The 57,671-nt window shown below is 51.7% G+C and carries 48 protein-coding genes, 2 tRNA genes, 1 rRNA gene and 4 pseudogenes (1 of these 55 running past the window's edge); 42 read left to right on the forward strand and 13 right to left on the reverse strand.

Annotation, left to right across the window (positions count from 1 at the left end):
* Positions 1–205 precede the first annotated feature (205 nt).
* Positions 206–321, forward strand: a 5S ribosomal RNA gene (gene rrf, locus F4V61_RS20675).
* 54 nt (positions 322–375) lie between these two features.
* Positions 376–452 (forward strand) — tRNA-Asp (locus F4V61_RS20680).
* An 85-nt stretch (positions 453–537) separates the two neighbouring features.
* Here F4V61_RS20680 and yafC read toward each other — a convergent pair.
* Positions 538–1,452: a DNA-binding transcriptional regulator YafC gene (gene yafC / locus F4V61_RS20685; protein ID WP_079781219.1), complete on the reverse strand. Its 915-nt coding sequence runs from the start codon at positions 1,450–1,452 to the stop codon at positions 538–540.
* Positions 1,453–1,692: 240 nt separating this feature from the next.
* Here yafC and F4V61_RS20690 point away from each other — a divergent pair, with 240 nt between their 5' ends.
* Together F4V61_RS20690 and F4V61_RS20695 are read left to right on the forward strand one after the other, a co-directional pair.
* Positions 1,693–2,493 (forward strand): endonuclease/exonuclease/phosphatase family protein, encoded by an 801-nt coding sequence (locus F4V61_RS20690; protein ID WP_001230967.1) that lies wholly within the window; start codon positions 1,693–1,695, stop codon positions 2,491–2,493.
* A gap of 77 nt (positions 2,494–2,570) precedes the next feature.
* A pseudogene (locus F4V61_RS20695) lies at positions 2,571–3,154 on the forward strand (class I SAM-dependent methyltransferase).
* A gap of 118 nt (positions 3,155–3,272) precedes the next feature.
* Here the strand turns inward: F4V61_RS20695 and mltD are convergent.
* Positions 3,273–4,640, reverse strand: coding sequence for a murein transglycosylase D (gene mltD / locus F4V61_RS20700; protein WP_012210504.1), 1,368 nt, complete (start codon positions 4,638–4,640; stop codon positions 3,273–3,275).
* A gap of 71 nt (positions 4,641–4,711) precedes the next feature.
* Positions 4,712–5,467 (reverse strand): hydroxyacylglutathione hydrolase, encoded by a 756-nt coding sequence (gene gloB / locus F4V61_RS20705; RefSeq protein WP_079781218.1) that lies wholly within the window; start codon positions 5,465–5,467, stop codon positions 4,712–4,714.
* A 34-nt stretch (positions 5,468–5,501) separates the two neighbouring features.
* On the opposite strand from gloB, the gene F4V61_RS20710 reads away from it, so the two are divergent.
* Complete coding sequence (locus tag F4V61_RS20710) at positions 5,502–6,224, forward strand: class I SAM-dependent methyltransferase (RefSeq protein ID WP_000801246.1); 723 nt, start codon at positions 5,502–5,504, stop codon at positions 6,222–6,224.
* On the opposite strand, the gene rnhA is transcribed toward F4V61_RS20710, so the two are convergent.
* Complete coding sequence (gene rnhA, locus F4V61_RS20715; RefSeq protein ID WP_000917872.1) at positions 6,221–6,688, reverse strand: ribonuclease HI; 468 nt, start codon at positions 6,686–6,688, stop codon at positions 6,221–6,223. The two genes, F4V61_RS20710 and rnhA, sit on opposite strands and share 4 nt — an antisense overlap.
* A gap of 63 nt (positions 6,689–6,751) precedes the next feature.
* Between rnhA and dnaQ the strand changes: the two genes are divergently transcribed.
* Positions 6,752–7,483 carry a DNA polymerase III subunit epsilon gene (gene dnaQ, locus F4V61_RS20720; protein WP_077905537.1) on the forward strand — a complete coding sequence of 244 codons (732 nt, stop codon included), beginning with the start codon at positions 6,752–6,754 and terminating at the stop codon, positions 7,481–7,483.
* A gap of 135 nt (positions 7,484–7,618) precedes the next feature.
* A tRNA-Asp gene (locus F4V61_RS20725) sits at positions 7,619–7,695 on the forward strand.
* A gap of 139 nt (positions 7,696–7,834) precedes the next feature.
* On the opposite strand, the gene F4V61_RS20730 is transcribed toward F4V61_RS20725, so the two are convergent.
* Entirely contained in the window at positions 7,835–8,686 is an 852-nt protein-coding gene (locus F4V61_RS20730) for a DUF4942 domain-containing protein (RefSeq protein ID WP_001293124.1), read from the reverse strand.
* Between the two features lie 75 nt (positions 8,687–8,761).
* Between F4V61_RS20730 and F4V61_RS20735 the strand changes: the two genes are divergently transcribed.
* From F4V61_RS20735 to F4V61_RS20870, 28 genes and pseudogenes are all read left to right on the forward strand, one after another.
* Complete coding sequence (locus F4V61_RS20735; protein WP_000584998.1) at positions 8,762–9,124, forward strand: DUF2913 family protein; 363 nt, start codon at positions 8,762–8,764, stop codon at positions 9,122–9,124.
* Between the two features lie 637 nt (positions 9,125–9,761).
* A complete protein-coding gene (gene tssB, locus F4V61_RS20740) occupies positions 9,762–10,259 on the forward strand; it encodes a type VI secretion system contractile sheath small subunit (RefSeq protein WP_024131997.1) in 498 nt (165 codons plus the stop codon).
* A gap of 34 nt (positions 10,260–10,293) precedes the next feature.
* Positions 10,294–11,841, forward strand: a complete 1,548-nt coding sequence (gene tssC, locus F4V61_RS20745; RefSeq protein ID WP_012210503.1) for a type VI secretion system contractile sheath large subunit — start codon at positions 10,294–10,296, stop codon at positions 11,839–11,841.
* 18 nt (positions 11,842–11,859) lie between these two features.
* On the forward strand, positions 11,860–13,197 hold the full coding sequence (tssK, locus tag F4V61_RS20750; protein WP_079828727.1) for a type VI secretion system baseplate subunit TssK: 1,338 nt from the start codon (positions 11,860–11,862) through the stop codon (positions 13,195–13,197).
* On the forward strand, positions 13,194–13,844 hold the full coding sequence (gene tssL / locus F4V61_RS20755) for a type VI secretion system protein TssL, short form (RefSeq protein ID WP_001097692.1): 651 nt from the start codon (positions 13,194–13,196) through the stop codon (positions 13,842–13,844). Before tssK ends, tssL begins: the two co-directional genes overlap by 4 nt.
* 3 nt (positions 13,845–13,847) lie before the next feature.
* The gene (locus tag F4V61_RS20760; RefSeq protein WP_179128245.1) at positions 13,848–15,572 is read left to right on the forward strand and encodes an OmpA family protein; all 1,725 of its coding nucleotides are present in this window, start codon (positions 13,848–13,850) and stop codon (positions 15,570–15,572) included.
* A 4-nt stretch (positions 15,573–15,576) separates the two neighbouring features.
* The gene (hcp, locus tag F4V61_RS20765; RefSeq protein WP_038396876.1) at positions 15,577–16,068 is read left to right on the forward strand and encodes a type VI secretion system effector Hcp; all 492 of its coding nucleotides are present in this window, start codon (positions 15,577–15,579) and stop codon (positions 16,066–16,068) included.
* A gap of 162 nt (positions 16,069–16,230) precedes the next feature.
* Positions 16,231–18,879, forward strand: a pseudogene (gene tssH / locus F4V61_RS20770) (type VI secretion system ATPase TssH).
* A 14-nt stretch (positions 18,880–18,893) separates the two neighbouring features.
* The gene (locus tag F4V61_RS20775; RefSeq protein ID WP_000152197.1) at positions 18,894–19,463 is read left to right on the forward strand and encodes a hypothetical protein; all 570 of its coding nucleotides are present in this window, start codon (positions 18,894–18,896) and stop codon (positions 19,461–19,463) included.
* Positions 19,457–19,921, forward strand: a complete 465-nt coding sequence (locus tag F4V61_RS20780; protein WP_000234933.1) for a putative T6SS immunity periplasmic lipoprotein — start codon at positions 19,457–19,459, stop codon at positions 19,919–19,921. Before F4V61_RS20775 ends, F4V61_RS20780 begins: the two co-directional genes overlap by 7 nt.
* A gap of 17 nt (positions 19,922–19,938) precedes the next feature.
* The gene (locus F4V61_RS20785; protein ID WP_000688531.1) at positions 19,939–20,148 is read left to right on the forward strand and encodes a hypothetical protein; all 210 of its coding nucleotides are present in this window, start codon (positions 19,939–19,941) and stop codon (positions 20,146–20,148) included.
* A gap of 77 nt (positions 20,149–20,225) precedes the next feature.
* A complete protein-coding gene (locus tag F4V61_RS20790; RefSeq protein ID WP_038396875.1) occupies positions 20,226–22,739 on the forward strand; it encodes a DUF2345 domain-containing protein in 2,514 nt (837 codons plus the stop codon).
* A gap of 44 nt (positions 22,740–22,783) precedes the next feature.
* Entirely contained in the window at positions 22,784–25,009 is a 2,226-nt protein-coding gene (locus F4V61_RS20795; protein ID WP_000528468.1) for a hypothetical protein, read from the forward strand.
* Between the two features lie 5 nt (positions 25,010–25,014).
* Entirely contained in the window at positions 25,015–25,869 is an 855-nt protein-coding gene (locus F4V61_RS20800; RefSeq protein ID WP_001046388.1) for a formylglycine-generating enzyme family protein, read from the forward strand.
* A gap of 29 nt (positions 25,870–25,898) precedes the next feature.
* Positions 25,899–26,165, forward strand: coding sequence for a PAAR domain-containing protein (locus F4V61_RS20805; protein ID WP_000033409.1), 267 nt, complete (start codon positions 25,899–25,901; stop codon positions 26,163–26,165).
* 3 nt (positions 26,166–26,168) lie between these two features.
* Positions 26,169–27,326: a hypothetical protein gene (locus F4V61_RS20810; protein WP_000118268.1), complete on the forward strand. Its 1,158-nt coding sequence runs from the start codon at positions 26,169–26,171 to the stop codon at positions 27,324–27,326.
* Complete coding sequence (locus F4V61_RS20815) at positions 27,313–30,720, forward strand: ImcF-related family protein (protein ID WP_080161292.1); 3,408 nt, start codon at positions 27,313–27,315, stop codon at positions 30,718–30,720. Before F4V61_RS20810 ends, F4V61_RS20815 begins: the two co-directional genes overlap by 14 nt.
* Entirely contained in the window at positions 30,720–32,315 is a 1,596-nt protein-coding gene (tssA, locus tag F4V61_RS20820) for a type VI secretion system protein TssA (protein ID WP_080161293.1), read from the forward strand. Before F4V61_RS20815 ends, tssA begins: the two co-directional genes overlap by 1 nt.
* Positions 32,316–32,345: 30 nt before the next feature.
* Complete coding sequence (locus F4V61_RS20825) at positions 32,346–33,077, forward strand: hypothetical protein (RefSeq protein ID WP_038396869.1); 732 nt, start codon at positions 32,346–32,348, stop codon at positions 33,075–33,077.
* Complete coding sequence (locus tag F4V61_RS20830; RefSeq protein WP_058345734.1) at positions 33,070–33,669, forward strand: DUF805 domain-containing protein; 600 nt, start codon at positions 33,070–33,072, stop codon at positions 33,667–33,669. Before F4V61_RS20825 ends, F4V61_RS20830 begins: the two co-directional genes overlap by 8 nt.
* Before the next feature lie 21 nt (positions 33,670–33,690).
* Positions 33,691–35,454, forward strand: coding sequence for a type VI secretion system baseplate subunit TssF (gene tssF, locus F4V61_RS20835; protein ID WP_080161294.1), 1,764 nt, complete (start codon positions 33,691–33,693; stop codon positions 35,452–35,454).
* Positions 35,409–36,512, forward strand: coding sequence for a type VI secretion system baseplate subunit TssG (gene tssG, locus F4V61_RS20840; RefSeq protein ID WP_000553779.1), 1,104 nt, complete (start codon positions 35,409–35,411; stop codon positions 36,510–36,512). Before tssF ends, tssG begins: the two co-directional genes overlap by 46 nt.
* Positions 36,493–37,029 (forward strand): type VI secretion system lipoprotein TssJ, encoded by a 537-nt coding sequence (tssJ, locus tag F4V61_RS20845; protein WP_024131995.1) that lies wholly within the window; start codon positions 36,493–36,495, stop codon positions 37,027–37,029. The genes tssG and tssJ overlap by 20 nt, the downstream gene beginning before the upstream one ends.
* Entirely contained in the window at positions 37,022–37,474 is a 453-nt protein-coding gene (gene tssE / locus F4V61_RS20850; RefSeq protein WP_000004546.1) for a type VI secretion system baseplate subunit TssE, read from the forward strand. Before tssJ ends, tssE begins: the two co-directional genes overlap by 8 nt.
* Before the next feature lie 14 nt (positions 37,475–37,488).
* Positions 37,489–37,958, forward strand: a pseudogene (locus F4V61_RS20855) (hypothetical protein).
* Positions 37,959–38,080: 122 nt separating this feature from the next.
* Positions 38,081–38,479: a hypothetical protein gene (locus F4V61_RS20860; RefSeq protein ID WP_080161295.1), complete on the forward strand. Its 399-nt coding sequence runs from the start codon at positions 38,081–38,083 to the stop codon at positions 38,477–38,479.
* 78 nt (positions 38,480–38,557) lie between these two features.
* Positions 38,558–39,802 (forward strand): GIY-YIG nuclease family protein, encoded by a 1,245-nt coding sequence (locus F4V61_RS20865; RefSeq protein ID WP_038396866.1) that lies wholly within the window; start codon positions 38,558–38,560, stop codon positions 39,800–39,802.
* A gap of 46 nt (positions 39,803–39,848) precedes the next feature.
* Entirely contained in the window at positions 39,849–41,231 is a 1,383-nt protein-coding gene (locus F4V61_RS20870; protein WP_038396865.1) for a VasL domain-containing protein, read from the forward strand.
* Between the two features lie 315 nt (positions 41,232–41,546).
* Here the strand turns inward: F4V61_RS20870 and F4V61_RS22560 are convergent.
* The 5 genes and pseudogenes from F4V61_RS22560 to fadE all read right to left on the reverse strand — a co-directional run.
* Positions 41,547–41,618 (reverse strand): annotated as a pseudogene (locus tag F4V61_RS22560) (SymE family type I addiction module toxin); the annotation flags it as partial.
* Between the two features lie 440 nt (positions 41,619–42,058).
* Complete coding sequence (gene pagN / locus F4V61_RS20880; protein ID WP_000787598.1) at positions 42,059–42,781, reverse strand: adhesin/invasin protein PagN; 723 nt, start codon at positions 42,779–42,781, stop codon at positions 42,059–42,061.
* Positions 42,782–43,796: 1,015 nt separating this feature from the next.
* Positions 43,797–44,204, reverse strand: coding sequence for a Spy/CpxP family protein refolding chaperone (locus tag F4V61_RS20890; protein WP_000788196.1), 408 nt, complete (start codon positions 44,202–44,204; stop codon positions 43,797–43,799).
* A gap of 161 nt (positions 44,205–44,365) precedes the next feature.
* Positions 44,366–45,133 (reverse strand): amidohydrolase, encoded by a 768-nt coding sequence (locus tag F4V61_RS20895; RefSeq protein ID WP_058819976.1) that lies wholly within the window; start codon positions 45,131–45,133, stop codon positions 44,366–44,368.
* A 109-nt stretch (positions 45,134–45,242) separates the two neighbouring features.
* Positions 45,243–47,687, reverse strand: coding sequence for an acyl-CoA dehydrogenase FadE (gene fadE, locus F4V61_RS20900; RefSeq protein WP_058819975.1), 2,445 nt, complete (start codon positions 47,685–47,687; stop codon positions 45,243–45,245).
* Between the two features lie 239 nt (positions 47,688–47,926).
* On the opposite strand from fadE, the gene lpcA reads away from it, so the two are divergent.
* Together lpcA and F4V61_RS20910 are read left to right on the forward strand one after the other, a co-directional pair.
* A complete protein-coding gene (lpcA, locus tag F4V61_RS20905) occupies positions 47,927–48,505 on the forward strand; it encodes a D-sedoheptulose 7-phosphate isomerase (RefSeq protein WP_000284051.1) in 579 nt (192 codons plus the stop codon).
* A gap of 75 nt (positions 48,506–48,580) precedes the next feature.
* A complete protein-coding gene (locus tag F4V61_RS20910; RefSeq protein WP_038396859.1) occupies positions 48,581–49,348 on the forward strand; it encodes a class II glutamine amidotransferase in 768 nt (255 codons plus the stop codon).
* Here F4V61_RS20910 and dpaA read toward each other — a convergent pair.
* Positions 49,319–50,059, reverse strand: a complete 741-nt coding sequence (gene dpaA / locus F4V61_RS20915; RefSeq protein WP_001225661.1) for a peptidoglycan meso-diaminopimelic acid protein amidase — start codon at positions 50,057–50,059, stop codon at positions 49,319–49,321. The genes F4V61_RS20910 and dpaA overlap by 30 nt on opposite strands.
* A gap of 251 nt (positions 50,060–50,310) precedes the next feature.
* Between dpaA and dinB the strand changes: the two genes are divergently transcribed.
* Positions 50,311–51,366 carry a DNA polymerase IV gene (dinB, locus tag F4V61_RS20920; RefSeq protein WP_080161296.1) on the forward strand — a complete coding sequence of 352 codons (1,056 nt, stop codon included), beginning with the start codon at positions 50,311–50,313 and terminating at the stop codon, positions 51,364–51,366.
* 259 nt (positions 51,367–51,625) lie between these two features.
* Here the strand turns inward: dinB and pepD are convergent, their stop codons facing one another.
* Positions 51,626–53,083 carry a cytosol nonspecific dipeptidase gene (gene pepD, locus F4V61_RS20925; protein ID WP_001292968.1) on the reverse strand — a complete coding sequence of 486 codons (1,458 nt, stop codon included), beginning with the start codon at positions 53,081–53,083 and terminating at the stop codon, positions 51,626–51,628.
* 245 nt (positions 53,084–53,328) lie between these two features.
* Here pepD and gpt point away from each other — a divergent pair, with 245 nt between their 5' ends.
* From gpt to crl, 3 genes are all read left to right on the forward strand, one after another.
* Positions 53,329–53,787 carry a xanthine phosphoribosyltransferase gene (gene gpt / locus F4V61_RS20930; RefSeq protein WP_001292018.1) on the forward strand — a complete coding sequence of 153 codons (459 nt, stop codon included), beginning with the start codon at positions 53,329–53,331 and terminating at the stop codon, positions 53,785–53,787.
* 88 nt (positions 53,788–53,875) lie between these two features.
* Complete coding sequence (gene frsA, locus F4V61_RS20935; protein WP_058819973.1) at positions 53,876–55,120, forward strand: esterase FrsA; 1,245 nt, start codon at positions 53,876–53,878, stop codon at positions 55,118–55,120.
* Positions 55,121–55,177: 57 nt separating this feature from the next.
* Positions 55,178–55,579, forward strand: coding sequence for a sigma factor-binding protein Crl (crl, locus tag F4V61_RS20940; RefSeq protein WP_000174697.1), 402 nt, complete (start codon positions 55,178–55,180; stop codon positions 55,577–55,579).
* A 51-nt stretch (positions 55,580–55,630) separates the two neighbouring features.
* On the opposite strand, the gene phoE is transcribed toward crl, so the two are convergent.
* A complete protein-coding gene (gene phoE, locus F4V61_RS20945; protein WP_038396854.1) occupies positions 55,631–56,683 on the reverse strand; it encodes a phosphoporin PhoE in 1,053 nt (350 codons plus the stop codon).
* A gap of 281 nt (positions 56,684–56,964) precedes the next feature.
* On the opposite strand from phoE, the gene proB reads away from it, so the two are divergent.
* A protein-coding gene (gene proB / locus F4V61_RS20950; RefSeq protein WP_038396853.1) for a glutamate 5-kinase crosses the window boundary here: on the forward strand, positions 56,965–57,671 show its 5' portion. The gene runs 397 nt beyond the window's last position; the window shows 707 of its 1,104 coding nt (coding positions 1–707); its start codon is at positions 56,965–56,967; its stop codon lies beyond the right edge, outside the window.

Here is a 57,671-nt window from a genome sequence, read left to right on the forward strand (position 1 = left end):
GTGAGGCTTAACCTTACAACGCCGAAGATGTTTTGGCGGTTTGAGAGAATTTTCAGCCTGGATTCAGAGTCCGAAGGATTTTGCGCTGAGACAAGGCGGCAAACGCAGCGACGGAAGGAGCATACTGGAGTATGTGACTGAGGTTCGCAAGAGCAGCCAACGTCGTATCAGCACAAAAGACACAGGACAGAGTACAAAGAATTTGCCTGGCGGCCGTAGCGCGGTGGTCCCACCTGACCCCATGCCGAACTCAGAAGTGAAACGCCGTAGCGCCGATGGTAGTGTGGGGTCTCCCCATGCGAGAGTAGGGAACTGCTAGGCATCAAATTAAGCAGTAGACCGGGATAAATTCCGGTAGTTGTAAAAGAATTCGGTGGAGCGGTAGTTCAGTTGGTTAGAATACCTGCCTGTCACGCAGGGGGTCGCGGGTTCGAGTCCCGTCCGTTCCGCCACTTATTAAGAGCCCTGAGTCTATGTTCAGGGCTTTTTTGGTTATTGTTTCATTGTTGCTCCTCTGGTAGCAATCTGCTGAATTTTTTAGCTCCCTTTGGTTGTATTTTTTGACGCTGTTTTTACGTGTTCGCTGAGGAAATCAACAAAGGCCCGAATCCGGGGGCTGACAGCACGATCGCTGTAGTAAACGGCACTGAAGGGCATTTCTACCGGTAACCGTTTATCTGTCATCAACTCTACCAATGTGCCTTGTGCAATCTCTTTATCGATCATATAGTCTGACAGGCAGGCGATACCATTTCCGCTAAGGCAAAGCTGCTTCAATGTCTCCCCGCTGTTAGAGGAGATCCCGCTATGAATTTCATACAACTGCCCGTCGCAGCAGGCAACTGGCCAGGTATTGAGTAAAAGTGGTTCTGTAAACCCCTGGCATACATGCTGTTTCAATTCTTCGACGCTTTTGGGGGCGCCGTAAAGATCGATGTAATCAGGAGACGCAATAATTTTTCGGTAGCTGGTAAATAAAGGACGAGCACGTAAACTGGAATCGGTCAGTGTACCAGCACGTATCGCGACATCGACTTTTCGCTCTATAAGATTAATAAATGTTTCTGAGGATACCAGTGATAGCTTGACCTCCGGATAGCGTTCACGAAAAGGTTTTATCAATGGCATTAGAAAATGTAAGATAACTGGCGTGGCGGCATCAATGCGCAGCAAGCCACGAGGCGTATTGCGGGTTTCCAGTATTTCCGTTTCAGCGGCGGCCATGTCCTGCAATATTATCTGTACGCGGCGAAAATAGCGTTCCCCTTCTTCTGTAAGACTAAGCTGCCGTGTCGTACGGTTAATCAGATTGACTCCCAGCTTCATTTCCAGTTTTTTTACTGAACGACTAATCGCGGAATTGGCCTGTCCCAACCGTTCTGCGGCGCGGCTAAAACTCCCACCTTCAATTACGGCTACGAAAATAGCCAGTTCTTCTGATGTCGCCTTCAAATTTGTCCCCGCAGCTTGGCTTTATGTTGAATTTTGTTATTAAAACATCCGTTGGCGCAACATGTCATCCGCTTGCTGTCAAGCATAGCGTTGATGGTTTTGGCTGATGAATGATGATGTAAGTGCTTGCAAACTTAACACTGGGCAATTGTACATTGAAAGTCTGCGCTAAAATCCCTATAACAGAATAACCATTCCGTTTCCGGACTGGTTGACGTTATAGAGGTTTGAAAGTCAAAAGTGCGAAAAAATACCTATGCGATGCGCTATGTTGCCGGACAACCCGCCGAACGGATTTTACCGCCAGGGTCGTTTGCGAGCATTGGCCAGGCATTGCCCGCAGGGGAACCGATAAGCAGTGAAGATCGGATCCGTATTCTTGTGTGGAATATATTCAAGCAGCAGCGGGCCGAATGGTTATCGGTGTTGAAAAACTACGGCAAAGATGCGCATCTGGTCCTGTTGCAGGAAGCGCAGGCGACGCCTGAACTGGTACAGTTTGCCACCGCTAACTATCTTGCCGCCGACCAGGTGCCCGCTTTTGTATTACCTCAGCATCCGTCTGGCGTCATGACGCTTTCTGCCGCCCATCCTGTTTATTGCTGCCCTTTACGGGAAAGAGAACCGATTTTACGTTTGGCGAAATCCGCTCTGGTGACGGTATATCCCTTGCCGGATACCCGCTTATTAATGGTAGTCAATATTCATGCGGTAAATTTTAGTCTGGGCGTTGACGTGTATAGTAAGCAGTTGCTTCCGATCGGCGACCAGATTGCGCACCATAGCGGCCCTGTCATTATGGCGGGTGATTTTAATGCCTGGAGCCGCCCGCGCATGAATGCGTTGTACCGCTTTGCGCGTGAGATGTCGCTGCGCCAGGTGCGTTTTACTGACGATCAGCGTCGTCGTGCGTTTGGACGACCGCTGGATTTTGTTTTTTATCGTGGTTTAAACGTGAGTGAAGCCTCCGTACTGGTGACGCGCGCTTCTGATCACAATCCGCTACTCGTTGAATTCAGTCCCGGCAAACCTGAGCAATAAAGGTGAGTCAGGTCTGCCGTGGGGCAGGCCTCAACGGGGGCTGCCCTCTATTTTTCCCATAACAGAAGGGCAATATCATGACAACGTACTCCCATCATGACAATATTGAAAAGCAGTTTGGCTCGCAGGCGAACGCACTGGATATGGGCTGTGGGTCTGCGTAACAAGTGGCATACAATTCGTCTGCAAGCATGCTTGAGGTCGCCGCCGGGGCGGCGGAAGAAAGGCATTTAAGTAATATTATTTTCCGGCATGGCTATGCAGAAAAACTGCCTTTTGAAGATGCGTCGTTTGAGGTGGTGATTAACCGCTATTCCGCGCATCACTGGTACGACGTTGGTCAGGCATTGCGTGAGGTTAATCGTGTATTAAAACCCGGCGGCGCGTTGATTATGATGGATATTATGTTGCCAGGACATCCTGTACGCGATATTTGGCTGCAAACGGTGGAGGCGTTACGTGATACATCGCATGTCCGTAACTATTCCAGTGGTGAATGGCTGGCGATGGCCAATAAAGCGCTGCTGGTGACGAATACCATTTATTGCTGGAGTTTCACTCATGGATAACGCGGATGCGTACGCCAGCGGCGCTGGTTGAGGCGATTCGATTATATCAGGCGAGCGCATCGGCAGAGGTGACGCGCTATTTTGAGTTGTAGGATGACGGCTCGTTTAGCAGCGATACTATCATGCTGGAAGCGAAGCGCATAAGGCGGTATAAAAATTAAAAAAGGCACCGGGGGAAGCGGCGCCTTTTGGCTTTTCCGTAGGATAATATCAGGAGTCAGGCGTGCTATTGTCTTTCACGAACAACGTAAGCTGATCGCCTGGTTGTAGATTATCCGTATCATGGTTCCAGCGCATCACATCTTTGATATTTACCCCGTGGCGTCTGGCGATGCTGGAAAGCGAATCGCCTTTACGTACACGATAGGTAATGCTATCGCTATTGTTTGCCAGTCGCTGCGCGCTGCTGCCAGCGCCAACGGTCAGACTCTGCCCGATTTTCAGGCGGGAACCATGCAGATTATTCCACTGCTGCAAATCTTTCGTGCTTACGCCAAGACGCGAAGCAATACCAGAAAGCGTATCACCAGAACGCACCTTGTAGCTGCGGCTATTCAACGGCGTATTGTCGGCGATCAGACGGGACTGAACGGCGTCAATCTCACCGGAAGCCAGCGACTCACGCAATTGCTCGGCATGCTTTTTGGGCACCATGACATATCGCGGACCGCTTACGCCTAAGGTAGACCCTTTTACACCAGCATTAAATGTCTTCAGCTTGCTGATAGACATGCCCGCCATATCCGCAATCTGAGCCATTTCAACTGGACTGTTTAAACGGACCCGCGCCAGCGCCCGGCTTTCATCTGTTGTTGGCAGACGTACACCATAGCGTTTGCTATTTTTGAGAATTTCACTCAACGCCAGCATCTTAGGTACGTAGACTTTTGTTTCCCTTGGCAAAGAAAGCGACCAGAAATCCGTCGGTTTTCCACGCGCTTTGTTTGCTTTAATTGCCCTCATAACACGGCCTTCGCCGCTGTTATACGCTGCAACGGTTAACAGCCAGTCACCGTTAAACATTTTGTTCAGACGCTGCATCATGTCCAACGCGGCGGTCGTAGAGGCTACAACATCGCGACGCGCGTCATAATTACGGGTCTGCTTTAAACCATAATTGCGCCCTGTGCTCGGTATGATCTGCCAGATGCCTGCGGCATTGGCGCCAGACGTTGCGTGAGGATCAAAAGCGCTCTCCACTATGGGTAGTAGTACTAGTTCCATAGGCATGTTACGTTTCTTAACCTGCCCCGCTATCCAGTACATATACGGCTCTGCCCGTAAAGTTACATCGTGGAGATAGCTCTTATTGCGTAAATACTTCTGTTTCTGTTCGCGAATCCGACTATTTTCCGGAATTCCCAACTTTAGCTCGTCGCCAATGAAAGCCCACAAGTCCTGATCTGGCGCGATAGACGTTCCGTCGTCCATCCATCGTGCCTGACTCGTAAACTTTCCTGCTTCCCCTTGACCAGCTGCAGAAAGGCTCTGTGCGTGCTGTTGGACGTTGCCAGTGTTCTGAGACGTCTGGCACCCCACAAGCAGGACAGAGGCGAGTAATATCGCTTTTGCCTTCATGTGTGTGTCAATAGTTGCTTAAAAGACGACCGATCATAACGGCGAAGTTAACGAATGACAAGTAAGAATTATCAGAACGTATCTTTCTTTGACCTTAACCATGCAAAACGCGCTTCTGGTTGTTGCAATATTGTTTCTTTGTTAATTTCATTAATTAAATCAATATCTTCAGTTCTTAAAAAAAGATTAATCTTACGCTCATTTTTAAGGATAACGGGTAATGTCATTTGTTTTTTTACACGTAACTCATTAACTTTACGATAATATTCATTTATGAACGAATCGTGCGGAAGTATGCTTAATGCGAACTTAAGGTTAGCTAAAGTATATTCATGAGCGCTGCAAATTAATGTGTCGCCAGGTAGGGTGTTTATTTTCATAAGTGATTGATACATCTGTAATGCTGTGCCTTCAAATAGCCGGCCGCAGCCGCCAGAGAACAGTGTGTCGCCGCAGAATAAATAAGGATGACTAAAGTAACAGATGTGTCCTAACGTGTGACCCGGAGTGGCAAATATACTAAAATTGTATCCTAAAACGAGGACTGTATCGCCATCGCCAACAAGGTGGGTAGCTCCCTTGTCTTGCGTTTCCGTCGGTCCATAAACCGTCATTTGCGGGAAATGTTGCAACAGCTCCTTTACTCCGCCAACATGGTCATGATGGTGATGCGTCAGGAAAATCGCCTCCGGAATCCACTTATGATCATCGATAGCTTTTAGGACTGGCGCAGCTTCGCCGGGATCAACAATCACACAGCGGCCTTCATCATTGTTCAGTACCCAGATGTAATTGTCCTGAAATGCGGGAATACTGTTAAGATTCATATATTACCTCTCAAATAATTAGCGGAAGGTTGTGATGAAACCGGCAAGGCTCTCTCAAACAGTCGTTGCGCCCGGAGGTTGGGGCGATTTGCCCTGGGGCAATTACTATCGTGAGGCGCTGGAACAGCGGCTGAATCCGTGGCTTGCAAAAATGTATGGTTTCCATTTGCTTAAAATCGGTAATTTAAGCGCAGAAATCAATTCCGAAGCGTGCGCGGTCTCTCATCAGGTAAATGTTTCATCGCAGGGTTCGCCGATGCAGGTTCTGGCCGATCCGTTACACCTTCCTTTTGCGGATAAATCCGTCGATGTTTGCCTGCTGGCGCATACTTTACCGTGGTGTACCGATCCGCACCGTTTATTGCGGGAAGCCGACCGTGTGTTAATTGACGACGGTTGGCTGGTCATGAGCGGGTTTAACCCTGTCAGTTTGATGGGATTACGCAAACTGGTGCCCGTTTTACGTAAAACGCCGCCTTATAATAGTCGGATGTTTACACTTATGCGGCAACTCGACTGGCTGTCTTTACTCAATTTCGAAGTGTTGCACTATAGCCGTTTTCATGTCTTGCCTTGGAAAAAACAGGGAGGGCGGCTTTTAAATACGCATATCCCGGCGCTGGGCTGTTTACAGCTTATTGTAGCCCGTAAGCGGACCATCCCGCTTACGCTTAATCCGCTGCGGCTTAATAAAAGTAAAGCGCCAATTCGCCAGACCGTTGGCGCCACCCGGCAATATCGTAAACCGTATGGCTAAGCCTCTGCCTGGTAGCCGCTGTCTTCCTGCGTGGGATTCATTGCCGCGGCGCGCGCCAGTTCATCACAACGCTCGTTTTCGGGATGGCCTGCATGACCTTTGACCCATACCCATTTGATTTGATGCTGGCCTAACGCAGCATCGAGACGTTTCCAGAGATCGACATTTTTTACGGGTTTCTTTTCCGCTGTTTTCCAGCCGCGTTTCTTCCAGTTATGAATCCATTGGGTAATTCCCTGCCGCACATACTGACTGTCGGTGCTCAATGTAACTTCGCAATGTTCTTTTAACGCTTCAAGCGCGACGATCGCCGCCATCAGTTCCATACGGTTATTGGTGGTCAGAGTGTAACCTTCACTAAACGTTTTTTCATGACCGCGATAGCGTAAGATAGCGCCATAACCACCAGGCCCTGGATTCCCCAGGCAAGAGCCATCGGTGAAAATTTCTACCTGTTTAAGCATCTCTGGTAGACTTCCTGTAATTGAAATCGATAACAAAATGCAAGTCTGACATAAATGACCGATATGAGCACTGCAATTACACGACAGATTGTCCTCGATACCGAAACCACCGGTATGAACCAGATAGGCGCGCACTATGAAGGCCACAAGATTATTGAGATCGGTGCGGTTGAGGTGATAAACCGTCGTCTGACCGGCAACAATTTTCATGTTTACCTTAAACCCGATCGCCTTGTCGATCCGGAAGCTTTTGGGGTACACGGCATTGCCGATGAGTTTTTGCTGGATAAACCAGTTTTTGCTGATGTCGTTGATGAGTTCCTTGATTATATCCGCGGTGCGGAGCTGGTCATCCATAACGCATCGTTCGATATCGGTTTTATGGATTATGAGTTTGGTCTGCTTAAACGCGATATTCCTAAAACCAATACGTTCTGCAAAGTTACCGATAGCCTGGCTGTGGCGCGGAAAATGTTCCCCGGCAAGCGTAACAGTCTTGATGCGTTATGCTCGCGTTATGAGATAGATAATAGTAAACGTACTTTGCACGGCGCATTGCTCGATGCCCAGATCCTTGCCGAAGTGTATCTGGCGATGACGGGCGGACAAACGTCCATGACGTTTGCGATAGAAGGAGAGACACAACGGCAGCAAGGTGAAGCGACGATTCAGCGAATCGTTCGCCAGGCTAGCCGGTTACGGGTCGTTTTTGCCACTGATGAAGAGCTGGCTGCGCATGAATCACGGCTTGATCTGGTGCAAAAAAAGGGCGGAAGTTGCCTTTGGCGGGCATAATTCATCCCTTTTTACGCTACAAAAATTATCCTTCGGGCGATTTTTGCAGCAACTGATTCAAAAGGTGAGAAAAAGCGTTGACGGGCGGCACAGCAAACCGTAATATTCGCCTCGTTCCCGACGGGAACACAATACGGAGCGGTAGTTCAGTTGGTTAGAATACCTGCCTGTCACGCAGGGGGTCGCGGGTTCGAGTCCCGTCCGTTCCGCCACTATTTGAGGCCATGCTATTGATTAGCATGGCCTTTTTTCTTTGTTATTTTTTCGGTATGCCATCCAGTATGCCATCAGCTTTCGGCTTGTATGAGGCACGATCGTTTCTCCCTGGACGATATTTCGTTTTTCTCTGAGCTATAACGCAGCCAGCATCCCCGGATAGTGCTTCGCGATGATGTCGTTCATCTTGTCTACCAGGTCAGGACGTTTGAACGTGATATGTGCGGTTCCCTTCTGAAAATACTTAATCGCAAACATCTCATCTTCATATCGGTTGCTGTGCCTGTTCTCATGAATATGATCGCTGAGGCGTCGGGTGACATCGGCGCGGTTGTCGGGGACAGGTTTTCCATCCAGGAGCATCAGCATGCGCTCAAGGTCAGCCAGGCGGTCACGCTGCCAGCCCCAGTTCCAGTTCAGACCAAATCCCCATCTGTCGTATTTGACCAGCCCGCTTACGATGATCTTCTTTCCAAACTTACACGGGCTATTACTTTTGTAATCCCAGCTCAGACCCTTAAACACGTTAATCACACCACGTTCAAATACTTCACCTTTATTCAGATGCAATAGCTTGAATGTGCTAAGGATATTTTCTTCACTGATAGCGGGAATATCGTCTTTCTCCAGACTGTTGTACCACTGGTCACGAGTCTGGGCATCCATGATAGAAAGCATCCCTGAACGCTTCATTAAGTCACGCCATATATCGCGATCGCGATTGCGGGTAATGGCTTTCATTGCCGCTTCTCTTTTTTCCATCAACCAGCAGCCACAGCGGAAGTCCTGCTTCATGGCCCAGTCCAGAGCAGTTTTACCGCCGATACTGCTGGTCAGCGTCGATATATCGGCAACGTGTTGTATCAGTGTCTCAATTTGTTTAAGTGCGCTATTACGTCCGGTGATGATGCGTTCAATACTGGTGGAGCAAATCACGTCGGTGTGATCGGTTAAAACTTCGGGTTTGGTGATGGTGAGTTCTGACATAGTTTATATCCTTTATATAAAGTAAAATGCCAGCCGGTGAGGGCTGGCGCTTATGCGTAGGGTGAATATCGAACTGTGATTATTCTGACCGGATGTGTTGCAGAGACCGCGCAGCAGAATGGGCAGGCGCTGTCGCCACTCAGCACGCATGCATTTTTACTGCGCTGGTTAACGGTGGCGTATAAGCGTAAACGGTTTCCGCGTACTATTGCTTACGATATTGAAGGGTTACTGACGCTGGGGCGCAACAAAGGCCTTGCTGCCAGTTTGCTTAATCGTCTTGAATATCTTTGGAACTCCTGCACAGGCCCTGTTTCCGTTCAATCGGATCTGTATCAACTGACTTACGCTATTGAACAGCTTAAACCACAGGGCTGGGGCAAGGCGGTGGTGAGTGACGGGGACTGGAACAATGAAGCGCTTCTGGTCCAGGAATAAAGCGATACGAATGCACTGTTGGTAAAAAAGTCAGCGTTGACTCATGGATTTTCTGATGAGGGCAAGCTGATTGCACCGATTGAATTTCTTGTGACTGATGATTTGTCATCCTGTATGGCGGTTTTCCAGACCCATGCACTCCCTGCTGTCGTGCTGAAGCCTGACAGGATTGCCATACAGCCCTGACAGTTAATCAAACGTTCTCTGCCGGGACATAAAACCGCTTATGTTCCTGATGTTTTCCTTATGGCTATTGCTGTGTTTCCCACTTGAAGCAAGGCTATGACTTTCTGCCCCTTTTATCTCTTTCTGATTTAAAACTATATCTTTGAAAAAGACATGGGTATTTTCATCTTCTTGATATTGATTTAGATCAACCCAAGATCATTTTATTAACAACCACCTGTTCATTTTAACTACTGCGACATAAATGTTTGTTTAGTGGGTTAGTGGGAGTTTGTTTTACTGACGTATCAGCACTATCCACCATTAACATTTAGAGGAAAGTTCTTAAGAATTTCCTTATTTCGGATTAAAGATCTGTATATTTGATATTAAGTCGATCATTGTTCTATTATTGCGTGTAAAGAAATGTAGTGTGAAAACGATACACAGCGATAAACCGAGGGATGATGAGATGGCCGACAGTTTCCAGAATGAAGTGCCAAAGGCACGTATTAATCTAAAACTTGACCTGCATACCGGGGGAGCCAGCAAGAAAACGGAACTCCCTTTGAAATTACTGGTGGCGGGCGACTTCAGTAACGGTCAGGAGTCTGCACCACTGTCTGAGCGAAAAAAAGTTAATTTGAATAAAAATAACTTCGACTCAGTGCTTTCCGAATATTCCCCAAACGTCAATCTTACCGTTAAAAACACGCTGGCTGATGACGGTAGCGAAGACAATATCAGTCTGACCTTCCGGAGCATGAAGGACTTCTCGCCGGAACAGGTTTCCCGGCAAATCCCTCAGTTGAAGGCCATGCTTTCCATGCGCAATTTACTCCGTGACCTCAAGGCCAACCTTTTAGATAACCAGGCGTTCCGAAAGGAACTGGAAAAAATTCTGCTCGACCCGGCGTTAAGTGCAGAACTCCGCACAGAGCTGTCTGCTCTGGCCCCGAAACAGCCATAACGGTCACGATGATTTAACGGATTAATTAAGGAAGATGCTGATGTCTGTAAAAAATGAGAATGCGGCCGGTGGCGAGAGTGTGGTGCTGGAACGTCCTGCTGCAGGTGGCGTTTATGCGTCCCTGTTTGAAAAAATCAACCTGAACCCGGTCTCTGAGCTGAGTGCGCTGGATATCTGGCAGGACGCGCAGGCGATGTCGGATGCGACTGCGGATGAACGTTTAACGGCCGGCATGCAGGTGTTCCTGGAGTGCCTGACGAAAGCGGGCTCAAAGGTTGAAAAACTCGACAAAAACCTGATTGACCACCATATTGCTGAGCTGGACTACCAGATTAGCCGTCAGCTGGATGCGGTCATGCACAGCGAAGAATTCCAGGCGGTAGAGAGTCTGTGGCGCGGCGTTAAATCGCTGGTCGACAAAACCGATTTTCGCCAGAACGTGAAGGTTGAACTGCTGGATATGTCCAAAGAAGACCTGCGTCAGGACTTCGAAGACAGCCCGGAAATCATCCAGAGTGGACTGTATAAACATACCTATATTGATGAATATGACACCCCGGGCGGTGAGCCGATTGCCGCGCTGATTTCTGCTTACGAGTTTGATGCCTCTGCGCAGGATGTTGCCCTGCTGCGTAATATATCAAAAGTGGCCGCTGCTGCCCATATGCCGTTTATCGGTTCTGCGGGTCCGGCGTTCTTTTTGAAAAATTCGATGGAAGAAGTCGCCGCCATTAAAGATATCGGTAACTACTTTGACCGCGCTGAATATATCAAGTGGAAATCCTTCCGCGAGACGGACGATGCCCGCTATATCGGTCTGGTGATGCCGCGTGTGCTGGGCCGCCTGCCGTATGGCCCGGACACCGTGCCCGTACGCAGCTTCAACTACGTCGAAGAAGTGAAGGGCCCGGATCACGACAAATACCTGTGGACTAACGCCTCGTTTGCCTTTGCATCCAACATGGTACGCAGTTTCATCAACAACGGCTGGTGTGTGCAGATCCGTGGCCCGCAGGCCGGTGGTGCCGTTCAGGATTTGCCTATCCATCTGTACGATCTGGGCACCGGCAATCAGGTCAAGATCCCGTCAGAAGTGATGATCCCGGAAACCCGTGAATTTGAATTTGCGAATCTCGGCTTCATTCCGCTGTCCTACTACAAGAACCGCGATTTTGCCGCATTCTTCAGTGCAAACTCCACGCAGAAGCCAGCTATCTACGATACCGCTGATGCCACAGCAAACAGCCGCATCAATGCCCGTTTGCCGTACATTTTCCTGCTGTCGCGTATTGCGCACTACCTGAAGCTGATTCAGCGTGAAAACATTGGTACCACCAAGGACCGTCGTTTGCTGGAGCTGGAACTCAATACCTGGGTGAAAAGTCTGGTCACCGAAATGACCGATCCGGGCGATGAACTGCAGGCGTCACACCCGCTGCGCGATGCCAAAGTGGTGGTGGAAGACATCGAAGACAACCCGGGCTTCTTCCGCGTGAAGCTGTATGCCGTGCCGCACTTCCAGGTGGAAGGGATGGACGTCAACCTGTCACTGGTTTCCCAGATGCCGAAAGCCAAATCCTAAGGCGAGGGGAAACCAGGGATGAAAATTTACCGCCCACTTTGGGAGGACGGGGCCGCTCTGGCCCCGCAACAGTTCCAACAGCAGACCCGCTGGAATGAGCACGTTGCCAGCATGGTCGCCCGGATGGGGGTTTCTTATCCCTGGGGTGTGGTGGCCGCAGAGTTTGATGATGCCGCGCTTGCGCTGTCTCGCCTGAATGCCACCCGTCTGGTGGTACGTTTCCAGGATGGCACGATTGTTGATACAGATCTGGCAGATAATCTTCCGCCAGTCTGTGATTTATCCACGGCAAGCGGCTCTGAGTCTGTTGACGTGGTTGTCGCACTGCCGCTGCTGAGCGCCAGCGGCGGCAATCTTGATAGCGGGCAGGACAGTGAACGCCCGCGTCGCTGGAAAGCGGAACGTGTGATGGTCCAGGAGCTGGCCGGGCATGAAAGCGGTGAACTGGCCATTCTGCGTAATGCCATCACACTGCGTTTGTCCACTCAGGAAAATACCGCATACCTGACCTGTCCGGTCACCCGTCTGGTGCGTAATGCGCAGGGGCAGTGGAGCCGGGACCCGGCTTTCATTCCGCCGATGCTTTCCGTTTCTGCGAGCCCGTTGCTGACCACTGAACTGGGTGATCTGCTGGTTCGTCTGCAGGCCCGTCGCCGTCGCCTGATGGCCATGCGCCGGGAAAGCAATGAGCGGATGGCCGACTTTGCGGTCGCGGATGTCTCCCTGTTCTGGCTGCTCAATGCCCTGAACAGCGCCGAGCCGGTGCTGACGGAACTGCTTCAGACGCCTGAGCGTCACCCGGAACTGCTGTACCGCGAACTGACCCGTCTGGCCGGCAGCCTGCTGACCTTTTCGCTGGAGCACGATGCCGGTGATATGCCGGTGTATCAGCATGCTGCACCTGAACGGGTCTTCCCGCCTTTACTGGCCTTGCTGGATAAGTTACTGGAAGCCAGCCTGCCATCGAGGGTGGTCAGTATCCAGCTTGAGCATCAGGACCAAATCTGGAAAGGCTCCCTTCATGATGCGCGCCTGCGCGAAGGTGCTGATTTTTATCTCTCGGTGCGTTCCTCCATGCCGAATCACGAGCTCCAGACCCGGTTCCCGCAGCTGTGTAAGGCGGGCAGTTTTGAGGATGTCTCGGATGTGGTGAACGTGGCGCTGAGCGGAATAGAGATCAAACCTCTGACGCATGTTCCCGCCGCGATCCCTTTGCGCTTGGAGAACCAGTACTTCTCGCTGGACCTGAGTTCTGACGTGGCCCGGACCATGCTTGAAATGGGCAGTTGTACCTTCTATACCCCGCGTTCTCTGGGAGAGGTGAAACTTGAACTCTTTGCGGTGCTGCGCACATGAATACATCAGAAATGAGTCAAATTGAGCGTACGTTCTACCCCGGCTGGCTGATGGTCAGTCAGCTCCGGGGCGGACAGGAGGTCCGCGACGGGGAAGGGCTCTACCGCCGGGCGTGCCGCCTGGTGCAGGAGGTGAAAGCCACGCTGACGGAGGCGGGCTACAGCGATATCAGCCGGGATCACATGGTCTATGCGCTGTGTGCCCTGCTGGATGAGAGCGTCCTGAATCGCGGGTCGACAGATGACGGTTACCTGACGTGGCGGCGCGATCCGCTGCAGGCGCATTTTTTTGGCACCCTGAATGCCGGTGAAGAACTCTGGGAGCGTATTCGCAACCTGCTTAAAGAAACGGCACCGGACATGGCGGTGCTGACCTGTATGTACCGTACCCTGCAGCTGGGCTTTGTCGGGCAGTACCGGGCTGAAGACGATGAACGACGTGAAGATGTGGTACGGGCACTGGGTGAACGTGTGCCTGCCTTTACGCTTTCGCAGGATGCGCCGATTGTCGCAAGGGCTTCCCGTCTGCGCAGCGGTCGTCTGTACTGGGTTTCCTGGATTATCGGGGCGGCCGTACTGGTGGTGCTGTGGTTCTTCCTTTCTTCCTCCCTCACCGAACTGGTGAGTCAGACGGTCAGTCCGGGGTAAAGGATGCGTGATGTTTACCGGAGTCTGTTAACCGCCCTGGCGGGCGTACTGGCACTGTGGCTTATCCTGGGCTTCTGGCCGCTGTCGGTCGGGAGCCGTGTGGCACTCAGCCTGCTGGTCATTCTGGTGTGCGGGGCGATGCTCTGGCGTCAGCGCCGGGCTTCTCAGGCACGAGCAACCGCTGTCCGGGAAATTGTGGATGAAAATCTGCCGCCGGAAGATTTTCAGGGTGCGGTGATCCTTGTTTGTGGCGACAACAGCCCACTGTTTGTGTCCGGCTCCCGTCACCGGGAAACCCGACAGGGCTGGTATCTGTGGGTGAAGGATGCGGAGCAGTTGCCACTCCTGGCACAACACCTGAGCCTGGTGCGTCCGGCGCTGGCGTCACAAATCTCCGTCATGCTGGCGGTGGTACCTGAACAGCACACCTCCGGCGATGATTTTACCCAGTCTCTGCGGAGCTGGCAGCGTGCTGTCGTCCAGTGCCGTGCGGCATTTGGCACGATCCCCCCGCTGTGGACTGTGACCTGGGTATCGCCGTCGGCGGCCTGTGTGGAGGCTGAGCCTGTCTGGTTTACCACGGTCAGTCAGCGGACCGGCATTCAGGTATATCAGCCCTGTCAGGGTAATGTGTCACTGACGGAATGGACCCGGGAGACCGGATCAGACGGATGCCTTTCCCGTCTGAGTCAGGGGCTGTGGCTGGACGGTCTGCTTGCCTGGCAGAACAGCGCAGTCAATGACCTGCTGTCGGTACGACAGGGCGAGCTGCCGGTAATGAAGCCCTGCGTTCAGGGTATGTGCATGGTGCCGGTGAGCGGTATCGCGGGCAATCTCTGGCAACAGCACATCACCGCTGTGACGGCGCTGCCACCGGATGCCGCCGTAACCACCGGGCCACTGCCGCTGCCTGAACTGCTGCTGCCGGCGTTACCGCGCCGACGGGGTGTCAGCCGCAGGATGGTGTTCTGGCGTTATGCCGGATTACTGGGCGGGATTTTTCTGGCACTGGCCATGCTGGCGTCTTGGATGAATAACCAGCGTCTCATCCGTAATGTTGGCGATCACCTTGCGTTGTATCACCAGCTGACGGGGAAGCCTGTTGCCCCGAAACTGCGGGCGCAGCAGCGCCTCAGAGCCGATGGTACATTGCTGGACGACTGGGCGCGTCGCGGGGAGCCACTGTGTTATCGCCTGGGGCTGTATCAGGGGCTGCGCCTGGTGCCGCCTGTTGAGGCCGCCGTCAGCGACTGGGCACCTCCGCCACCGCCTCCTCCGGTCATTAAGAAAATCATTCAGTGTCCGAAAACCCTTCGCCTTGACAGCATGTCGCTGTTCGATTCGGGCAAATCGGCGCTAAAAGCCGGGGCCACCAGAATGCTGGTCAACTCACTGGTCGGTATCAAAGCGAAGCCGGGCTGGCTGATTGTGGTGTCAGGTCACACCGACAACACCGGCAATCCAAAACTGAACCAGACGCTTTCACTTAAGCGTGCCGAAGCGGTGCGCAACTGGATGCGTGATACCGGTGATGTACCGGAAAGCTGTTTTGCGGTGCAGGGCTATGGCGAGAGCCGTCCGATCGCAACCAATGACACCCCGGATGGGCGCGCGCTCAACCGCCGTGTCGAAATCAGTCTGGTACCGCAGGCCAATGCCTGTCAGATACCCGGCAAAACCCCAGCGTCATCGCAGGATGATGGCGCATCACAACACAATGGAGAGTAATTCCATGGCAATTCCTGTTTATCTTTGGCTGAAAGACGACGGCGGCGCGGACATTAAAGGGTCTGTTGACGTTCAGGATCGTGAAGGCAGCATCGAAGTTGTCGCTCAGGAGCATAACCTGTACATCCCGACCGATAACAACACCGGCAAGCTGACCGGCACCCGTATCCACACGCCGTTTCTGTTCACCAAGGAAATCGACTCGTCCAGCCCGTACCTGTACAAGGCGGTGACCACCGGTCAGACCCTGAAGTCTGCGGAATTCAAGTGGTACAAGATCAACGACGCGGGCCAGGAAGTCGAGTACTTCAACACCAAACTGGAAAACGTGAAGGTGGTGAAAGTGAATCCGGTGATGCATGACATCAAGGATCCTTCTTTCGAGAAGCATAACCACCTCGAAAAGATCGAGCTGCGTTACGAAAAAATCACCTGGACCTACAAAGACGGCAACATCATTCATTCCGATTCCTGGAACGAACGCGCCACCGCGTAAGTCACGAGCGGGCGGAGTCTCTCTGTCCGCTTTTTTGTTTTGCATAACGCCTGCCTCGCGGACGTTCTGCAAAACAGTCACACATTTTATCAGTACTGACCTTATGGGCATCGGTTAACGGCCAGGGGCGGTAGCGTATCAAAAAGAGAGGGAATGAAATCCATGGAAAATCCAGCCGTTCTGTTACGTCGCCTGAATCCTTACTGTGCCCGTGCGATGGAAGGGGCGGCCTCGCTCTGCCAGACCCGCGCCCATGCGGAAATTCTGCCTGAGCACTGGCTGCTGAAACTGCTCGAACAGGGAGAAGGTGACCTGACGGTGCTGGCGCGCCGTTATGAGTGGGATATAGATGCGCTGTGGCAGGATTTGCTCGGCTGGCTGGATTCACTTCCCCGCTCTGTTCGCAGTCGCCCGCAGCTTTCAGACAGCATTCAGACGCTGATGCAGGAAGCCTGGCTGATTGCTTCGCTCAACAGTGAAGAGCAGATCCGCAGTCATCATCTGCTGATGGCCTTGGTCGGGAAACAAAATCTGGTGCGCTGTGATGGTCTGTGGCCGCTGCTGACGCTCGGTCAGAGCCAACTGGGGCGTCTGCGACCACTGCTCGATGTACAGTCAGATGAGCGTCCGGAAGTGCAACTGGAGAAGGAACTGGCGCAGAGCCACGGTGGAGAGGTGGTGTTTGTTGGCCGCCCTGCAGGTGCAGAACTTAAAGACGGTGAGCTGAACCCGGCGCTACAGAACGCGCTGGATAAGTTCACTCTCGACGTTACCGCCAAAGCGAAGGAAGGCAAAATCGACCCGGTATTTGGTCGCGATACTGAGATCCGTCAGATGGTGGATATCCTCTCCCGCCGCCGCAAGAACAACCCGATTCTGGTCGGTGAGCCGGGTGTCGGCAAAACGGCGCTGGTGGAAGGGCTGGCATTACGAATTGCCGAGGGCAACGTGCCGGAATCCCTCAGACCTGTTGTTCTGCGTACCCTCGACCTCGGTCTGCTGCAGGCGGGGGCGGGCGTGAAAGGGGAATTCGAACAGCGCCTTAAAAACGTGATTGATGCCGTACAGCACTCGCCGGCCCCCATTCTGCTGTTTATCGACGAAGCACACACCATTATCGGTGCGGGAAATTCAGCTGGTGGCGCGGATGCGGCCAACCTGCTGAAACCTGCCCTGGCCCGTGGTGAACTGCGCACTATTGCCGCGACCACCTGGTCCGAATATAAGCAGTATTTTGAGCGGGATGCCGCGCTGGAGCGCCGCTTCCAGATGGTGAAGGTCGACGAACCGGATGACGACACCGCCTGCCTGATGCTCAGAGGCCTGAAATCACGCTACGCCGAACACCATAACGTGCATATCACTGACGATGCGGTCAAAGCCGCTGTCACCCTGTCGCGCCGCTACCTGACGGGCCGCCAGCTGCCGGATAAGGCCGTCGATTTACTCGACACCGCCGCTGCCCGCGTGCGTATGAGCCTCGATACCGTACCCGAACAGTTGACCCGCATCCGCTCGCAGATTACCTCCCTTGAAATGGAGAAGCAGGCGCTGCTGGAAGATATTGCCGTTGGCAATCAGATCCACGGCGAACGCCTGAGCGGGATTGAACAGGAGGAGGTACGCCTGATAGTCGAACTCGATGAACTGGAATCCCGGTATGGTCAGGAGCTGAAACTCACTGAACAGTTACTGGAATGTCGCTAGGACATCTCTCGCCAGAGTGAGACTCACGCGCTGCAACAGGAGCTGAACGGCATGCAGGACGGCAACCCATTGCTCTCCGTTGATGTGGACGTGCGCACCGTCGCCACTGTCATTGCCGACTGGACGGGCGTGCCACTGTCTTCCCTGATGAAAGATGAACAGACCGAACTGCTGACCCTGGAAAATGAAATCGGTAAACGTGTGGTCGGGCAGGATGCCTCCCTTAACGCTATCGCTCAGCGTCTGCGTGCGGCGAAAACCGGGCTTACGTCCGAGAACGGTCCGCAGGGCGTGTTCCTGCTGGTTGGTCCGAGTGGCGTCGGTAAGACTGAAACTGCGCTTGCACTGGCAGACGTGATGTACGGCGGTGAAAAATCACTGATTACCATCAACCTGTCCGAGTATCAGGAGCCGCACACCGTTTCTCAGCTCAAGGGCTCACCGCCGGGTTACGTCGGTTACGGCCAGGGCGGTATTCTCACCGAAGCGGTGCGCAAGCGCCCGTACAGTGTGGTGCTGCTCGATGAGGTGGAAAAAGCGCACCGTGACGTCATGAACCTGTTCTATCAGGTGTTCGACCGCGGCTTTATGCGCGACGGCGAAGGACGTGAAATCGACTTCCGTAACACCGTTATTCTGATGACCTCGAACCTCGGCAGCGACCACCTGATGCAGTTGCTCGCTGAGCAGCCGGAAGCCACTGAAGCCGACCTGCACGAACTGCTGCGCCCGATTTTACGCGACCACTTCCAGCCGGCGCTGCTGGCCCGTTTCCAGACCGTGATTTATCGTCCGTTAGCAGAGACCGCCATGCGCACCATCGTGGAAATGAAGCTCGCTCAGGTGAGTAAGCGTCTGCACCGTCACTACGGCCTGACCACCAAAATTGACGAAAGCCTGTATGACGCGCTGACTGCCGCCTGCCTGCTGCCGGATACCGGTGCGCGTAACGTTGACAGCCTGCTCAATCAGCAGATTCTACCGGTGCTGAGTCAGCAGCTTTTAACGTACATGGTGGCGAAACAGAAACCGACTTTACTGACGCTGGGGTGGAGTGATGAAGAAGGGATTGGGCTTGAATTTTCAGGTGCGGCTGAACGTTAATCCGGAGGCAGGGAATGACCATTCATGATGCCAGCAAAAAGAAAAAGAAGGACGACAAGAAGCAGAACGATGATTCCGTCAGAAAACTGACCACCGGGGAAGTCGCCTTAGCCAGAACGGTATTCGGCAACCGGATCGATTACGAGAAGGTGAAAATTCATCATGGCAGTTATCTGCCATTTGGATTGCAGAACGAGAATGTGGCAATGACGCCTAATGGCGAACTGTATTTTCGTACCACGTTATACAGAGAGGATTTTTCTCAGACGCTGGATGACCTTCAGCATCTCTTCATTCATGAGATGAGTCATGTCTGGCAACGTGCCAGGGGAATGAACGTCATCGGTAGAGGTCTGGTGAGTTGGTTGGTCAGCTACCACTACACCCTTGACGGTCGTCTGTTGAGTGATTATCCAATGGAACAGCAGGCGCAGATAATTGCCGATCATTTCACCTTGCAGGCGCATGGTTATAAAGCATGGATTACATTACGAAGATCGAATGACGTTACTTTGGATGGAGATATTTCAGAAAGTGCTATCCGGCAACATTACAAAGAGGCGCTAAGAGGGTTTCCATGGTGATAAAAAGATATAGTGCTCTATTTTTTAGGGGGTTAACCGTGCCCTTCGTTTTTCTGCTGGCAGGGTGTCCCGGTAAAGGGGATCAACTTCAGCTTGATGAAACGACACAGGTTAAATTGGTTAGTGATAGCATTTGTTTCCGCATTACAAATCCGCAGGATTATCAGCCTGCAATTATATCGATAAATCTCAGAGGGACGCCCCCGAAGAAACAAGGGTTTATTGATAATCCATCACTATCAATCAGATCAGAGCAACTATGTATCCCTCCATCGTTTTATCAATTTGCAGATAATGGGAAATACATCGTTGATTTTGTTTTGACCTCTGCCGGAAATGTTGATGAACCAAGGAAGTTCGTTGTTGGTGTAGGGATAGACCATGGCCAGGTATATAACTTTCCCCTGACGGATAAAGAAATATTAAGACCATATGGCTCAATTGAAGTTTCTGAATAGTGCCCCGGCATAAAGTCATGAAGATTTTTATCTTTTTAATTTTAGTGATGACGGGAGTGCTGTTTCTTCCGGATACGTGTTTTTACACATTCGTAAAGCGCTTTATCCCCATTAGTGGCGACGGCGAATACGGCATGAACAATTTTGAAATGACCGTGTTGCTGATGAAAACCCTTGCCTGCGCCCTCGGGGCTGGAGCCGTAATCACGCTTTTTCGTACTCGCTGAGCACCCCTGATTAAACCTGTTACTTGCCCGTCGGCAAGAACGTCATGGACTGCAGGTTATCCCATGGAGTCAATATCATGAGTCTGACAGATACGCTTAAGAACACCCTGTCTGCGCTAACTGAAGGCGGACTGAACCGCTACCGCCTCGATATTCCGTCCTGCACAGCTTCACTGGATGTGGAAGAGTTTAACGGTAGGGAGTTCATGAGTGAGCTCTACTACTACGAAGTTATCTTTACCAGCAGCGACCAGAATATCAGTTCAGCGCAACTGTTGACCAGGCCTGCCACGCTGACCATGGGAACCGGGCCACTGATGGGGCTGACTGGGCAGAAAGTGGTGCATGGTGTGGTGACGCATTTTAAGCGTATCAGTGGTTCACGTGACCAGGCGACGTACCAGATTATTATTGAGCCATTCCTGTCTTTGCTGCGCAAGCAATTCCGTACCCACCGCTTTTTTGTCAATAAGTCTGTACCGGAAGTCGTCACCGAGGTGCTGCAGGAACATGGCCTGAAAGGCTGGGAATATGAGTTCACTCTCAAAGCTGACTATCCGAAGCGTGAACAGATTAATCAGTACAAGGAAAATGACCTCGCCTTCATTGAGCGTCTGCTGGCTGAAGTAGGGATTTTTTACTTCTTCACTTTACAGCCCGATACCCAGACCGAAGTGGTGCACTTTGCGGATAAGCAAAGTGCCTGGACATTCGGAAAATCGCTGCCGCTCAGCAGCCCATCGGGAATGAGTGATAATGCTGCGGACTCGGTGTGGGGTGTTAACGTCCGGCAGAACGTGGTTGAGCGCTCTGTCATCGCCAGTGATTACAACCACCGTGAAGCCCAGAATATCCTGACCTCTGTACCGGCGGACATGACCCGTGGCGACGGTGACGGTGTTACCTATGGTGAAGTTTATCACTACCTGCCGCGTCATCTTGAACGCGGCGACAAAATCGCACCGTCAGCGGAAACTGGCAACTTCTGGGCACGCCTTGAACATGAGCGTTTTCTGTCTGTACAGACGACCATCAGCGGGTGCAGCAATGATGCCCTGCTTTCTCCGGCCCAGGTGCTGACCATCAGTGAACGTGTGGTACCGCCGACACTGCCATCAGAAACGGACAACGGCATTATCATTACCCGCACGGGCTATATCGCCAGTCGTAAAGATGCCCTGATCGTGATGTGGGAGGGGATGCCGTATTACGAGAACCGATGCTGGCGTCCTGCTGCTAAAAAGCGCCCGGTGGTCAGCGGTACCCTGATGGCCCGCGTCACCAGCGCCAAGGAGAACGATATTTACGCCTGGCAGGATGCATCCGGCATGTACCGGGTGAAGTTTGATGCCGACCGTGACGATAAACGTCAGGGCATGGAAAGTATGCCGGTGCGCTTCGCCAAGCCTTACGGGGGAGACAAGTACGGCTTCCACTTCCCGCTGATACAGGGTACTGAAGTTGCCATTGCGTTCCATGAAGGTGACCCGGACCGGCCGTATATCGCCCATGCCATGCACGACTCCCGCCATGTTGACCATGTCACGGAGCTGAACAGCACGCGTAATGTTATCCGCACAGCGGGTCTGAACAAGCTGCGGATGGAAGACAAACGCGGCGAAGAGCACGTTAAACTCAGTACGGAGTACGGGGGTAAGACGCAGCTTAATTTAGGGCACAATGTAGACGCTTACAGGGATCTTCGTGGTGAGGGGGCAGAACTGCGCACCGACCGGCATGTTTCCATTCGTGGTGGTGCCGGGGTGTTCATTACCGCCGATAAACAGCCGTTTGCCGGCGATAAGATGCTGTCGATGCGGGAAGCGATATCTCAACTGGAAAATGCATTGAGTATTGCCAGAAGTCTTTCTGATGCTGCTGAAACGGCAGAGGCATTGCCAGCAGATATCCAGAGCCAGGTTAAGCTGACGGAGTCCCTGAAAGAGCTGGCCCGGCCAGGTATGGTGCTGAATGCGCCGGAAGGGGTGAGTATCACCAGCCCGCAGGCAGTTCGTATGGCATCGGGGAGTGCAAGCGTCGGGATTATATCCCAGCAGAATACGGACATCAGTGCGCTGAAGCGCTTTACGGTGGCGGCGGGTGAAGCCGTGAGCATGCTGGCCCGAAAGGCCGGGATGAAACTCTTTGCGGCTAAGGGCAAAGTGGAAATCCAGGCGCAGGATGATGCGCTGGAGGCCATTGCCAAAAAGGATGTCACGGTGACCAGTACGGAAGGACGGATTGAGATCACTGCGGCGAAAGATATAGTGCTGAAAAACCTGGATGGCTCATTTATCCAGATAACGGGTAAGAACATCATACTTGGCTGTGAAGGTAATGTGCTGTGGAAATGTGCTAATGCGCAGAAAATGGGAACCGCAAACTATACCTCTTCTGTACCGGAATTTCCCGGTGGATACAGTGAATATTTTGTTGCGCATGACGAAAAAACAGGACAGCTTGCTCCGAATACGCGCTATCGCATTACGACCAGTAAAGGCGATGTTTTTTCCGGCATAACGGATTCAGACGGGAATACTGCCGAAATATTCACGGCTTTATCTGACAAGATCAAAGTTGAACTTGGATAAGAAATCCAGATTTAATCAGAACACAAATAGCAGGAGTTGCCTTCATGGGGAATACAGCAACCGTTCATGGCAGTGGCAAAACAGGGATGCAGGCAAAGGGCATTAAAGCCAGCCATGTATCAGGTACCCGTCTTTATTTTCATGCTGACAGTGAAACATTTCTGGCTGTTGATGGTGATGAATTGGAACAGGAAAGTAATGCCCTGAATAGCCTGTTAGGCCACCAGGTTGATACGCAGATGCGTATTGATGATTTAACTTTGCAGTGCACCAGACTAAACTGGGGGCAAATTAGTGAACGTACCGCCCTGCAAACTCAAATACAACAGGAAGCCCAGCGACTTGATGATCTGAATAAACAATTGAAAGTTAAATTGACGACGCTTTCAGCAACAGAGGAACTTCCGAAGACCACACTCCTTGATAATAGCAGCAAAAGTGCTGTTGGCCTGATGGAGTTAATCGAAGTCCGGGGTGGCATGAAAGGTGCTCGTTACATTTATGTCCGTTCAGATCAAATTGACAGCAAATGGCGACGTTATCCGCTTGAAGATAGCGATAAAAAGTCCGGTGGTAAGAGCTTTGTTATATCAGAGTCATATACTGACAATGAGGGAAATACAAGGGCAAGAGAAAAGATCGATTACGATAAGCTGAAAACGCAGATAAGCAAAGTAAAACCCAAAATGCTGAAGGCTGAGCAGGATTTATTAGAACAGCACACAGGTGTTCTTGGACAATGGGCGAGGGATATTAATGACAGCCTCAAACATTCCCCTTATCAGGGAGAGAGATTGGGTTTTGATGCTCAGTCTCAGCTTATGCGCTGGACTTATGGAGCAGGTCTGACGGAAGAATTAAATCCGTTTGAAGTAGATTTTCGTAATCAAGGTAAAAAGGTAAAAAAAGAAGCTGTCACCAGCGGAAAAGCAAGTGCATATGCAAGTCTCGCTCTCGCTGAGTCTAAAAGCAAATTAACCCTGTCACTTCCAGACATGCATGGTATTACGATGACTTATCCCCTGAAGCCCGAAATGGGCGGAGGAATGGGAAGCCTGGGGGTATTACGTTTTGATTTTGAACTGACTTTGGCGGGCAGTGTTGGTGCAAGCTTAGGCGTTGAGTTGGGTGTATCGGTGAAAAGTAACTGGGCAAAAGGCGTCCCAGGCTCTTCAGGTGATGGAACTGCTCCCGCTCCCGGACAACGTAAAATTGATATTAGCCAGGTGGTGAAAGAGCCGGAAGCAACAGGGGAATTAACCGTCTTTGCCGGGGCCCAGGCATCAGCAAACCTTTCAGGGGCAATCAAATGGTGCAACCCGGAGAAAAACAAAGAATATACCTATCTTGCGAAAGTATCTTTGGGAGCAACTGCCCAAATCGGAGCTGGCTGGAGTGGCACGTTCAGATTCAGTTATGAAGATGGAAAAGTACAGGTTCTGGCACGTGGCGGGATGTGCTGGGGCGGAGGAGGGAAAGGAAGTGTTGCTTTTGATATCGATGGAATAGCGATAATTACCGATTTTCTTCCTTGCTTAACATATATGCTACGCAATGCTGACTACATTAAACTGTCTAGTACTGTGATCCGTGATGGGGATTTTTATGCGTTCTGTGCACTTCCATTATTATCCACAATGTATGGGGTTAATCTTTTGGTGGATAGCGCGTGGAGTCAAACAGACAGACTTCTCGATAATCTTCGAGATAGTTGGGAAATAAAAGAACAAAGAGTGAGGCTTATGCAGGAGATTATCGACACTCAGGGAGAGTGTTTGAAATTCTCCCCTCCTGAAAGCAAAGGCGCAGCAATTGCTTCTTTAATAGAACATGGTTTTTGGGATGAATTCGCTAGCCCTGCCTCGAATGCACAAACTGATTGTGAGGGATTAGTTATGTTTAGCGCCAGAAAACGTGCCGTTTTATTGTGCCTTCGCTGGGTTCAATCCAAACGTGAGTACGAAAATGTAATGCAGCACCTCTCTAAAAATTTTGTAGCTGTTGGTTCATGGCAAGGAAACCAACAAAGTGTTGCGGATTTTCTTGCTCTGGGGGAACAGTCGCGAGTTTACGGCTCTAAAAACATCGTGCCTAATGCATCCGAAATAAATATATTACCCAGCCATTATGCTAAAAATCTTATGGATATTTGGTCCAGTTTACCAAGCACAGAGGAAGTTAATGGGACTGAATTGCATAAATTAAAAGAAGTTTCTCCAGTGCTAATGCAAAGTTGTACTCGTGTAATTGTGGGTAGTCAGGAGTTGTGATTACAATGAATAAATATAGAGCATTGATTACTTTGTCACTCATTGGAACTATTCTTGTTGGATGTGATAATTCTAAAAATGATACTAATAAACAACAATTAGCCAACGATATTGTCAATTCCATGGTGACAGTTAAAGGGGGGCGGTTTCAAATGGGGGATTTTGGGCCGCTTGTTGGCGAAAAACTACCTTTTAGTCCTGGATTGGATAATAAACCATTGCATTGGGTCGAGCTTTCTGATTTTAAAATAACAAAAAACAAAGTTACTTGGAGGGAGTTTAATGTTTGGTTGAATTTAAATAAAAAAGAATATAATAAATACTATAAAAAAATAAAGGGTAGAAAGGTTGAAGATGAATATGATAAAAAAATTCTACGCAATATTGGTGATAATTACCCTGCATCAGTGAGTTGGGATGACGCAAGCGCTTTCTGTAAATGGATTGGGAAAGTATCAGGGAAATCTATTACTTTACCTACCGAGGCTCAATGGGAATATGCAGCTCGTAGCCGAGGTAAGTTTTTTCAGTTTGCTAATAGTGACAATCAATATAATCCTGACGATCCAGATGATAAACTTAACTTCACTCATGACATGGCTCCTGTCGGTTCGTATCCTCCAAATCCCTTAGGTTTATATGACATGATGGGGAATGGAAATGAATGGGTGAATGACTGGTATGCTGAAGATTATTATAAAAACTCACCTGAAAAAAATCCGCAAGGACCAGATAAAGGTGACAAAAAAGTGATTCGAGGTTATTTGGGCTCCATGTTTGGATTGTATGATATTACACGAGGGAAAAGTGAACATGATTATGAAGGTCCTGGTGATGGTTTTCGTTGTGTAGAGAATTAACATTGAAAATGATATTAACTGGAGGATATATGTCCAAAGGATTTGTATTACTCGGAGATAAAACAACACATGGTGGCGAAGTTATTTCTGCCTCTTCGACCATGATCGTGAATGGAAAAAAGGTAGCACTTGTTGGCGACGAGATTAATTGTCCTGTCGAAGGACATGGTATCAATGCCATTATCGAAGGGTCACCGGAATGGATATCTGATGGCAAACAAGTTGTCGTCGATGGGTGCGAATGTGAATGCGGCTGCCATGTTATCTCCAGTGCGCCGGACTGTTCAGTAGGATAAATAATGAGCTGGGAACGCCAGAAAGCCACTATCATCGCAGAGCCGGAAGAGCCATCAACCATGTTGTGGTTGATGGCCTGTCTCGTTGCAATAATCACCGGAGTGCTCCTTTTTGTTCTCCATGCCAATCAGTTTCTGGGAACACTGCAAAAATTTAATCTCTGGATCGTAGCGGGAAGCCCACTCTTTCTCTGGTTAGTGATGATTTGCTTACGAAGCTGGCTGTATAACCATGCGATGGACAAACATCAGTTTGAGTCCGATGAAGCGGAATATGCGCAGCAACAATGGACTGACTGGGCAGGACGCTATCTGGCGGTTCTGTACAGCAGGGTGATCCTGCCCGCTGAACTCACGCCCGCGCGCTTTATACAGTCTCCTGCTGATCTTGAACAGAGCAATGCGCTTGGCAGGCGTATCGCGCTCCCCCCGGGAGAAAATGTGTTTTCGGCCCTTCTTGGTGGCCTTGATGAATCACTCATACAACTCTGTGCTGATTTGCCATTTGGGGTAACACTGCTCACTGATGCTTCGGATCCCGAAGAGCATTTGCAGAAGGCTTTTTCTGCCGCCTGGATCCAACATTTCGGCCTCACGCTCTCAGCACCTTTACTGACGATCCTGAATACCCGCTCCTTTTCGTCGGTTGAAGAGCGGATCAAAACGCCGACGCTGGATGTCGAGTTGTTGTTGGTCCATCAGACGCAGGGGGGCGACGTTTACAGTGATGCGCTGGCAGCCCTGTTACTGACCTCTGACGATGTGGCCACCAAATACCGCTTCGATCATCACGCCCGTCTGCTACGGCCCATGTCGATCGAGCCGACAGAAGATCTGAGCCTGGCCTTTGATACCTTTTTATCCACTCAGTCGCAGGCTATCAAAACAGACGTGCTTCTCGGGGACGGTACCGCGTGGGGCAAGGTATTTTCCACGCTGCTGGGCAGCGCTAAAAACTACGAAGGCCACTGGAAACCTCAACAGTGTCACTGGCTGGAAGAGTACGCAGGACGCAGCGGCCCCTTCTCGCCGTGGATTATGGCCGCTGTCGCCAGTGATACTGTGGCACTGACGGGGAACTGCCTGATGCTTTCTGATAATAAAAAACAGCGATTTATGAATATCGTCACAACAGGAGAGCAGGCGAATGGCAAAGGATAGTTCAGCGTGGCGTGGTAGTTGGGGAGGTCTCGGCTTTACCGCGATAATCGCTGCTATACTGGCATGGGCCATCTGGTCGCATGGGGATGCAATTGGCCTGAACAGCGAAGGATTAAAAACATTGGGTATTGTCGGGGCGATGATCCTGTTGTTGTTAATTCGTCATGGCAGGGCTATCGGATTAGCGCTCAAACAACGCTGGTCACGTTTTCAGGCTGAACGTAAGAAAGAACTGCCAACCAGTGAAGGTCGCGTTGAGCAGACCCTGCCGCGCAACGTCACGGTCGACACCATCCGTGAAGCCATGCGTAACCTCTACGGTCGGCGCTGGGGGCGTAAAACTCGCATCCTGCTGATAACCGGTACGGCCGCTGAAGTGGAGCAACTGACTCCGGGCCTTACAACTCAGCTCTGGCAGGAAGACCGCGGCACACTGTTGCTGTGGGGCGGTGACCTCAATACGCCACCGGACAGTGCCTGGCTGACCGCGCTGCGCAAACTGCGCCGTCGCCCGGTAGATGGGCTGGTGTGGGTCACCTCGGCCTTTGACCAGCTCTCAGCACCAGGGCTGGAGCCGCCGCTGCCGGTACCGTCTGAAAGCACCATGGATTCCCTGTCTCACGCCATCAGCGCACGTATGGAAGCGCTTGGCTGGCAGACCCCGCTATATGTCTGGTCCCTGCACCCGCGAGCTGGTAAGCCGGAAGGACGGGTTGTACAGGCGACCGGCTGTCTGTTGCCTGCCGGTTGTCTCACCGAAGGGCTGGCAGAGCAACTCTCCGCCCTGACGCCAGATCTGACCTCACTGGGCCTGCAGCAGACCTGCGGTGAAGTGAAACATAACTTCTTACTGACGCTTGCCGACCAGCTCATTCGTGAGCCACAGAGCGTGACCACACCGCTGTCGGTGATGCTCAATCCGTACCGCCCGCTGCCGCTGGCCGGTGTGGTGTTCAGTCAGCCCTCCGCCGGCGCTGAACGTGCCGTGGCGCACCACTGGGGCATGGATAAACGCTGGGATGTTTTACCTGAGTCTGTCCGCACGCTTGCTGCCGGGCTGCGCCCGCGCAAGCCGGGCATTCCATGGCGTAAAGTGTTTGTGTCAGTCGCTGCCCTGGCGATGGTGGGCTGGGCTGTGTGGATGGGCATCGCGTATGTCACTAACCGCAGCCAGATAGATGGCGCTAATGTACAGGCCTCGACGGCTGCCCGACAGAATCAGCCCCTGGCGCAGCGTCTGCATGCACTGTCTGAACTCCAGAAAACCCTGGCTCGTTTGCAATACCGTTCAGAGCATGGCGTGCCGTGGTACGAACGGGCCGGGCTGAGTCAGAATAACGCCCTGCTAGCCGCACTCTGGCCACGCTATCAGGACAGCGCACTGCCGCTGTTGCGGGATGCTTCTGCAAACCATCTGCAAAGACAGATTAATGCCTTTAATGCACTGCCGCCGGACAGCCCGCTGCGTGAGCAAATGGCAAAAAACACCTATGACCAGCTTAAGCTCTATCTGATGCTGGCGCGCCCGGAACACATGGACGCCGCCTGGTTCAGTTCTGCGCTGCAGCACGACTGGCCAAAGCGTGATGGCGTGAAAGACGGCGTCTGGCAGGGCGTGGCCCCGTCGCTACTGTCGTTTTATGGCGCACAGTTGGTGACGCATCCTGAGTGGAAGCTCCGTGCCGATGAAAACATGGTCAGCCAGGCGCGCTCCCTGCTGGTTCGCCTGATGGGCGTACGTAACAGTGAATCAACCCTGTACCAGAAGATGCTCGCTCAGGTGGCGCACCTGTATGCCGATATGCGTCTCGAAGATATGACCGGGGATACTGATGCATCCCGTCTGTTCAGCACCCCCGAAATCGTACCAGGTATGTTTACCCGCCAGGCCTGGGAGCAGGCCGTTCAGCCCGCCATCGAAAAGGTGGTGAAGGCGCGCCGGGACGAGCTTGACTGGGTGCTGACTGACAGCAAGCGTCAGGTGAATAAACAGGATGAGACCTCGCCGGAAGCGCTGAAAAAACGTCTGACGGAGCGTTACTTCGCCGATTTTGGCGGTGCCTGGCTTGAGTTCCTCAACAGCCTGCACTGGAACCAGGCCGCTACGCTGTCGGATTCCATTGACCAGTTGACCCTGATGGCTGATGTACGTCAGTCACCGCTGGTGGCGCTGATGAACACCCTGAACGCGCAGGGACGTACCGGACAGACCGGCGAGGCGATTTCGGATTCACTGGTGAAATCAGCGAAAAATCTGCTGGGTGGTGACAACAAGGATGCCATTGACCAGAGCGTCGGTGTTCATGGTCCGCTGGATGCGGCCTTTGGCCCGGTGCTGGCGCTGGTGGACAAAAACCGCACAGGGGCACAGGAACTGAGTCTGCAGTCCTATCTGACCCGTGTGACACAGGTGCGTCTGCGCCTGCAGCAGGTGACCAATGCCGCTGACCCGCAGGCGATGACCCAGACCATCGCTCAGACCGTATTCCAGGGTCAAGCCGTTGACCTGACCGAAACCCGCGACTACGGCAGTTTGATTGCAGCAGGCCTGGGTCAGGAATGGAGCGGTTTTGGTCGTACGATGTTTGTGAACCCGATGGAGCAGGCCTGGCAGCAGGTTCTGACCCCGGCCGCCGACAGCCTCAACGCCCAGTGGCAGCAGGCAGTGGTGAGTGAATGGAACTCCGCCTTTGGCGGACGCTATCCGTTCAGCAACTCCAGCAGCGATGTGTCCCTGCCACTGCTGGCCAAATACCTCAATGCGGATTCCGGACGTATCGCTCAGTTCCTGCAGAACCGCCTCAAGGGCGTGCTGCATAAAGAGGGCAACCACTGGGTACCGGACAGTATCAATTCGCAGGGGCTGGCGTTTAGCCCGGCATTCCTTAGCGCCATCAACACCCTGAGCTATATCTCAGATGTGGCCTTCACCGAAGGCAATGCTGGCGTAAACTTCGAGCTGCGTCCGGGTACCGCCGACGGCGTGATGCAGACCGACATAATTATCGACAGCCAGAAACTGACCTATGTGAACCAGCTTCCGGCGTGGAAGCGCTTCACCTGGCCTGCGGATACTGAAGCGCCGGGCGCGAACCTGAGCTGGATTAGCACGCAGGCAGGCACCCGCCAGTACGCGGATATTCCGGGCAGTTGGGGCCTCATACGCCTGCTTGATAAAGCGAGGGTGAAGGCGTATCCGGGCGTCGGCAGCAGTTACAGCCTGAGCTGGAAAGCCCAGGATGGTCGCACACTCAATTACACCCTGCGAACCGAAGCGGGAGAGGGACCTCTGGTATTGCTGAAACTGCGGAATTTCCGCCTGCCTGAGACCATCTTCAGCACTACCGGCGTCGCAGTCGTCAGTGCAGCCAGTGATGCAGAGGAGGTCTACTGATGAGCACCCTTAATACTTTGCTGAACGCCTGCCAGACTGAGCAGGTGCCACTGCTTGCGGCGACCCGTGAGCGCGTGGCGCAGTGGGATAACTGGCTGCAGCCGCTGTCCGGTTCATCGCCCGCTGGTGAAGATCCGGGCTATGATGATGACTTCCAGCAGATGCGCGAGGAGGTCAACAAGCTCTCCGGAGCAGACACAGAGCTTATCTGTCGGCTGGCTGAAAAGCTGCTGACTACCACCGCCAAAGACATTCGCGTCGTGACGTACTACTGCTGGGCGAAACTGCACCGGGAAGGCGAGCAGGGGCTGGCCGAAGGACTCGAACTGCTGGCCGGTCTGCTGGAGCGCTTTGGTACACAACTGCACCCGCAGCGTGACCGCAGCCGTAAGGCGGCGCTGGAATGGCTGGCGGGTTCGCGTATGATCGATTCGCTCTCCCTGTACCCGGAAGTGGTCAGGATCGATGCGATGCGCACCACAGGGGCGCTGTTGCTGATTGCGCAGCTTACCGAAGATGAGCCGGATGAAATACGCCCTGAGCTGAACGCGCTATACGGCGCCCTGGAAAGCCGTCTGCAGAAAGCGGGTGGTGTGGATGCGGTCGTGCCGCAGAACGCCAGTACCAGCGAAACACCTTCCGCGGCAGACCACAGCGATGCCCCGGCAATCGGGCGAATCACTTCCGGCCAGGATTTGCTGGCACAGGCCCGCACCCTCACTGAATACCTGCGCGAGCAGCCCGACGGCTGGCTGTCAGCGCACCATCTGATGAAGAGTCTGCGGCACGATACCCTACGGGCCATTCCCGCGCCGGATGCACAGGGGCGTACTCGTATCGAACCGCCAAGAGCAGACCAGCGCGCGTTGCTCAAACGTTTGTATCTGCAACAGAACTGGGCTGAAATGCTGGACGCGGCCGACAGCACCTTTTCCCGCGGTGCCAATCACCTGTGGCTGGATTTGCAGTGGTATATCCACCAGGCGCTGACGAAGTCGGGGCAGGAGACGCTGGCCGACATTATTGTCGCTGACCTGAAAGGGCTGCTGACCCGTCTGGCCGGGCTTGAAACGCTGGCGTTCAGTGACGGTACCCCGTTTGCGGATGAAGTGACGCTGAACTGGATCCAGCAGAGCGTGCTTGATACCACAGGCGGGTGGGGCAACGATACGCCATCAGTCCCGGTAACCGCCGGTAACGATGACATTCTGGCACTGGAGCCGGAAGCGGTGGCGCTGGCTGACAGCGAAGGCCTGGATGCGGCGCTGAATTGGCTGCAAAACCGTCCGGGGCTTACAACAACACGTCAGCGCTGGCTGTTGCGTCTGCTGATGGGGCGTATCGCGGAGCAGTACGGGAAGAATGAGCTGGCGATACATCTGTTTGCCGAACTGGGAGAGCGTGCCGAAGAGGTAATGCTCAGCGACTGGGAGCCTGAGCTGTTGTTCGAGGTACAGGCCCGCCATCTGAAACTCCTGCGCCTGAAGGCCGGTCGCAGTGAGGCTGACAAAGTGCGCCTGAATCCTCTGATGGAACAGTTGCTGGCTGGACTGATTGCGGTTGATCCGGTTCGTGCTTCTGTCTTGTGCGCGTAATTTATTTTTTAATAAGGTAATGAAAAAGAAATGAGCAAAAAATATTTAGCTGTACTGCTATTTTTATCAACCGTGATATTAAGTGGGTGTACTTCAATTCTTTGGGCCTTGAATAATCCAAATGATAACAGCAGACATTCTGAACGAGTTGAAGCATATAGTGATGAAATCCAGTCTGCTTTTGAATACAAAAATGTCAATCTGAGTACTAAGTCGCTCTCAGGCGCAACAGGAAGTATTGAGCTTCCATCTGAAGGTGTCGGTTTTATTGGTAAGAAAAATGTGTATTTTGTCACTCAGAATGGCAATGCTTTGCTATCACTCAATAAACTAATGAAAGATATTCCGCTTAAGGCAATCGGAAGCAGTAAGTATATAGATATTAGTCTTGTCAGCGATTATCAGGGCTATGGTAACGCCGGATTTAATCAGTTCATTCATGTAAAAACTCGACAACCCGCATCATCATTAACGGTTAAAGAAAGAACCCAGCTTACGGATGCCTCTTTTCGATTAAAAGACGGATTCTACCAACGGTCTGTTGAGATCAGAGGTGTGATTATCAATAAGTCAAGATTCGGAGGAGCCATACCGGGTGAAGCATCTCTCAATGACAGCTATCAGGTTCGTTTTTATAGGTACACATCCAGTGCAGGTATGGACGGAGGGAAGCTTGCATTCAATGTATTGATGACCCCAGTCACTCTGACCGGAGACATCCTGCTGCTTCCTTTATATCTCCTAATGATGATGAATGGATGATATACCACATCTCATCATGGATTACGTTGTCAATTACATTGCATGTCTAATTAGAGGGATTTACGCCAGAGAATCTTTGGGGTTGCTACTGGTCTGCGTGGAAAAAAGTTTCATATATCAAGGAGGAGCTACCCGGCAGGAGTTTTGGTCATTTATTATTATCAACCTGATTGTTTTCTTTCTTATCGGTGCAGGGAGCTATTTCCTGCTCGTTGATGTCATGGCTGATAAAACCAGTGCCGGAGGCATGGTATTGGTTTGGGCCTATTTTATTTATCTTCCTTTGCGCACATTTGGACCTTTGATTTTACTCTTTCCTTTTCTTGCGCTTGGTGTACGTCGCATGCACGATACTGGAAAGTCCGGATGGTGGTTTGGGGGCCTGATGCTCCTGGAAATTTTTATTTTACCAATGTTAGCTGTCCTGATGTATTACGTCCTCAGGCATTTTCTGGATGAGGTTTCAAGCCAGCAGGTAGTTAAAGGTTTCACCATAAGTGCCAGCATTATGGTTGCTTTTGCCCTGGTCTGGTTATGTAGTAAACCAACAAAAATAAAACACCCGATCTCATCTTCTGATTCGATGAATTAATTACCTGAGGGATTTATTTTTATGGAAGATTTAACCCTGCGCTATTTCGATGCAGAAATGCGTTACCTGCGTGAAGCCGCGAAAGAGTTCGCGCAAACCCATCCCGATCGCGCGGCGATGCTCGACCTGGATAAGGCCGGCACACCCGATCCGTATGTTGAACGCCTGCTTGAAGGGTTTGCCTTCTCAATGGGGCGGCTGCGCGAAAAGATTGACGACGACCTGCCGGAACTGACTGAAGGTCTGGTCTGCATGCTCTGGCCACACTACCTGCGAACTATTCCGTCCCTCTCGGTGGTGGCGCTGACCCCGGCGCTGCATGCCATGAAAATGGCGGAAGTGGTGCCCGCAGGCCTTGAGATATATTCCCGTCCAGTAGGGCCGAAGAACACAGTCTGTCGTTACCGTACCACCCGGGATGTGATGCTTAATCCCCTGGGGGTTTCGGACATTACCATGACCACTGAGCCTGACGGTCGTTCGCTGTTACGGATGCGTTTTGCCTGCAGCAGCCAGGCAGACTGGTCCGGTGCAGACCTCAGCCGTCTGAGCCTGTATCTCGGGGCGGATGCGCCGGTCAGCAGCCAGCTGCATCTTATGCTGACCAAAAGACAGGCCGCGCTGTACATGCGCCTGCCTGGCCAGCCCGACCGTATTCAGCTTGACGGGTATTTCTCACCGGGAGGATTTGCTGAAGAGGACGGTCTGTGGCCGAAAGGCGATACCGCCTTCAGCGGCTACCAGCTGCTGCTGGAGTACTTCACCTTCCGCGACAAGTTTATGTTTGTTCACCTTAACGGTCTGGAGGGGATCACACCACCACACGGTACGGAGTACTTTGATATTGAAGTCGTATTCAGCACGCCGTGGCCATCAGACCTGCCGGTCGCCGATGACGCGGTTCGTCTGCACTGTGTACCGGTAATTAATCTGTTCACGCTGGAAGCGGACCCGCTCACTATTTCTGGTCTTGAAAGCGAATACCTGCTGCGTCCTAAACGTCTGCAGGACGGACATACTGAGATTTACTCCGTAGATTCGGTAACCGGCTCAAACCGGACCAGTGACGCGGAGTATGTGCCTTTCAGCAGCTTCCGCCACAAGGGAGGGATGATGCGCCGTCATGCGCCACCCCGCTATTACCACACCCGCATTAAGCGGGGTGTCACCGGGCTGTATGACACCTGGCTGATTCTGGGGGGGCACCAGTGGGAAGAGGACCGGAAGTTTGAACGCGAAGCCGTGTCGTTGCAAATCACCGGCACCAATGGACAGTTACCGCGCCGGGCGCTGCAGAGCACACTACTCGACCGCTGTGAACAGGTAGTCAGTACATCACTGACGGTGCGCAACCTCTGCAAACCGACGCTGCCGGTTTACCCGCCTGCGGAAGACCGTTTCCACTGGCGGGTGCTGAGCCACCTGGGCTCCGGGTTCCTGAACATGATGAGCACCGCCGAAGTGCTGCGCGGGACGCTGGCTCTCTATAACTGGCAGGAAGATGAACTGAACACCCGGCGTCTGGAGGCGATTCAGCAGGTGGCGCATCACCGCCTGCAACGTTTTGAACAGGGTTACCTGCTGCGGGGGCTGGATATCGAAGTAACCCTCGACAGCAACGGGTTTACGGGGGAGGGCGATATCCACCTGTTTGGCGAAATGCTCAACCGTTTCTTTGCGCTCTATGCTGACATGAATCAGTTTAACCAGCTCACTCTCATCGTTCAGCCAGAAGGAAAATGCATCCGGTGGAAAGAGAACCACAGTCCGCGCCTGCCCGGCTGATAGCACAGCTGGGCAACCGGCTGCCTTACATAAATTTTTACCGCTTCTGCCAGTTGCTGGAGCAGATCCAGCCGGACAAACCGGTCACCGGCAGCACCTGGCAGGTGCGATATGAGCCGGTACGCTTCCGCCCCCATCCGGGGATGGGGTTCCCGGCCTCTGAAATCAAAGGGGCGGAGCCACCTGAACATCCGCACCTGCCACCGACGGTCCGCATCACGTTTATGGGGCTCTACGGCGTGGAGTCTCCACTGCCGACGCACTATATCGATGACATCACCCAGCGGCGGGAAGGGTATGAAGCCACAGTCGATTTTCTTGATATCTTCAACCACCGGCTGATTACCCAGTACTACCGCATCTGGCGTAAATACTCATACCCTGCGACCTTTGAGGAAGGGGGAAAAGACAAAACCTCGCAGTATCTGCTGGGGCTGGCCGGGCTCGGAATTGACGGCTGCACGGACAGTATCGCGACTCCGGCGTCCCGCTTTCTGGCGCTGTTGCCGGTGATGTTGTTGCCGGGGCGAACCGCAGAAGGTATGGCCTCGCTGGTGCGTCTGCTGGCACCCAACACGCAGGCGAAGATCTGGCACCACGACAAACGCCGTGTGCCGCTGAAGAGCCCCCTGACCATGAGTGTGCGTCAGCCTGTCACCCTGACAAACCGTCCGGTGATGGGCAATTATGCCACTGACGCGAACAGCCAGGTACTGATGCGTCTGACCACCTCCGACCCTACGGAAGTACAGGGCTGGCTGCCCGGCGGTGAACTGCACGGTGACTTAATGGCGCTGCTGCATGTGTATCTTGGGTCACGGCTTAATGTGCGTCTGCAGCTGTGTGTCGACCGTAGCCTGCTGCCGGACGCGACAATGAGCGCTAAGCCTGAAGCTGGCGCAGTGCAACTGGGTCGTACAGCCGTGATGCGACCGCTGAACTCGGCGAATACTGCCACTCACCCCAAAACCATAACCATCAATCTTGGCCGCTATGAGCGGGTACAGGAAAATATTCACCGCAGGGAGACCGATGAAGATGGCGATTACCGCTGGTAAATTTCCCTTGGCTGCGCTGGCCGCAGGTATCACTCTGATACTGGCGGGCTGTGGGCTGACTCAAAAAGTCACGGACGGTACGGTTGCCGTGACTAAATCGATTTTTTATAAGCAGGTAAAAACCCTGCATCTTGATATTCGCGCCCGGGAAGCCGTTAACAGCAATGCCGGCGGCGTGGCACTATCCACGGTAGTGCGTATTTACCAGCTCAAAGACCGCAAAACATTCGACACGACGGACTACCTGTCACTGTTTAAAGCTGACAGTCAGGCTATTAAAGCAGACCTGCTAGCTGAGAAAGATATCCGCCTGCAGCCGGGCGGGGCGGTGACGGTCGATATACCGATGGAGGACAGTGCGCAGTATGTGGCGGTGGCCGGGATGTTTATGTCACCGGACCAGGAGAACAACACCTGGCGGGTAGTGCTGAGTAGTGACGACCTTGACCCGGATAAAGCCCGGGTGATTGAGGCCGGTAATAACCAACTAACGCTAAAGGCGCTGAAAGATGAGTGAGTCACCCCGTCCGTCACTGTATGAAACGCTCTACGGCAATTTCACTGGCGGCCTCGATTTGCATCAGGTCAGCGAGCAGAACCAGGTCATATTGTCAGTGCTTGACAATATGCAGCGCATCCTCAACTGCCGTGCCGGCACGCTGGCGCATCTGCCAGACTATGGCCTGCCCGATATGACTAAAATCCTGCAGGGGATGCCGGGTACTGCCCATGAGCTGATGGGCACCCTGTCTGCTGTTCTGCTCAAATATGAGCCTCGTCTGAAAAAAATAATGGTTGTCCTGCTGGAGCAGAACGTCCCCGGCGAGTTGCGTTATGCCATTGATGCTGAGCTGAAGGGCATTGGCCTCGTACGCTATGGCACCGAGTTTATGCCCGAAGGGCGGGTTCTCCTGCGACACCTGAAGCAACAGCAGTATCTCGATACCACAACCCGTCTGTAAGGCCAGATAACATCATGTCAGTAAAATTACAGTTTCTCGAAAAATTGCAGACCAGACAGTCTGCTTCGGCTGCATCTGTCAGCAAGATTCAGGCCGATATCGCAGACTTTCGCCTGCGAATGACACAGCTTCAGGAGCAGATGGACGCGTGGTTGGTGGGTACCGGACTGAATGTGGAGACGCTCAATACACCCGTTACGGACCTGCTGGTTGAGGGGGAGCATTTGATATTGCCACCCTCGTTCTGCGTATCGACGACCGGTCTGTAAAATTTGTGCCGGCATTCCTTTATGGTCAGGGTGTAACCGGGTGTTTGGAGGGGACCTTCCATAATGGAGGGATCGTGACGCCTCTGGGGCGATTATTTATGCGGTCTGGAACGGTGAACAAGTGGACCTTTACTTCGCCTGGTGCTTTATCCCGTCCCGGGCAGGATTTTGATGAGAGCACGTTTTTTGATTTGATTTTAGCGCTTCTGCCATAGCGGGCGCTGAAAATGAATCATTATTTTTTTGCTTTGAATCATTGCACGTTTTCCTGACGAAACGGTTAATAGCTTTCGGATTACTTAGCCCCAAAGTAACGAAATAAATCACGGATATGTAAATGAGAAAATTAATCTTCCTTGTGGTCTCAGGAATGCTGTTTACGGCACAGGCTGATGCTGCGCGTGGAAGGCAGCCCTGCTCAGGTTCAAAAGGCGGTATAGCGCACTGCACATCGGATGGTCATTTTGTCTGTAATGACGGGAGTCTGAGTCAGTCTAAGCGATTCTGTTCAGGGTATGGTTCTTCTGGCACCGGCAATCAGGGAAAACCGTCCAATTCCACACGCAAAACACAGACGAAAAAAGTGACAGCGGCGAAAAAACAGAAACCGCAAAGTGTTGCAGAAAACGACGAACCGGTCAGTGCACAACCCCGACAGCCAACATGTGCTCCCCTCTACATGACCAACAAGCCCGGATACACCCATTTACCAATTTGCTCAGGGAACCAGTATTAATCGGGTACAGGAAAGGTTCTTTGCCCGTTATTCACATTAAATAGTCAGGATTGTAAGAAGAAAGGAAAGAAAAAAAGCATGGCACGAAGAAAAAAAGATGACAATGCAGCGGGTATTATTCTGGTTATTATTGGCGTCATTGCCTGGGGTGTTTATGTCGCGGTAAGAGCATTAATTAATCTTAATGAGCGATTTATTGAATCTGTGTCGAATCCTGCAGGAGTCATCGGTCTGTTCTTTGGCTTACTGATAGCCACTGCATTGATAATACGGGTTTTTATTTACCGGGGTTTTACGAAGAAAACAGCAGAGCTCGAACGGGCCGTGTCGGACCTGGCGCAGAAAGAGAAAGCCTTTGAAGAAACGGTCAGTACTGAAGTGGCTCGTAGAATATACCAGGAAAAGAAACAGCTTTCCGGTCAGTGGGATGACTTTCACAATGCCAGAAATAAAGCCTCCCGGGCACTGCAGCGTATTGTAGATTCCGCGTATAAATTCAAAGTCAAAACACTGCTTTCCGGCACTACGGTAAATAACTGGCAAAGCAAGTATGACCAGCTTAGGAAGGAAAGAGAGGCTTACGCGGGCATCAGCGAGAAAATCACCTTTCTGGAGCTTGAAGATAATGCCGACTGGGAAAGTGTAAAACAGCAGTTTCTGGATAAGGTCGCCCTGCTGGAAAAAGCGCAGGAAGAAAAAGAATACCAGGCTGAGCTCAAGCGTCAGATGCGGGAGGAAAAACAGCGACAGGATGAGCTGGACCAGCAGCAGCGCGAGGCAGAAGAGGAGGAGCAACGCCTTGCTGAGCAGCAGCGTTTACTGGAAGAAGCTCTGCTCGCCGCTGAAGGTGCTCACCGGGAAGAGCTGGAAAGACAGCGTCTGGAGCTGGAGCAGAAAATCCAGGACGTGCATCAGCAGTATGAACGCGCCAAGTCTATGGCCCAGCTCACGAAGCAGGGACATGTGTATGTGATTTCGAATATTGGCTCTTTCGGTGAAAACGTCTTTAAAATCGGCATGACCAGACGGCTGGAGCCGATGGAGCGCGTGAAGGAATTAAGCGGGGCAGCCGTGCCGTTTGATTTTGACGTCCACGCCATGATTTCCTGCGATGACGCTCCTGCGCTTGAAAAGACACTTCACGACCATCTTGAAAGCTACCGGATTAATCGGGTTAATCTGCGTAAGGAGTTTTTCCGGGTTGAGCTCAGCAGAATTATCGATGAGGTTGAGCGTCACCATGGGCAGGTTGAATATATTGCCGACCCGGTGGCGCTACAGTATCTGCAGAGTCTCAAATATGCAGAAAGCGAAGCCGCATAAGCAATAACTTTCAACCGCTCCTTATACGTTAAATGGACAACGGGTCATGAATGACATCACCCCGCATAAAATCAAGACCGGCGGCGACCCGCGCACGCTACCGGATTATGCCGCCCTGCGTGATGAACTGAACAAACTGACGCATCCGGCTCGCCCGGATGTGAACTGGCGCTATGCGGAAAAACTCTGTCTCTCACTGTTTGAGCAGAACGGCGTAGAATTGCAAACGGCAGCCTGGTATACGCTTGCGCGTACTCAACTGGCCGGCTTATTCGGGCTCAATGAAGGGCTGACGATACTCGATGCCCTGATAAGCCATCAGTGGGGAGCGCTGTGGCCTCAGCCAGTCCATGCCCGCATGGAAATTCTCAGCAGTCTGAGTCAGCGTCTGCAGCAACGGATGCGCTCGCTCCCGCTGAATTACAGTGACCTCAGCCAGTTGTACCGGGCGGAGCAACTGCTTACCGGACTAGGAGAAGTACTGCAGCGCCTGGAGCTTAAGCATCTGAGCCAGCTCGATACGTTGCGTACTTTGATGCACAACAGCGCTGTCCGGCTGGAAAACAGCGATGGCATAAACAGCACCGGGTCGAACATTCAGCCTGGTGTTGTGTTGCCTGCCACCGTGATGAATGATGCGACAACATCCACGAGAGACTTTGCTGGTGGTCCGGATGAAGATACGCCAGAGAGTAGTGCAGTGAAGTGGGTTTACGTTGCGCAATCGGAACAGCAGCCGAATGTGGAAGTGCTGGCAGCTGTGCCCACTCCGGTAAAAAAATGGAAATCCTTCGTCGCCGGTATGTGTACCATGCTGGTAATAGGTATTGTCGCAGTGTGGGGCTGGCAGTTTCTTCACCGGCCAGACCCGTTACAGACTCAGCTTGCTGCTTCGCTGGTTCCGTTCCCTGCACCTCTCTCGTCTGAACAACTGGATATGTTGCGTCAGCAGACTCCGTTACCGGAGGATCTTATCGCCCAGACACAGCAGCAGCTTGCATGGCTGGATAAATTACCTCCTGACTGGAATATCACTTACGCAAGAAAACTTACAGAACAGGTTCAGTCGCTGTGGCCGGAACAGGCTAAGCCCCTGGTACAGCAGTGGCAGCAACAGATTAATATCTCAGTACTTCCTGTCGATACAATGAACGGCTGGCATGAAGGGATGACACAGCTTCGGGCACTTGCCGATAAACTGAATGCGCTAGATGGTCAGAGAGGAAAATACATTACCGTCAGTGAGCTTAAATCGCAGGTCTTTGGCATGCTGACAAGCTTCCGGCAGACCGTGCCGGTGGAAGAACAGCTACGGCAGTTGAAGTTGCTCCCTGAAGACTCGTTGCAGCGTCAGCAGCAGGTCCAGCAGGCTGAGCAGCGACTCCGGGCGCAAATATCTACTCTGGCACAGGAAAAACAGCGTGACTGACAGCAGGGAGGTCGGGCATGTCAGATAAAAAGGGAGCCCCCGAAATCACTGGGTACAGTGGACGGTCGATGAAATTACGTTTGTGGAACAACACTATGGTCAGCTGTCTGCCCGTGAAATCGGGGAGCGGCTTGGCCGATCTGCCAATGGGGTGGCCCGGATTGTTTAGCTTTCCGGTCTGTCCCGGGGTATGCTGCCACCCTGGTCGGAAAGGGAACAGGTGTTGATGCAGGCGCACTACAGTAAAGGGCTTTACTCTGGTAACGACCCTCATCACGGATTTTATAGTGAATGGCGTCCAGCCAGACGAGGGGGTAAACCTTCTTCCGATATTTTCACCGTCACGCCGCGCCCGGTGTAAAATCCCGTCTCTTTCAGCCAGTCGCCAGAAGGTGAGGAAGCGTGGCTGGCGGGCAGTCATGAGAGCGTGGCGTCGTGGTGGCCGCAGGGGGAGCACCGGTATGCATGGGATAAATCGGGGTGGCTGACGGGGTATGAGGTGTGGTCAAAAAGCCGGGCGGAGCGGGAAACCCATTACAATTATGCCCAGAGAACAGGCGCGCGGCGGCTGAACGCAGACGGCCCTGCATGAGAATGGCGCAAAGGAGAATTTGATTATTTACGGGAGGAACATCTTTTATCGGAGTAATCCGCTAAAAAGCGGGTGTTCTCGTTATCAGTGTCTAAATTGAATCTTTCATACCATTATCTTGTAGGGCAATTTTCCTGTATTCAACGGTTTTCTGATGGCGCAGGGGGGATTAATTACTGGTATCCGCCATTGCGCCTTTTGGAATCAATAGCTCCTGCTATTTTACTGATATTATTTAAAATGCGTAAGTGATGCCAATCATGAAGTCATTGGATGCAGCTTTTGTGTCTGCATAATAAGAGGTGTACTCATCACCTGCATAGTTATTTTTTGAAATGCTTACTTTGCCTGCATTAATGTATTTATAACTGGCATCAATGGCAATATTATCTGTTACAGCATATTTTGCACCGATACCAGCGCCCCAGGCAAAGTTATTTTTTGAAGCAGCCAGGGTTTCGTTGATGTCAAAGTCCTCAGACATGGTGTTATTTTTTAGCTTCACACGAGCGAGGCCAATGCCTGCGCTGATATATGGCGTAAATGCCGTGCTGTTATGGAAATCATAATAACCATTAACCATGTAAGTGCTCATCCGGACTTGGTTTTTTACATTCATATGTACTGTATCATCAAACGCAGTGAAATCCTGCCCGCCTTTAGCATCCGTCTCGCCTCTGAAAGTGGTATCCAGTTCTAAACGTACTGGAAGCTGGAATTGATCATTAAAGTCGTAGCCGATAGCAACTCCGCCACCAAAGACGCCTTTGGTGCGGTCAGGTAACTTTGGTTGGCCATTGACGACTACGTCATCATCGATGAGGGTTGAGTTGATGCCATAGAGGTTTACTACGGATGCCCCCGCTTTCCCGGTGATATAGGCCCCTTCTTTTGCTGATGCAGTAACGACATGGGTTACCAGAAGGGAAGCGATGCAGACTGCGAAAAAGTTTTTCATTTCAAAACCTGCCTTAAAATTGGGGTGAAAGACAAGTTTCACGATATATGTTATGACATAACGATTACATAAACGAAGCCCAAAAAGCTGGGTATTGCGACGTCGGGTTTCCTGTTATCTGGTGAAAAAATGAGATGAAAATTTTAAATAACAATGCGATAAGCTATTTCTGGTTGAGAGACGTCTGAATGATATAGCTTAAAAGGTCGGTGTTGGGTTTGTTATCACATTAATACCGGTGTACCTTGTGACGTTCAGGCTTATGTTATTAAATGCCATCAATCTGAAAATTCAGATTGATGGCGCATAATGACGGGCTCAAAACTGATATTTTGCGCCGGTATAAGCATTTAATTCGTTGTCAACATCGTGACCAAATTCCGTATTGATATGGGGATTTGCGCTCCCCTTTTCACTGCAAACCTCACTTCCATTCCCGGTCCGGCGTTAACACTGTTAAAATTTTGACAAGTAAAACGATAATCGTCGGTATGGGAATTTGTCTCCGTTCCAAATTGCCAAACGTAAGCCAGCTCAACACACGGTTTCACTTCTACATTGTATAACTGGAAGCTTACGCCCGCCTGCATATCAATACTGCCGTCAGTATAATAAGAACAGTAAGCGTCAGTAATATCTATATCAGGAATATTTACAACCTAATCGCCTTTTATGCTGATATGATTACTGGTATTAGCAAATGCATTATAACTATAAAGCGAATAGTCTATAGCCAGACTGATGCTGAACAATTTAGCTGTTTTAAATTTCATGGGTAACTGGCCCGTTATGATAGGGAAGAATAATAAGAATTTATTAATATTATTTGAAGGTATTTTAATGTGCAGCGCTATTTACAGAAATATTTTTTTCTGTCTCAAAAAATATTTTATAAATAGTGCTTTGCTATCAGTGAGTTGTTCTCTGGGGCGGTACACCGTAAGAAAAGGAGAAAGACGAATTTATACCTAACCCAGGATAAAGCCCGTCATTCATGAATAACGGGCAAAAATATTTACTCAAGCGCCTGGGCGAGATCTTGTTGTACCTGTTGACGCTGTTCTGGTGTTAAGATTTTGCTTAAATCAAAATAATACTTGACCCGATAATAGCGCGCCTGCTGCTCTATGTTACTGAAGGCTGCAAGCTGCTGTTTCACGGCGGCGTCATCCCATTTGCCGGATTTAATCACCTCTATCAGCGCGCCGTCTTTAATTCCCTTCATCGAAATCTGACTGACGTCGGTTTCCAGTTGTTGGTGAAGTTTTTTAATCCGGGTAATCTGATCGTTTGTCAGTTTCAGGTGCTGGACAATAGGATCCTGGTCGGGAAGGGGAGGATTGGGGACAGCGGCGGCGAAAGCGCCAAAAGAAGCGCCCGCCAGAGTTGCTGCCAGTAAAGCTGTGCGTACAAAGTTTTTCATGGAGATATCCTGATAAAGGAATGATTAACCTTTTTTATCGCCCGCGAATGGCGAGTGATTATCTTAGTCAGAATACGTCCCCTGCCACATTGCGCCACGCGAATTTGTTTTACGGAGAGTTACGGAGTGAAACAATCCCACAGCAGTGAGTGGCAGGCTGGTTACAATGCGAATGAATCGGCATCGCGCCAGGCAGGAAATTTTTCGCGATAATCCAGCAAGGCAGCGAGAGAAAGATCGGCATCGATGCGTGTCGCCTGGTGTGGATCGGCGGTGGCGATAATGTCGCCCTGGGGATTAATTACCCGGCTATCGCCGCGATAATGAAACCCGTTGCCATCGGTGCCAACCCGGTTGCAACCAGCGACATAAGCCTGATTTTCAATCGCGCGCGCCGTCAGTAATGTTTGCCAGTGTAGCGAGCGCGGCGCGGGCCAGTTCGCCACGTATAGCGCCAGATCATAATCATTGCGATTGCGCGACCATACCGGAAAGCGCAGATCGTAACAGATCAGCGGCAGGATACGCCAACCGCGCCACTGCACGATGATGCGTTCGTCGCCTGCGGTATAATGTTGATGTTCATCCGCCATACGAAACAGATGGCGCTTATCATAGAAATGAACCTTGCCTTCCGGCTCAACAAGTAAGAAGCGGTTTGCGGCGCCGCGCTCAGTTTGTAGCGCCGCGCTGCTGGCAATCAGAGCGTCAGTTTGTCGGGCTTTAGCCTGCATCCACGCAATCACACTATCTTGCGAAAGCGAGTCGTTAGCGGCCTCCATCGCAAAACCGGTGGTGAACATTTCAGGCAGAACAATCACATCCCGGCCAGACACAAGCTCCAGTTGTCTGTCAAAATGACGCAGGTTCGCCGGGCCGTCCATCCAGACTAAAGGTTGTTGCAATAGGGTAATTTTCAAACCAGACACGATCGGGGCTCCTCATTAAACAGCGTCTTTACACTGTAGCATGAGCAATAATAAAAAAGCGGCAAGAAAAAGCCCCGCGAAAAGCGGGGCAGGAAAGACGCGAGACCGATTATGCGGCTTCGACTTTACGCACTTTCGCCGGCAGCTTTACTGGCCTGGTCGCCAGCGCTTCAGGTTCAAAATCATCAACGTTGATACTGCGCAGACGGCTCTCTTCCGCTTTCGCCAGAATGGCGGCTTCATCTTTATCGATAAGCCCTTTCGCCAGCGCATTACGCGCCAGTTCATCCAGACGGGTAAACGGCAAATTTTTACCCAGTTCTTTGCAGATGCGCTGGTGAATCGGATCGGCGGCGAGGACATCACGCAGCGCTTCTTCCAGTAAACCGACCGGATTATGCTCGGCTGGCGTCAGATACTGACCGCGCCCAATGCGTGAACGTGTGGCGTTTGGCACCTGCAGGATCTTCGCAACGGCGTGATCCAACTTATCAGACGGCGCCAGATAATGACGGCCAGTTGGGAAGATCATCGCCGTGAGCAAGCCGGCCACGACGCGGTTCGGGAAGTTTTGCAGCAGATCGTCCATCGCCTGTTCAGCACGATACAGCGCATCCTGTACGCCCCAGTGCACCAGCGGCAGGTCGGCTTCATGGCGACCTTCATCGTCGTAACGCTTCAGTACGGCTGAGGCCAGATAAAGCTGACTCAGTACATCGCCCAGACGCGCGGAGATACGCTCGCGGCGTTTCAGGCTGCCGCCCAGTACTGCCATTGACACGTCGGACAGCAGCGCCAGGTTTGCGCTCAGTCGGTTCAGATGCTGGTAATAACGCTTCGTGGCATCGCCGGTTGGCGTATGGCTCGTTAAGCCGCGGGTCAGGCCAAGCCAGAAGCTGCGAACGGTATTGCTGCCGACATGACCAATATGTTTAAGCAGCAGTTTATCAAAGGCATTCACATCGTTATTCTGCGCTGCGGCCATCTCTTCCAGTACATAAGGATGGCAGCGAATGGCGCCCTGACCAAAGATCATCATGCTACGGGTCAGGATATTCGCGCCTTCCACGGTAATCGCGATAGGCGCGCCCTGGTAAGCGCGCGCCAGGAAGTTGCTCTCGCCCAGCATAATGCCTTTACCGCCAGTAATATCCATCGCGTCGATAATGGACTGCTGGCCGCGGTGGGTGCAGTGATACTTCACGATAGCCGACAGTACTGCCGGTTTTTCACCCAGCATAATGCCGTAGGTGATTAACGATGCGGCGGCATCCATCACATAAGCGTTACCTGCAATACGCGCCAGCGGTTCTTCAATACCTTCCATCTTGCCGATAGAAATTTTGAACTGACGACGAATGTGAGCATAGGCACCAGTTGCCAGCGCGACGGATTTCACCCCGCCAGTGGAGTTGGACGGTAGGGTAATACCGCGTCCTACCGACAAACATTCCACCAACATACGCCAGCCCTGCCCGGCCATTTTGGGGCCGCCGATAATATAATCAATAGGTACGAAAATATCGTTGCCGCGGGTTGGACCATTCTGGAACGGAACGTTAAGCGGGAAGTGACGACGACCAATTTCCACACCCGGCGTTGAGGTGGGGATCAGGGCGCAGGTAATACCCAGTTCTTCTTCTCCGCCTAACAATTTATCGGGATCGGAAAGCTTAAACGCCAGGCCCAACACGGTAGCTATCGGCGCCAGCGTAATATAACGTTTGTTCCAGGTCAGGCGCATACCCAGCACCTGCTGGCCCTGCCATTCGCCCATACAGACGACGCCGGTATCCGGAATCGCGCCTGCATCCGAACCTGCTTCCGGGCTGGTCAGCGCAAAGCAGGGGATCTCCTGACCGCGTGCCAGTCGCGGCAAATAGTGGTTCTTCTGCTCTTCCGTACCGTAATGCTGTAACAACTCGCCGGGGCCGAGTGAGTTTGGAACGCCGACGGTGATCGCCAGAATCCCGGAGACGCCGGACAGTTTTTGCAGTACGCGGGACTGCGCATAAGCTGAGAACTCCAGCCCGCCGTACTCTTTTTTAATGATCATCGCAAAAAAACGATGCGCTTTCAGGTAAGCCCACAGTTCCGGCGGCAGATCCGCCAGTTCATGGGTAATCTGGAAATCGTTCGCCATCCGGCACGCTTCTTCTACCGGACCGTCGAGAAACGCTTGCTCTTCGGCAGTGAGTTGCGGTTGCGGATAGTTGTGCAATTTTTTCCAGTCAGGCTTGCCCTGGAACAGATCGCCCTCCCACCAGGTTGTACCGGCATCAATCGCTTCTTTCTCAGTGCGCGACATCGGCGGCATGACCTTACGGAAGCCGCGAAACACCGGCGCGGAAACCATTGATTTACGCATCGGCGTGACGTTAAACGGCACGAGAATAATGGCCAGAGGAACCAGCAGCCAGATGGACCACAGGCCAGCGACGCCAAGTGCGGCGGTCCAGGCGAGCAGAATCAGACTGCTGAGAAATAAACTCACGCGGTGATAGAACAATGCGCCGAGCAGGACAATAGTCGCGAAAATACTCAAAATCATCATAACGAAAAGCTCCCTTGCTTGTAGGAGGTCTGACCACTTGTGATGATTAGGTTGTAGTGGATGTAAAATCTTTTAGCAATGTGTTTACAAAATAATTACAACAAAGCTCACATTGTTGCCGTTTTTGGTGGCACGAAAAATCAAAAGCGCGAGGCGTTAATTCGGCTTATGCTTCTCGCCTGTACCGCTATCCGGTACACTGCATACTGTCATTTATATTCATGCTGAAGGATATCCTCATGTACCAGGATCTTATTCGTAACGAACTGAACGAAGCGGCGGAAACGCTGGCTAATTTTTTAAAAGATGACGCCAATATTCACGCCATTCAGCGCGCGGCGGTCCTGTTGGCTGACAGTTTTAAAGCGGGTGGTAAGGTACTTTCCTGCGGTAACGGCGGCTCCCATTGCGATGCGATGCACTTTGCTGAAGAGCTGACAGGTCGTTACCGTGAAAATCGTCCGGGCTACCCGGCAATTGCGATTTCTGATGTTAGCCATATCTCCTGCGTCAGTAATGATTTTGGCTATGACTATATTTTCTCTCGTTACGTTGAGGCGGTAGGGCGCGAAGGCGATGTCCTGTTAGGGATTTCGACGTCAGGGAATTCCGGTAATGTCATTAAAGCGATTGCCGCCGCCCGCGAAAAAGGCATGAAAGTGATCACCCTGACCGGTAAAGACGGCGGCAAAATGGCGGGAACGGCGGATATTGAAATTCGTGTACCGCACTTCGGTTATGCCGATCGTATTCAGGAAATCCACATCAAGGTGATTCATATTTTGATTCAACTGATTGAAAAAGAAATGGTTAAATAAGCAGACCTTTTTTCTGTGCTTTGCCGGATAAGCGCTGTGCCATCCGGCAATGAATCATTTAAAGGCAGGTGATGAATGTGCGAATTGCTTGGGATGAGCGCCAATGTGCCAACGGATATCTGCTTTAGTTTCACCGGACTGGTGCAACGCGGCGGCGGAACCGGACCGCATAAAGACGGCTGGGGAATTACCTTTTACGAAGGAAAAGGCTGTCGCACATTCAAAGATCCGCAACCGAGCTACCATTCGCCGATTGCGAAACTGGTACAGAATTACCCGATCAAGTCCTGCTCGGTTATCGCCCACATCCGTCAGGCTAATCGCGGTGAAGTGACGCTGGAAAATACGCATCCTTTTACGCGGGAATTATGGGGACGCAACTGGACTTATGCCCATAATGGTCAGCTTACCGGCTATAGGTCGCTGGAAACCGGTAATTTTCGCCCGGTGGGGGAAACCGACAGCGAAAAGGCCTTTTGCTGGTTATTGCATAAATTAACGCAGCGTTATCCCCGCACGCCGGGCAATATGACAGCAGTATTTAAATACATTGCGACGCTGGCGACGGTATTACGTGAAAAAGGCGTTTTTAACATGTTGCTTTCAGATGGGCGATATGTGATGGCGTTTTGCTCAACCCATCTGCACTGGATTACTCGCCGGGCGCCGTTTGGCGTAGCCACGCTGGTGGATCAGGATATGGAAATCGATTTCAGTTCACAGACCACGCCAAATGACGTAGTCACCGTGATTGCTACCCAGCCGCTGACGGGGAATGAAACCTGGCAAAAGATTATGCCAGGCGAATGGGCGTTATTTTGCCTGGGAGAGCGTGTAATTTGAGGCCAGTTGCGGCTGAACGACTTCATGACTCAGCGGTTTGCTCACGACGTAACGTCCATCAACGATGGAAACGATCGGCGGCTTATGCGTCTGTTCAAAATAATCGTAGCCGGGTTTAAGCTGCGCCCAGAAATCTTTGTAATAAGAATATTTATGACGCTGCATATTGGCGTCGGTCATCCGGAACGGATAAATACTCACCTGCACGCTTGGCTGGCCAAAGATCAGCGCGGCGGTGACAAACTGGAAAATCTCATCAATGCCGCTGTCGGTCATGGCATAGCAGCCGACGGAGACACAGGCGCCGTGAATCATCAGATACTTACCATCATAGCCATGCGCGCGATCGTAGGCATTTGGAAAACCAATGTTGATGGCCTTATAAAAACGGCTGTCTGGCTTGAGTTGATTACGCTGGACGCTGTAAAACCCTTCCGGACTTTTAAAATCGCCCTGACGACGTTTCGGACCTAACCCGCCGGAATAGTTGCAAATTTTGTAGCTATCAAGCAATTGGTATTGCTCGCCCATCTTGACGTAGAGATCAAGGGTGCGCTCTTCTTTAAAAATCTGAATATAGACCGGTGAGCCCATTAACTGCTGCTTATACTCTTTACTGACCGGCGTAACGGGGCTGCTGCTGCTCAGCAAACCGGCCAATGAGACGCACGGCATCAGAAGCATCGCAAGAAAAAATGCGATTTTACGCATACTGCTTGTTCCTTGATAAAACGGTTACACACGCCAGAACGGCAAAAGAGTCCCCAAATCGGAGTAATCTGGATTTGGAGCGCTCACATTAGCACCACAGTAGTTTTTCGCAAGTCCCCGTTTATACGTTTACAATTTTCCCGCCGCTTCTCGTCGTCAAATCTTCGAATCCGTCGCTTTTTTTAACGAGAATGTCTCTTTGCGTGCAATAAAATATACTGTACACTTAAACAGTATTGTGGGGGCGGAAGATGCGCAAGATCATACATGTTGATATGGACTGTTTTTTTGCCGCGGTTGAGATGCGTGATAATCCGGCGTTACGCGATATCCCCATTGCTATTGGTGGGAGTCGTGAGCGCAGAGGCGTTATCAGTACCGCCAACTATCCTGCGCGCCAGTTTGGCGTACGCAGCGCGATGCCGACCGCCATGGCGCTAAAGCTGTGCCCTCATCTCACCTTATTGCCTGGCCGCTTTGACGCCTATAAAGAGGCTTCGCGGCATGTACGTGACATATTTTCCCGCTACACCTCGTTGATTGAACCGCTCTCGCTGGATGAAGCCTGGCTGGATGTGACTGACAGTCCGCACTGTTATGGATCGGCGACTCTGATCGCCAGGGAGATTCGCCAGACCATTTTCAATGAACTGCAACTCACTGCTTCCGCCGGCGTTGCGCCAGTGAAATTTCTGGCGAAGATCGCTTCTGATCTCAATAAACCTAACGGGCAATATGTCATTACGCCTGCCGATGTTCCCGACTTTCTTAAAACGCTGCCATTAGCCAAAATTCCAGGCGTGGGGAAAGTTTCCGCCGCCAAACTGGAAAGTATGGGGTTAATTACCTGTGGGGATATTCAACAGTGCGATCTGGCGATGCTCCTCAAACGCTTCGGTAAATTTGGCCGGGTATTATGGGAACGTAGCCAGGGTATTGATGAGCGTGATGTTAACAGTGAAAGGCTGCGTAAATCGGTAGGCGTTGAGCGTACCCTGGCGGAGGATATTCATGAATGGTCAGACTGCGAGGCCATTATTGAACGTTTATATCCGGAACTGGAGCGCCGTCTGGCCACGGTGAAGCCCGATTTGCTGATTGCCCGACAGGGCGTTAAATTAAAATTTAATGATTTTCAGCAAACCACTCAGGAACATGTCTGGCCGCAATTAAACAAAGAAGACTTAATTTCCACCGCCCGTAAAACCTGGAACGAGCGTCGTGGCGATCGCGGTGTGCGGCTGGTGGGGCTACACGTAACGCTGCTCCACCCACAGTTGGAACGACAGTTGGTGTTGGGTTTATAAGTCAGACCGTTAAGATTTAATCATTATTGCAATTGCGCCACCTGAATTTCAGTATGATCATGCGTGCGCCGTCGGAAAGCATGTGGGGCGCGGCTATCCCATCTGCAGTGGATATTTCATCAAATCGAACAAGGTAATCTTGTGCGTCTGTTTAAAAGGATGGATTTCAGCGCGATATCATAAAGACATGAACCCGGCGAGCGTTTACTGCCAGGTTCATCATTAAAAAATCCGCGCCCCTGCTGTGGCGCGGATATCATTACTTCGCGGGGATCGCTTTCAACAATTCGGTCAGCAAGGTCCAGTAGTGGCCGACGCTTTCGATATGCACCTGCTCATCTGGAGAGTGAGGTCCGGTGATGGTGGGCCCAATTGAGACCATATCCATATCCGGATAGGGTTTTTTAAACAGACCGCATTCCAGGCCAGCGTGGATAATCTGAATGTTCGGCGTCTTATTGAACAGACGCTGATAGGTTTCCCGCACCAGATGCATTACCGGCGAGTTCGCATCCGGCTGCCAGCCAGGATAACTGCCTTTCGCTTCGGTTTTCGCGCCAGCCAGTTTGCCCAGCGAATCCAGCATACTCACTACATAATCTTTACCGCTGTCGATAAGAGAGCGAATCAGGCAGTGAATTTCGACATTCGCATCAGACATTGTGACCACGCCAACGTTCAGCGATGTTTCCACTACGCCTTTCGCCACGTCTGAATTGCGGATTACACCGTTCGGCGTTGCGTTCAGCAGGCGAACAAAGGTATCGCGTGACAGCGCGGTCAATGCGGCGTTATCGCTAGCGACATCATTGAGTTGCAGCGTCAGGTTGTTCTCTTTTTCCGCCAGTTCGTTTTTCAGAATATCCTGGTAAGCGTTAACTAACGTTTTCAGTGCTTCTACGTTGTCTGCGGCAACGGCGAGGGTCGCGAACGCTTCGCGCGGAATCGCATTACGCAGCGTGCCGCCGTTGAAATCGATCAGACGCAGATCCAGTTCTTCTGCGTGCCCGGCAAGAAAACGCGCCAGCAATTTGTTGGCATTGCCAAGACCGAGGTGAATTTCACCACCGGAGTGGCCGCCTTTGAGGCCTTTCAGGGTTAGTTTAAAGTACGCAAATCCTGCGGGTACAGCTTCACGAGTCAACGCCAGGTTAGAGGTAAAATCGATCCCGCCTGCGCAGCCCATATAGATCTCACCTTCTTCTTCAGAGTCGGTGTTGATCAGGATGTCTGCCTGCAACCAGCCGGATTGAAGGCCGAATGCGCCATCCATCCCGGCTTCTTCAGTCATGGTCAGTAGCACTTCCAGCGGGCCGTGTACGACATTATCGTCAGCCAGTACCGCTAACGCAGAAGCCATTCCGATACCATTGTCTGCGCCGAGGGTAGTACCGCGCGCTTTAACCCATTCGCCATCAATATAAGGCTGGATAGGATCTTTAGTGAAGTCGTGAACGGTGTCGCTATTTTTTTGCGGCACCATATCCAGATGCGCCTGTAAAACGACCGGTTTGCGATTTTCCATACCTGCAGTGGCGGGCTTACGGATCAGAATATTACCGACCTGGTCGCGCTCCACGTGAAGGCCTTTCTCTTTGGCCCAACCCACAATATGTTCAGCGAGTTGCTCTTCGTGATAGGATGGGTGAGGAATAGAACAGATTTTAGCAAAAATATCCCACAAAGGTTGTGGTGATAACTGAGACAGTTCAGACACGATAAGTCTCCTTGACGGTGCCCTGAAAAACATTCTTACAGGCCACAGGGTTAGCGGAATTGATTACTCTTACGAGATGCGATTGAGAATACCACTTTCTCCGCCTGCGGGTAGTATAAAGCATGCAAAAAGAGGCGCGGATTCCGCTAAACACTGGTTTTTAGCGCGTCAGGTCTCTATAATCTCGCGCAACCTGGTTCACCCTCAATTTTTAAGCCGTAGATAAACAGGCTGGGACACTTCACATGAGCGAAAAATACGTCGTCACCTGGGACATGTTGCAAATTCACGCGCGCAAACTGGCAAGCCGCCTGATGCCTTCAGAACAATGGAAAGGCATTATTGCCGTAAGTCGTGGTGGCCTTGTTCCGGGCGCATTACTGGCGCGTGAATTAGGCATTCGTCATGTCGATACCGTATGCATCTCCAGCTACGATCATGATAACCAGCGCGAATTGAAAGTGCTGAAGCGTGCAGAAGGCGACGGCGAAGGCTTTATCGTCATCGACGATCTGGTCGATACCGGCGGTACCGCCGTCGCGATTCGCGAAATGTACCCTAAAGCGCATTTCGTCACGATTTTCGCTAAACCGGCGGGCCGTCCGTTGGTTGATGATTATGTTATTGATATTCCTCAGAACACCTGGATTGAACAGCCCTGGGATATGGGCGTGGTATTCGTACCGCCGATTTCAGGTCGTTAATCAGCAGTTTTTCAGAGCGCCCGGCAATGCCGGGCGCTGTTTTATTGGTTACAATAAGCCTCAATGAGTATCCAAGGAGGCTGCACGCATGACACAGGCTAACCTCAGCGAAACCCTGTTCAAACCCCGCTTTAAACATACTGAAACGTCTACCCTTGTCCGTCGGTTTAATCGTGGGTCGCAGCCGCCCATGCAATCCGCGCTGGACGGTAAGAACGCCCCGCACTGGTATCGCATGATAAACCGCCTGATGTGGATTTGGCGCGGCGTTGACCCACGAGAAATCCTTGATGTGCAGGCGCGCATTGTGATGAGCGACGCAGAGCGAACGGATGATGATTTATACGATACGGTCATCGGCTACCGCGGCGGCAACTGGATTTATGAGTGGGCAAAGCAAGCGATGGACTGGCAGCAGAAAGCCTGTCAGGAACAGGACGCCATGCGCAGCGGACGCTACTGGCTTCATGCCTCAACGCTCTATAACATTGCCGCCTACCCGCATTTGAAGGGCGATGAGTTGGCGGAGCAGGCGCAGGCGCTGGCGAATCGCGCCTATGAAGAGGCCGCGCAGCGGTTGCCAGGTTCGTTGCGTGAAATGGAATTTGCCGTTCCTGGCGGTTCGCCGGTAACTGCATTTTTACATATGCCGAAAGGTGATGGTCCGTTTCCGACGGTGCTCATGTGCGGCGGCCTGGACGCCATGCAAACCGACTATTACACCCTGTATGAACGCTATTTGGCGCCGCGCGGTATCGCGATGTTAACGCTTGATATGCCTTCGGTTGGATTTTCATCAAAGTGGAAATTAACCCAGGATTCCAGCTTGATCCACCAGCATGTGTTAAAAGCGCTTACTAATGTCCCTTGGGTGGATCATACCCGTGTCGCGGCGTTTGGTTTTCGTTTTGGCGCCAATGTTGCGGTGCGTCTGGCCTATCTGGAAGCGCCGCGTTTGAAAGCGGTGGCTTGCCTGGGGCCGGTGGTCCATGCGCTACTTAGCGATCCGCAACGACAGAGCACGGTGCCGGAGATGTATCTTGATGTGCTGGCCAGCCGTCTGGGTATGCATGATGCTTCGGATGAGGCGCTACGTGTGGAGCTCAATCGCTATTCGTTGAAAGTCCAGGGTCTACTGGGCAGACGTTGTCCTACGCCAATGCTTTCCGGCTTCTGGAAAAACGATCCTTTCAGCCCGGAAGACGAGTCTCGCTTAATCACATCGTCATCTTCAGACGGTAAGCTGATAGAGATCCCTTTTAACCCGGTGTACCGCAATTTTGACAAGGCGCTGCAAGAAATCACCGACTGGATTCATCATAGATTGTGTTAATAGATTGCTAAATTCTATTGATTTGGTAAAACAGTTGCTTCATTAAAGGAGATCGCAATGACGTTACCGAGTGGACACCCGAAAAGTAGATTGATCAAGAAATTTACCGCACTTGGCCCCTATATCCGGGAAGGGCAGTGCGAAGACAATCGTTTTTTTTTCGATTGCCTGGCAGTTTGCGTCAACGTGAAGCCAGCCCCTGAAAAGCGTGAATTCTGGGGCTGGTGGATGGAGCTGGAAGCACAAGAGAAAAGCTTCACCTATCGTTATCAGTTTGGTTTGTTTGATAAAGAGGGCAATTGGACCGCAGTGCCGATTAAAGAAACTGAAGTGGTGGAGCGACTGGAATACACTCTGCGCGAATTTCATGGAAAGCTACGCGACTTGCTAATTTCTATGGGGCTGGCGCTGGAGCCATCTGACGATTTTAACGACGAGCCGGTAAAATTGTCGGCATAACCTCATGCCGGATAGCGGCGTTAACGCCGCTATCCGGCACAACATGGTTCATCAGAACTGGTAGGTCAATCCTACCGCAACGATATCATCGTCATTAATGCCTAACGTGTTATCGCTATCAAGCTGGTTGATTTTATAATCCACAAACGCGGACATATTTTTGTTGAAGTAATAGGTAGCGCCAACGTCAATGTAATTCACCAAATCTTCACTGCCGACGCCCTCAATATCTTTGCCTTTTGACAGCACATATCCTAATGATGGACGCAGACCAAAATCAAACTGATACTGGATAACAGCTTCAAAGTTTTGAGTTTTATTGGCAAATCCGCCGGAAACTGGCGTCATATTGCGGGTTTCCGCATAGAAGGTCGCGATATAAATATCATTGGCGTCATATTTTAAACCCGTCGCCCAGGCTTCGGCTTTATCGCCCATTCCGCGGCGCTGCTGGTTTTGCTCATTGGTACGATCGGAATGGGTATAAGCGCCGCTGACGGCAAAATCGCTGCCGCCGAAATCATAGCTCAATGATGTCCCGAAGCCGTCGCCATTCTGCTTTTTCACATCCCGACCTTCATTTTTTCCCTGATACTGTAAGGTAAGATCCAGACCATCAACGATGCCGAAGAAATCGGTATTGCGGTAAGTCGCCAGGCTGCTGGCGCGTTTAGTCATAAAATTATCGGTCTGGGCGGAAGAGTCGCCGCCGAATTCGGGAAACATATCCGTCCAGGCCTCCACATCGTACAGCACGCCCAGGTTACGCCCATAGTCAAAAGAACCGATATCTTTTAATTTCAGGCCAGCGAAGGCCAGGCGGGTTTTTTGCTGGGACGAATCACTTTCGGCTTTATTACCGGCGAACTCAGCTTCCCAGCGCCCGTAGCCGGTCAATTGATCGTTAATTTGCGTTTCACCTTTAAAACCAAAACGGACATAGCTTTGATCGCCATCTTTGCTGCCATAATCGCTCATATAGTGCATGGCTTTAACTTTCCCATACACATCAACCTTATTACCGTTTTTATTGTAAACTTCGGCGGCGTGAACAGATGCTGATGCGATGATACTCACCGCTATTGCCAGAGTGCTCTTTTTCATTTCCATTCCTGTTTTAATTACGCGCTATGATTTGTCGGGAAATCCCGTAAAAAACAGGAAGGTTTTTAACGTCCGGTAATGAAACATTTATGACAAAGTGAGAATTTTTTTTAAAAATATGTTTAATTGTTGCGATAATAAAATTGTCAAATTCCGCCGCTACGCTTGCTGATCCTGCGCAACAAAATTTCACGCTACGCGTACAGATTGTTGGCAACCGGAGTCAGTCCTGCTAAAACGTTCATTTGGTATTTATTTCCTATTTTGAACGGCAGAGAATCATGAGTGACAGCCAGACGCTGGTCGTAAAACTCGGCACCAGCGTGCTAACAGGCGGATCGCGCCGCCTGAACCGTGCCCATATCGTAGAACTTGTCCGCCAGTGCGCGCAGTTACACGCCGCGGGACATCGTATTGTTATTGTTACCTCTGGCGCGATTGCCGCCGGACGTGAACATCTCGGCTACCCGGAACTTCCGGCAACTATCGCTTCTAAACAGCTTCTGGCGGCGGTAGGGCAAAGCCGTCTGATTCAACTTTGGGAGCAGTTGTTTTCAATTTATGGTATCCACATCGGGCAGATGCTGTTGACGCGTGCGGATATGGAAGACAGAGAGCGCTTTCTGAACGCCCGTGATATGCTGCGTGCGTTACTGGATAACCATATTGTGCCGATCATCAATGAAAATGATGCCGTTGCGACAGTGGAAATTAAAGTGGGCGATAACGATAACCTTTCCGCGCTGGCGGCGATTCTGGCAGGGGCGGATAAACTGTTGTTGCTGACCGATCAGCAAGGGTTATTTACCGCCGATCCGCGTAGCAATCCGCAGGCGGAGCTTATCAAAGATGTGTATGGCGTTGACGATGCGCTGCGCTCTATCGCCGGAGACAGCGTCTCCGGGCTGGGGACCGGCGGTATGAGCACCAAGCTTCAGGCGGCAGACGTTGCCTGTCGCGCTGGTATTGATACGATTATAGCTTCAGG

Source organism: Salmonella enterica subsp. arizonae (genome assembly GCF_008692845.1).
In the GTDB taxonomy this organism is placed as follows: Bacteria; Pseudomonadota; Gammaproteobacteria; order Enterobacterales; family Enterobacteriaceae; genus Salmonella; species Salmonella arizonae.

Excerpts from the sequence above, each read along its gene's own strand:
- mltD (WP_012210504.1), bottom strand. The coding sequence starts at position 4,640 with ATGAAGGCAAAAGCGATATTACTCGCCTCTGTCCTGCTTGTGGGGTGC.
- gloB (WP_079781218.1), bottom strand. The coding sequence starts at position 5,467 with ATGAATCTTAACAGTATTCCCGCATTTCAGGACAATTACATCTGGGTA.
- F4V61_RS20710 (WP_000801246.1), top strand. The coding sequence starts at position 5,502 with ATGAAACCGGCAAGGCTCTCTCAAACAGTCGTTGCGCCCGGAGGTTGG.
- rnhA (WP_000917872.1), bottom strand. The coding sequence starts at position 6,688 with ATGCTTAAACAGGTAGAAATTTTCACCGATGGCTCTTGCCTGGGGAAT.
- dnaQ (WP_077905537.1), top strand. The coding sequence starts at position 6,752 with ATGAGCACTGCAATTACACGACAGATTGTCCTCGATACCGAAACCACC.
- F4V61_RS20730 (WP_001293124.1), bottom strand. The coding sequence starts at position 8,686 with ATGTCAGAACTCACCATCACCAAACCCGAAGTTTTAACCGATCACACC.
- tssB (WP_024131997.1), top strand. The coding sequence starts at position 9,762 with ATGGCCGACAGTTTCCAGAATGAAGTGCCAAAGGCACGTATTAATCTA.
- tssC (WP_012210503.1), top strand. The coding sequence starts at position 10,294 with ATGCTGATGTCTGTAAAAAATGAGAATGCGGCCGGTGGCGAGAGTGTG.
- tssK (WP_079828727.1), top strand. The coding sequence starts at position 11,860 with ATGAAAATTTACCGCCCACTTTGGGAGGACGGGGCCGCTCTGGCCCCG.
- tssL (WP_001097692.1), top strand. The coding sequence starts at position 13,194 with ATGAATACATCAGAAATGAGTCAAATTGAGCGTACGTTCTACCCCGGC.
- F4V61_RS20760 (WP_179128245.1), top strand. The coding sequence starts at position 13,848 with ATGCGTGATGTTTACCGGAGTCTGTTAACCGCCCTGGCGGGCGTACTG.
- hcp (WP_038396876.1), top strand. The coding sequence starts at position 15,577 with ATGGCAATTCCTGTTTATCTTTGGCTGAAAGACGACGGCGGCGCGGAC.
- F4V61_RS20775 (WP_000152197.1), top strand. The coding sequence starts at position 18,894 with ATGACCATTCATGATGCCAGCAAAAAGAAAAAGAAGGACGACAAGAAG.
- F4V61_RS20780 (WP_000234933.1), top strand. The coding sequence starts at position 19,457 with ATGGTGATAAAAAGATATAGTGCTCTATTTTTTAGGGGGTTAACCGTG.
- F4V61_RS20785 (WP_000688531.1), top strand. The coding sequence starts at position 19,939 with ATGAAGATTTTTATCTTTTTAATTTTAGTGATGACGGGAGTGCTGTTT.
- F4V61_RS20790 (WP_038396875.1), top strand. The coding sequence starts at position 20,226 with ATGAGTCTGACAGATACGCTTAAGAACACCCTGTCTGCGCTAACTGAA.
- F4V61_RS20795 (WP_000528468.1), top strand. The coding sequence starts at position 22,784 with ATGGGGAATACAGCAACCGTTCATGGCAGTGGCAAAACAGGGATGCAG.
- F4V61_RS20800 (WP_001046388.1), top strand. The coding sequence starts at position 25,015 with ATGAATAAATATAGAGCATTGATTACTTTGTCACTCATTGGAACTATT.
- F4V61_RS20805 (WP_000033409.1), top strand. The coding sequence starts at position 25,899 with ATGTCCAAAGGATTTGTATTACTCGGAGATAAAACAACACATGGTGGC.
- F4V61_RS20810 (WP_000118268.1), top strand. The coding sequence starts at position 26,169 with ATGAGCTGGGAACGCCAGAAAGCCACTATCATCGCAGAGCCGGAAGAG.
- F4V61_RS20815 (WP_080161292.1), top strand. The coding sequence starts at position 27,313 with ATGGCAAAGGATAGTTCAGCGTGGCGTGGTAGTTGGGGAGGTCTCGGC.
- tssA (WP_080161293.1), top strand. The coding sequence starts at position 30,720 with ATGAGCACCCTTAATACTTTGCTGAACGCCTGCCAGACTGAGCAGGTG.
- F4V61_RS20825 (WP_038396869.1), top strand. The coding sequence starts at position 32,346 with ATGAGCAAAAAATATTTAGCTGTACTGCTATTTTTATCAACCGTGATA.
- F4V61_RS20830 (WP_058345734.1), top strand. The coding sequence starts at position 33,070 with ATGGATGATATACCACATCTCATCATGGATTACGTTGTCAATTACATT.
- tssF (WP_080161294.1), top strand. The coding sequence starts at position 33,691 with ATGGAAGATTTAACCCTGCGCTATTTCGATGCAGAAATGCGTTACCTG.
- tssG (WP_000553779.1), top strand. The coding sequence starts at position 35,409 with ATGCATCCGGTGGAAAGAGAACCACAGTCCGCGCCTGCCCGGCTGATA.
- tssJ (WP_024131995.1), top strand. The coding sequence starts at position 36,493 with ATGGCGATTACCGCTGGTAAATTTCCCTTGGCTGCGCTGGCCGCAGGT.
- tssE (WP_000004546.1), top strand. The coding sequence starts at position 37,022 with ATGAGTGAGTCACCCCGTCCGTCACTGTATGAAACGCTCTACGGCAAT.
- F4V61_RS20860 (WP_080161295.1), top strand. The coding sequence starts at position 38,081 with ATGAGAAAATTAATCTTCCTTGTGGTCTCAGGAATGCTGTTTACGGCA.
- F4V61_RS20865 (WP_038396866.1), top strand. The coding sequence starts at position 38,558 with ATGGCACGAAGAAAAAAAGATGACAATGCAGCGGGTATTATTCTGGTT.
- F4V61_RS20870 (WP_038396865.1), top strand. The coding sequence starts at position 39,849 with ATGAATGACATCACCCCGCATAAAATCAAGACCGGCGGCGACCCGCGC.
- pagN (WP_000787598.1), bottom strand. The coding sequence starts at position 42,781 with ATGAAAAACTTTTTCGCAGTCTGCATCGCTTCCCTTCTGGTAACCCAT.
- F4V61_RS20890 (WP_000788196.1), bottom strand. The coding sequence starts at position 44,204 with ATGAAAAACTTTGTACGCACAGCTTTACTGGCAGCAACTCTGGCGGGC.
- fadE (WP_058819975.1), bottom strand. The coding sequence starts at position 47,687 with ATGATGATTTTGAGTATTTTCGCGACTATTGTCCTGCTCGGCGCATTG.
- lpcA (WP_000284051.1), top strand. The coding sequence starts at position 47,927 with ATGTACCAGGATCTTATTCGTAACGAACTGAACGAAGCGGCGGAAACG.
- F4V61_RS20910 (WP_038396859.1), top strand. The coding sequence starts at position 48,581 with ATGTGCGAATTGCTTGGGATGAGCGCCAATGTGCCAACGGATATCTGC.
- dpaA (WP_001225661.1), bottom strand. The coding sequence starts at position 50,059 with ATGCGTAAAATCGCATTTTTTCTTGCGATGCTTCTGATGCCGTGCGTC.
- dinB (WP_080161296.1), top strand. The coding sequence starts at position 50,311 with ATGCGCAAGATCATACATGTTGATATGGACTGTTTTTTTGCCGCGGTT.
- gpt (WP_001292018.1), top strand. The coding sequence starts at position 53,329 with ATGAGCGAAAAATACGTCGTCACCTGGGACATGTTGCAAATTCACGCG.
- frsA (WP_058819973.1), top strand. The coding sequence starts at position 53,876 with ATGACACAGGCTAACCTCAGCGAAACCCTGTTCAAACCCCGCTTTAAA.
- crl (WP_000174697.1), top strand. The coding sequence starts at position 55,178 with ATGACGTTACCGAGTGGACACCCGAAAAGTAGATTGATCAAGAAATTT.
- phoE (WP_038396854.1), bottom strand. The coding sequence starts at position 56,683 with ATGAAAAAGAGCACTCTGGCAATAGCGGTGAGTATCATCGCATCAGCA.